The organism is Dokdonella sp. (assembly GCF_039926425.1).
Lineage (GTDB): Bacteria > Pseudomonadota > Gammaproteobacteria > Xanthomonadales > Rhodanobacteraceae > Dokdonella_A.
On sequence record NZ_JBDSWZ010000166.1, the window covers coordinates 1 to 42,844 of the forward strand.

General features: G+C 65.8%; 28 protein-coding genes and 1 pseudogene. 12 read left to right on the forward strand and 17 right to left on the reverse strand.

Annotated elements, in window-relative coordinates; genetic code table 11:
* The 3 genes from ABIV12_RS09790 to ABIV12_RS09800 form a co-directional block, all read left to right on the forward strand.
* Window positions 1–803, forward strand: an 803-nt coding sequence (locus ABIV12_RS09790; protein ID WP_348058718.1) for a hypothetical protein, incomplete at its 5' end; no start/stop codon positions are given.
* A 239-nt stretch (window positions 804–1,042) separates the two neighbouring features.
* Entirely contained in the window at window positions 1,043–1,594 is a 552-nt protein-coding gene (locus ABIV12_RS09795) for an ECF-type sigma factor (protein WP_348058720.1), read from the forward strand.
* Between the two features lie 2 nt (window positions 1,595–1,596).
* Window positions 1,597–4,395 (forward strand): protein kinase, encoded by a 2,799-nt coding sequence (locus ABIV12_RS09800; RefSeq protein ID WP_348058722.1) that lies wholly within the window; start codon window positions 1,597–1,599, stop codon window positions 4,393–4,395.
* A 101-nt stretch (window positions 4,396–4,496) separates the two neighbouring features.
* Here the strand turns inward: ABIV12_RS09800 and ABIV12_RS09805 are convergent, their stop codons facing one another.
* From ABIV12_RS09805 to ABIV12_RS09820, 4 genes are all read right to left on the reverse strand, one after another.
* Complete coding sequence (locus ABIV12_RS09805) at window positions 4,497–6,611, reverse strand: hypothetical protein (RefSeq protein WP_348058724.1); 2,115 nt, start codon at window positions 6,609–6,611, stop codon at window positions 4,497–4,499.
* 59 nt (window positions 6,612–6,670) lie between these two features.
* Window positions 6,671–8,209 carry an FG-GAP repeat protein gene (locus ABIV12_RS09810; RefSeq protein ID WP_348058726.1) on the reverse strand — a complete coding sequence of 513 codons (1,539 nt, stop codon included), beginning with the start codon at window positions 8,207–8,209 and terminating at the stop codon, window positions 6,671–6,673.
* A 205-nt stretch (window positions 8,210–8,414) separates the two neighbouring features.
* Window positions 8,415–8,780, reverse strand: coding sequence for a DUF805 domain-containing protein (locus tag ABIV12_RS09815; RefSeq protein WP_348058728.1), 366 nt, complete (start codon window positions 8,778–8,780; stop codon window positions 8,415–8,417).
* Window positions 8,781–8,985: 205 nt separating this feature from the next.
* Entirely contained in the window at window positions 8,986–9,486 is a 501-nt protein-coding gene (locus ABIV12_RS09820; protein WP_348058730.1) for a hypothetical protein, read from the reverse strand.
* A 365-nt stretch (window positions 9,487–9,851) separates the two neighbouring features.
* Between ABIV12_RS09820 and ABIV12_RS09825 the strand changes: the two genes are divergently transcribed.
* Complete coding sequence (locus ABIV12_RS09825) at window positions 9,852–12,074, forward strand: EAL domain-containing protein (protein WP_348058732.1); 2,223 nt, start codon at window positions 9,852–9,854, stop codon at window positions 12,072–12,074.
* A gap of 172 nt (window positions 12,075–12,246) precedes the next feature.
* On the forward strand, window positions 12,247–13,842 hold the full coding sequence (locus tag ABIV12_RS09830) for an FAD-dependent oxidoreductase (RefSeq protein WP_348058734.1): 1,596 nt from the start codon (window positions 12,247–12,249) through the stop codon (window positions 13,840–13,842).
* A gap of 37 nt (window positions 13,843–13,879) precedes the next feature.
* On the opposite strand, the gene ABIV12_RS09835 is transcribed toward ABIV12_RS09830, so the two are convergent.
* A complete protein-coding gene (locus ABIV12_RS09835) occupies window positions 13,880–15,655 on the reverse strand; it encodes a hypothetical protein (protein ID WP_348058736.1) in 1,776 nt (591 codons plus the stop codon).
* Window positions 15,656–15,864: 209 nt separating this feature from the next.
* Between ABIV12_RS09835 and ABIV12_RS09840 the strand changes: the two genes are divergently transcribed.
* A complete protein-coding gene (locus tag ABIV12_RS09840; protein WP_348058738.1) occupies window positions 15,865–16,353 on the forward strand; it encodes a hypothetical protein in 489 nt (162 codons plus the stop codon).
* 47 nt (window positions 16,354–16,400) lie between these two features.
* Here the strand turns inward: ABIV12_RS09840 and ABIV12_RS09845 are convergent, their stop codons facing one another.
* The 5 genes from ABIV12_RS09845 to ABIV12_RS09865 form a co-directional block, all read right to left on the reverse strand.
* Window positions 16,401–19,232: a protein kinase gene (locus ABIV12_RS09845; RefSeq protein ID WP_348058740.1), complete on the reverse strand. Its 2,832-nt coding sequence runs from the start codon at window positions 19,230–19,232 to the stop codon at window positions 16,401–16,403.
* Between the two features lie 114 nt (window positions 19,233–19,346).
* Window positions 19,347–22,139: a tetratricopeptide repeat protein gene (locus ABIV12_RS09850; protein WP_348058742.1), complete on the reverse strand. Its 2,793-nt coding sequence runs from the start codon at window positions 22,137–22,139 to the stop codon at window positions 19,347–19,349.
* 72 nt (window positions 22,140–22,211) lie between these two features.
* Window positions 22,212–22,757: an ECF-type sigma factor gene (locus tag ABIV12_RS09855; RefSeq protein ID WP_348058744.1), complete on the reverse strand. Its 546-nt coding sequence runs from the start codon at window positions 22,755–22,757 to the stop codon at window positions 22,212–22,214.
* Window positions 22,758–22,953: 196 nt separating this feature from the next.
* A complete protein-coding gene (locus tag ABIV12_RS09860) occupies window positions 22,954–23,406 on the reverse strand; it encodes a hypothetical protein (RefSeq protein WP_348058746.1) in 453 nt (150 codons plus the stop codon).
* A 110-nt stretch (window positions 23,407–23,516) separates the two neighbouring features.
* Window positions 23,517–25,352: an LTA synthase family protein gene (locus ABIV12_RS09865; protein ID WP_348058748.1), complete on the reverse strand. Its 1,836-nt coding sequence runs from the start codon at window positions 25,350–25,352 to the stop codon at window positions 23,517–23,519.
* A 120-nt stretch (window positions 25,353–25,472) separates the two neighbouring features.
* On the opposite strand from ABIV12_RS09865, the gene glnE reads away from it, so the two are divergent.
* On the forward strand, window positions 25,473–28,337 hold the full coding sequence (glnE, locus tag ABIV12_RS09870) for a bifunctional [glutamate--ammonia ligase]-adenylyl-L-tyrosine phosphorylase/[glutamate--ammonia-ligase] adenylyltransferase (RefSeq protein WP_348058750.1): 2,865 nt from the start codon (window positions 25,473–25,475) through the stop codon (window positions 28,335–28,337).
* A gap of 146 nt (window positions 28,338–28,483) precedes the next feature.
* Here the strand turns inward: glnE and ABIV12_RS09875 are convergent, their stop codons facing one another.
* Window positions 28,484–29,464, reverse strand: coding sequence for a mitochondrial fission ELM1 family protein (locus ABIV12_RS09875; protein WP_348058752.1), 981 nt, complete (start codon window positions 29,462–29,464; stop codon window positions 28,484–28,486).
* A gap of 236 nt (window positions 29,465–29,700) precedes the next feature.
* Here ABIV12_RS09875 and ABIV12_RS09880 point away from each other — a divergent pair, with 236 nt between their 5' ends.
* Entirely contained in the window at window positions 29,701–30,309 is a 609-nt protein-coding gene (locus ABIV12_RS09880) for a YceI family protein (RefSeq protein WP_348058754.1), read from the forward strand.
* A gap of 90 nt (window positions 30,310–30,399) precedes the next feature.
* On the opposite strand, the gene ABIV12_RS09885 is transcribed toward ABIV12_RS09880, so the two are convergent.
* Window positions 30,400–31,659: a Yip1 family protein gene (locus ABIV12_RS09885; RefSeq protein WP_348058761.1), complete on the reverse strand. Its 1,260-nt coding sequence runs from the start codon at window positions 31,657–31,659 to the stop codon at window positions 30,400–30,402.
* A gap of 176 nt (window positions 31,660–31,835) precedes the next feature.
* Between ABIV12_RS09885 and ABIV12_RS09890 the strand changes: the two genes are divergently transcribed.
* Genes ABIV12_RS09890 through ABIV12_RS09900 form a run of 3 tightly spaced genes read left to right on the forward strand, consistent with a single transcriptional unit; the run spans window position 31,836 to window position 34,450 of the window.
* Complete coding sequence (locus ABIV12_RS09890; protein WP_348058764.1) at window positions 31,836–32,045, forward strand: zinc-finger domain-containing protein; 210 nt, start codon at window positions 31,836–31,838, stop codon at window positions 32,043–32,045.
* 10 nt (window positions 32,046–32,055) lie between these two features.
* Window positions 32,056–33,168, forward strand: a complete 1,113-nt coding sequence (locus ABIV12_RS09895; RefSeq protein ID WP_348058766.1) for a glycosyltransferase — start codon at window positions 32,056–32,058, stop codon at window positions 33,166–33,168.
* Between the two features lie 58 nt (window positions 33,169–33,226).
* Window positions 33,227–34,450: an O-antigen ligase family protein gene (locus tag ABIV12_RS09900; protein ID WP_348058768.1), complete on the forward strand. Its 1,224-nt coding sequence runs from the start codon at window positions 33,227–33,229 to the stop codon at window positions 34,448–34,450.
* Between the two features lie 47 nt (window positions 34,451–34,497).
* Here the strand turns inward: ABIV12_RS09900 and ABIV12_RS09905 are convergent, their stop codons facing one another.
* The 3 genes from ABIV12_RS09905 to lpxL form a co-directional block, all read right to left on the reverse strand.
* Window positions 34,498–35,895, reverse strand: coding sequence for a DUF3999 domain-containing protein (locus ABIV12_RS09905; protein WP_348058770.1), 1,398 nt, complete (start codon window positions 35,893–35,895; stop codon window positions 34,498–34,500).
* Window positions 35,892–38,597 carry a DUF2339 domain-containing protein gene (locus tag ABIV12_RS09910; protein ID WP_348058772.1) on the reverse strand — a complete coding sequence of 902 codons (2,706 nt, stop codon included), beginning with the start codon at window positions 38,595–38,597 and terminating at the stop codon, window positions 35,892–35,894. Before ABIV12_RS09910 ends, ABIV12_RS09905 begins: the two co-directional genes overlap by 4 nt.
* Before the next feature lie 87 nt (window positions 38,598–38,684).
* The gene (gene lpxL, locus ABIV12_RS09915) at window positions 38,685–39,608 is read right to left on the reverse strand and encodes an LpxL/LpxP family Kdo(2)-lipid IV(A) lauroyl/palmitoleoyl acyltransferase (protein ID WP_348058774.1); all 924 of its coding nucleotides are present in this window, start codon (window positions 39,606–39,608) and stop codon (window positions 38,685–38,687) included.
* A 209-nt stretch (window positions 39,609–39,817) separates the two neighbouring features.
* Between lpxL and waaA the strand changes: the two genes are divergently transcribed.
* A complete protein-coding gene (waaA, locus tag ABIV12_RS09920; RefSeq protein ID WP_348058776.1) occupies window positions 39,818–41,110 on the forward strand; it encodes a lipid IV(A) 3-deoxy-D-manno-octulosonic acid transferase in 1,293 nt (430 codons plus the stop codon).
* A gap of 66 nt (window positions 41,111–41,176) precedes the next feature.
* On the opposite strand, the gene ABIV12_RS09925 is transcribed toward waaA, so the two are convergent.
* Together ABIV12_RS09925 and ABIV12_RS09930 are read right to left on the reverse strand one after the other, a co-directional pair.
* A complete protein-coding gene (locus ABIV12_RS09925; protein WP_348058778.1) occupies window positions 41,177–42,574 on the reverse strand; it encodes a TolC family outer membrane protein in 1,398 nt (465 codons plus the stop codon).
* 43 nt (window positions 42,575–42,617) lie between these two features.
* Window positions 42,618–42,844, reverse strand: a pseudogene (locus tag ABIV12_RS09930) (protein-L-isoaspartate O-methyltransferase); the annotation flags it as partial.

The following is a 42,844-nucleotide window of genomic DNA, read 5'->3' on the forward strand; positions in this document are numbered from 1 at the left end:
CGATCCGCGCGTCCGACGACGCCGACTGCGGCAGTGACGTCCCCGGCATCGTGATCCACGACGACGGCATGCCGGAAGATGGCTACACCGACAGCTCCGGCTTGTTCCCGATCGTGTCCTATGTCGACCGGTTTACTCCGTCGTCTTATCCGGCGACGATCGGCAGCGCCTGCGTTTCGTTCCTGACCAACGCGAGCGAGCCGACCAGCCAGAATTTCCAGCTGGTGGTCTACGACGATACCGGCTTCGACGGCGCTCCCGGCGCGCAGCTCGCCGCAGTGAATGCAACGGCAGCGAATATCCCGAACCAGGCGGTTGCATCGTTCGTGAAAGTCGATCTCGGCGGGCTCGGCATCAGCATTCCTTCCGGCAGTGTCTACATCGGCGTCGCCTTCGATCCAAATCAGCCCGGTGGCGTGTACATCGCGTCCGACGTGACCGGTACTCCGAACGCGGGCAACGGCTACCACATGCGCGGCTCATCCGGATCACCGGGTTCCTGGGACCCGACGATCGACCAGTTTCCCGACTATCACGCATTGCTGGTGCGCGCAGTGCTGCAGCCCGATCACTGTGCCTCGTCCGGGGATCAACCCTGGCTGACGGTCAGCGTGGGCGGCGGCTTGGTGGGTCCGCATGACGCGCAGTCGATCACCGTGACGATCGATCCCTCACAACTGACGATCGGTGACCATGCAGCAACGCTGTGTTTTGCGAGCAACGATCCGGCCAGCCCGCGCGTGGTCGTGCCGGTGATGATCAGTGTCGGCGACTCGATCTTCGCGGACGGATTCGATCCGTAGCGATCGATCGCGAACTCATCGAGCGTTCGGTTTTCGACGGCTTTGACGAAGCGATGCTTCGACGAAGCCGTTGCAGCACATCGCCTCTGCGCCCGCCACGCGAGCACGCTGCGGGGTCCGGACCCGCGATCGGCTGCGTAGTCGCATAGCCGGCCCGGAACGCGGCAGGCCATGGCGCCGCCCCGAGAATTGCCGAACGCGGTCCGGCGTGGCACCGTAGCGGCGATGCGGGGAGCGCCGTGGCAGAAATCACAGAACTGATCGGGCTCGCCCGCGACGGAGACCAGGTGGCTTCCGAGCGCGTGTTCGCGCTGTTGTACGACGAGCTGCATCGCCTCGCTGCCGGCCAACTGCGTGGCGAGCAGGCGATGCGCGCAACGTCTCTGGTGCACGAGGCGTATCTCAAGATTGCCCATCATGGCGCACTCGCGGTGAACGACCGCGGCCACTTCTTCGCGGTCGCCGCGCGCGTGATGCGGCAGATCGTGATCGACCACGTGCGATCGCGTTCTGCGTTGCGCCGTGGCGGTGACCTGCATTTCGCGCCGCTGGAAACCACCGCGATGCAAGCGGCCTCGCAGGATCGCGATGAGGAAGTGCTGGCGCTCGACGCCGCACTTGAACGCCTCGCGGAACTCGACGCGCCGCTCGCGGCGCTGGTCGAGATGCGCTTTTACGCGGGACTTGAACTGTCCGAGATCGCGACCGTGCAAGAACGGTCGGAGCGTTCGTTGAAGCGGGACTGGCGGCGTGCGCGCGCGTTCCTGCAACGCGAAATCGCCGGCGTCTGACGATGACGGCGTCGCCGCAGGAAAGCCGCTGGACTCTGGTTGCGGGTTGGTTCGACGAACTCGCGGACCTCTCGTCGGCGCAGCGCGAAGCGCGACTCGCACAGATCGCGCGCGAGGACGCAGCCGCAGCGGCGGACGTGCGTGCGCTGCTCGAGGCCGACGCGAGCGAGGTGGGACTTCTCGACGAAGGGATCGCCGCAGCCGTCTCCGGGCTGCCGATGGGCACGAATGCCTCTGCACCCGACGATGGACGCGCCGGACCCTATCGATTGCTGCACGCAATCGGCGAGGGCGGAATGGGTGCGGTGTTTCTCGCCGAACGCAGCGATGGAAGTTACGAGCAGCACGTTGCCGTCAAGCTGATCAAGCGCGGCATGGACAGTGTTGCGATCGTGCGTCGCTTTCTGCGCGAGCGGCGCATCCTCGCGCGACTCGCGCACCGGAACATCGTGCGGCTTCTCGACGGCGGCATCAGCACCGACGGTCGCCCGTTCTACGTGATGGAGCACGTTGATGGCGTCTCGATCACCGAGTTTGCAGCGCAACGACACCTCGATGTGGCCGGGCGCGTGCGGTTGGTGGCGGCTGTTGCCGAAGCCGTCGCATACGCACACACGCAACTGGTCGTGCATCGCGACCTGAAACCCTCGAATGTGCTGGTCGACGCGGCGGGCGAACCGCACGTGCTCGATTTCGGCATCGCGAAGCTGATCGAGGAAAGTGGCGAGCAGACGCTGACCGGCACCAACGCGCGCGTGCTGTCGCCGGCGTACGCGGCGCCGGAACAGGTTCTCGGCCATGCGATCACGACCGCGACCGATGTGTACGCACTTGCCTTGATGTTGTGCGAATTGCTGGTCGGCCATCTTCCCCAGCCGAGACGTGCGACAACACCAGCGCAGCTGGCGCTGGAAGTGACGCACGAAACGACCGATCGCGCGAGCGCGCTCGCGTCGCGCCTGTCGCCTGCACGTGTGGCGGAACTGTATGGCGCGCGCCTTGAGGTGCGCGACCTCGGTCGACTGATCGCTGGCGATCTCGACGTGATCATCGCGACAGGCCTGCAGCGCGATGCCGCGCGCCGCTATCCAACCGCGGCCGCATTCGCTGACGACCTGCGTCGCTGGATCGACCGGCGCCCGATCGATGCGCGCGCGGACTCGACGACGTATCGGATCGCGACGTTCGTACGCCGTCATCGATTTGGCGTCGCCGCCGCCGCAGCGGTCGTCCTCTCGCTGATCGTTGGCTTGGGTGCCGCGTTGTGGCAGATGCGGCAGGCACACCGGCAGGCGGATCTCGCGCAACAACACGCCGCGCGCGCCGAACGCGTGAAGTCGTTCCTGGTCGATGTGTTCCGCCAGAGCGACCCGCTCATCGCGCAAGGTGCGACGTTGAGTGCCGCAGAGATCCTGCGACGTGGACGTGTCGGACTCGCAACCTCGTTGTCCGGCGACAGCGACATGCGCGGCGAGCTGCTGATGACGATCGCGGAGATCCAGTCCAATCTCGGCGAGCGAACAGACGGACTCGCTACAGCCGAAGAAGCTTTTCCGTTACTGGTAGGCCGCCTTCCAGACGACGATCCACGCGTCGCGTATGCCTATTCGGTCCGTGGAGCGCTGTACGACTATCTCGACCGGACGGACGAGTCCGTGCAGGATCTGCGGCATGCGCAGGCGATCCTCGGACAGGATCCAGTGAGCAACGCCGATCGCCTTGATCGGGTGGACACCAATCTGGCCTTCGTCCTCAACAATTCGCGGACGAGCGATGCGGCCGTCGCATTGCAGGAAAAAGTGGTTGAGCGCGTGCGGGTGCGGCTCGGAGAGGAAAGCACCGCACTCGCCGACAGCCGGATCTCGCTGGCCTTGCTGCTCGAGGACGCCGGTGACTACGTGCGCGCCGGGACAGAATACCGGCACGCGCTGCCCGTGTTGCTCGCCGGTGTCGGCCCACTTGCGCCGAGAGTGTGCGAAGCCGAGCGCAACTACGCGGGCCTGCTCGACCGTCTTGGCAACGGTGCGGAAGCGGAGCCGCGCTTCCTGCGCGCGCTGCGCTGCACGGAACAGCTTTACGGCACGATGTCGGTGCCCTACGCGCGCACGCTTTTTTCGCGCGCGATCCTGCTGCTCAACGCGCGCCGCTACGACGCGGCCGAAGCCGATTTCCGCCAGGTTCTCTCGATTTACAGCGACACGACCGACGACGTCGCGCATGCGCACCGGTACCTCGGCCGGGCGCTCGACGAGCAGGATCGCCATGCGGAAGCAGCGAGTGAATTCGCGATCGCAGAGCGGCTGTACCGCAAAATCGATCAGCCGAACGACGTGCAGCGCTGGCGCGCGCGCGCCGATTACGGGTATGCGTTGTTCCGGGACGGGAACGTCGCAGGCGGCCGGTCCGCGATAGACGCGGCACTGGCCGGCATGCACGAGTTGATGCCGAAGGACGACCGGTTCGAGATCATGCGGCCGTTGCGGGCCCTCGGCGAAGTCGCACGCACGCAGGGCGAGTTCGAGGTTGCCGCCGCCGCGCATCGGAAGTGGCGCGCGTTGGCGCTGACGTTGTACGGCGCGCGATCGCGCGAGGCGTATCAGGCGAGCTATCAGCTGGCGCTCGATCTCGCACGGATCGGCGGTGCCGCTGCGCTGGCCGAAGCGCAGACGCTCGCGAAGGATGCGATCGATCCTGCGCGGGCCGACGCGGCCCCGGAGTTGGCCGCGATCGAACGATTCCATTCGCAGATTGCGGCGGCGCTCATCGGACCGACGGCGAACGTGCCGGTCGGATCCGACTGACCGCCGAAGGCGGATTGCGGCTTGCTCGACGAGCGACCGAGTGCCGCTCGTTGGCTCGTGAGACGGCGAACGGAAGCCGGACGTGTCACGCGTCGGCGGCGTCACTCCAGCCACGGGTTGCGCAGCGGCTCGATCGTCTTTGGATCGACGCCCGTCGCGATGCGTGCGAGCTGCGCTTGGATCTGTGCACGGATCAGCCCATCGACGGGCACCTTGTTCTGATCGAGCATTCGACGATACGCACGCGTCGCATTCGCGCCGTCGCCAAGCCGGAGATACGCATTGCCGAGCTCGGTGCCGGCGTTGACCGACTGCGGCTGTACGGTCGCGACTTCCTCCAGGCGACTGGCGATCAACGCCCAATCGGATCCGTCTTCCTTGTAGATGTGATCCTGGACCATCTCGTACAGGCTGCCTGCGCGCGTCTGCGGCCGGACCTGATGGCCCCTCCAAACGCCGACGTTGCCGAAACGCGCGACGAACACCATGTCCTTGAACACCAGCGCGGGATCCCAGTCCCACTGCGGCTTCGGCAGCGTCGCTCCCATCGGATACAGAAACCAGCCGTCGTAGATTCCCTGCACATTCGTGTCCTGCAGGCTCTCGACGCGCCGGTGGTAGTTGAGACCGGCCGCGCGCGTCTGCACCTCACCCATCCAGTAGTCCGAGTACAACGGCTCCCCGGTCGCCGCGATGTTCGCGTCGTGGAAGCGGCGGATCTCGCCGAAGCGCTGGCCGAGATCGAGTCCTTCGTTTTCGAAATAGCGGTACGCATTGGCGCTGCCGCCAACGAGTTCGTTGTGGTACTCCCACAGGCGCGGTTCGCGAATGGTCATCGCGATGGCCGCGACCAACAATGCCGCGATGGCCACACCTGCCGCGCGCGAGCGACGCTGCCACGCCATGGCGATCGTGCCGCCGGCAAGGATCGACGTGCCAACGATGATCGGCATCGCGTGCCGCGCGCCGCCCCACACAGCGCCGGAACCGATCAGCGCGAACAGGTGAAAGGTGCACGTACCGAGCAGCATCAGCAACAGCCAGCGCGTGCCGGTCGGCAACGTTGCGCGCCAGAGCATCGCACTGCCAAGCAACGCGAGCGCCAACAGCGCGAGAGGAAGCTTGGACAGGATCACCGCCGGCCAGGCAAACCACGGCATCGCTCCGTGGTGCAACGTGCCCCAGATGAAATGCTCGGCGATGCCGCGTCCTTCGACGCCTGTCCGCACGGTATCGGCAAGTCCCCACAGGTATGCGCGGGGCAACAGCTGCCATTGGTCAGCGAAGGCGATGGCAGCGCGCCAGTGCGCAAGCTTCAGTTCGGCGATCTTGTCGGGCATCGCGCGATTGAACGCATCGTGGCCATCGGCCGACGCGTGGAAGTGAAAACCGTAGTGCGCCCACAACACGACGACAGCGACGACGGCAACGAGGACCAATCGACCCAGTCGCGCAAGCACGCCGCGAAAACGACGGTCGCGCCAACCCGAGCCTGCGCCGACAAGCAGCACGAACGCGATCCCGCAGAGCCCTGCCAGTGCCGAATGCTTCGCGGCGAGTGCAAGGCCCGTCGCGATGCCGCAGGCGACCGCCCAGCGCCATTGCCACTGCGTGACGAGTAGCGCCGCCGTGGCGACGGCGATCATCAGCGTCAACGCGAGCGGGAGATCGGTCATCACCACCGGCAGATGCGCACCGATCGTCGGCTCGATCGCGATGAAGGCCAGCGTTCCAGCAGCCCATGCCCAGCCGCAGGCGCGCCACAGCAGCAAAGCGAGGGCAACGAGCAACACGCCGTGCAGGCCCCACATCGCAGCGCGCGCACGTGACTGCGCAGCCTGTGCGTCGTTGTCGTTGAACATCGTCTCGTCAACCCACATGCGCTCCTGCGTTTTCTCGCTGAGCACCTTGTCCGGGCGCAGTACGAAGTCGGCAGGCATCGATGCGCCGACCCACAGCTTGGCCAAGGGCGGATGCTCGGGATTCAGATGGAAATCGCCAGTGCGCACATAGGCGGTGCCGGCCACTACATGCCAGGGTTCGTCGACCGTGAAACTGTCGAGATGCGTGCCGATCGACGAACGAACAACACCGAGGATGACGAGCAGCAACAACGCGATCACGCCAGCGAAGCGGCGTTGCAGCGTCGACGGTATTGCGGGACCGTCGATGCTGCGAAACGCATTGTCGATAGGCGCCCCCGTGATGGTCGTCATGTGGCTCCCCCAGCTCTGCGCGTCGCGTTCGACATCAAGCGGTCGCTGTGTCGTTGCGCCTAGTCAAAGCTGTCGACGAAGAGGAAGTCGCTCTGGTAGATCACCTGCACCGCGCCCGCTCCGTCCGCCGCGCCAACCTGATGACCGGGGACACCGATGGCCAGGTCCAGTTCGCCGTCGCCGTTGTAGTCGCCGCTGGTGATGCTCGCGCCGAAGCCGTCGCCTTCCTGTGCCGGTGCGGCGGCGAGCGGCCCGGCGAGCAGCCATCGCTGCGCCTTCAAGGCGTCGAGCGCGTTGGTCCCGTACGGCACGATCCACAGCGCTCCGGCAAACGCCGCCCCGCCGTTCGCGCCGAACGGAAGGCCGATCACGAGGTCGTCACTCGAACTCGGAACACTGCCGAAGTGGACTGCCTTCAGCGACGTGCCAAGCAGCGCGGGTCGCAGTGCGCCGCCTGGAAACAGATCCTCATGCAACCACGTGCTGCCCGCCGCGTTGAGTCCCGCGTCGGTGCCATGGAGCACTGCAACCGCTCCCGCACCGCTGACGCCATCGATCGCCTCGAACGGAACGCCGATGGCGAGATCGAACTTGCGTGATTCGCCGAGCGGCGTGCGATCGAAGTCGCCCGCCGCGAGTGCGTACCCGAAGCGGTCGCCCGCTTCGCACGTGTCCGTGACACCGCTGGTCGCCTGGTTCCAGGACGTGGCACCGACGCCGGCGAGTCCACCTTCGTTGTCATTGCCACGCAGCACGACCACGCCTCCGGCCGCTGCGGCGCCTGCGCACGTCGCGCCCGGGATACCGATGGCCAGGTCGTCGACGGTGTCGCCGTTGAAATCGGCGGCAGCCAGCGAGAAACCGAATTGTTCGTCGGGCTGCGGTTCTCCACCGAGGCCGTTGTTCCCGCGAAAAAAGACTTCGGCGCCGATGGACGACGGTCCCGCGTTCGAGCCGTAGACGATCATCACGACGCCTGCATTGGACTGCGCCGGAAAATCGTTGCCAGGGATGCCGACCGCCAGATCGGGCAGGTCGTCGTCATTGAACTGGCCGATCGCGAGCGCGGCGCCGAGGTGATCGCCCGCATCTGCGCTGCCAGGATATCCGGCCGACCCCTGGCGAATCGTGTGCATCACCGCCCACGTGCCGTTCGGCGACCGGTTGAGGAAGAACACCGCACCCGCGCCATCGGTGCCCTGACTGTCGCCGGGTACTCCGACCACCAGTTCGTCATCGTCGTGCACCAGGTCGAAATCGCCCGCGACGAGCGCGACGTTCGGACTGGCGGCGGTCGGCGGAACGGTGGGAAGGACCGCCGTTTCGAACAGGAAAGGAACCGCGCCTGCGGTTCCGATCCGCCAGAGGTTGCCGCGATAGATGCGGATCACGCCCGGATGCTGGCGGTCCGCGACGGCGAGGTCGTCGAGTCCGTCGCCGTCGAAATCCCCGCTGGCGGTCGCGACACCTAAGGCATCCGACTCAGGCGCGATGTCCTCGGTGTTCTCGATCGCGACGTTGCCGACCACCGAGAGGCGATTGCGTGCCTCGGCGGGCGCGGCGCTCACGACCATTGCGATCGCGAGGCCGGTCGACATCGACGCGGCGTGCCAAATGGTCGCAACGCGACGGACGTGCCGCGCCGTTCCGGGCGGAGCCGTTGCGTCCGCGCACGTGTGCAGATGCGACAGGGGGAAGGGAAGGCGGGCAAAGTCCATGGTCGTCTCGTCGCGCATCGGCATGAGTTGGAAGGTGAGTCACACGCCGAACCGGCATGCGGCCGGTCCGACGCTTCGCGACCCGTCAGTTCGGCGCGGTGCCGAAGCGGTTCGATCCAGGGCCGCCCGGCAAAAAACCGTTGAACACCAGTGCGACAAGCGTGCCGACGGCGGGCACCAGGCCGATCAGGATCCACCACGCGGACTTGTCGACGTCGTGCCAGCGCTTGGCCTGGATCGCGAGGGCTGGCCACAGGAAGATCAGTGCGACGAGTCCCAGAACGATGCTGACTCCACCGCTTGCAGCGGCGGCATCGGGCGAACTGATCGCACTCATGACGCTCAGCGCGCCCATGCCGCCAAACAGCAGGATCGAAACGACAACCAGCCCCCAGTACGCGCCGCGGCCGACGCGACCGTCAAACGAAAAGAGCAGCGATTTCCAGTTCACGAGGAATGTCTCCCGATGGTCGATGCACACGGCGCGTTTGCCGCGTGCACCGGTGTCCACGCAGAAGCGTGCGGACAGGGGCCATCGGATGTCGCTGCCGCGCTTTCATTCACGTCCATATCCACGCGGAGCGGTGTTGCGCACGACGGTGGCCGGGCTACGCACGTGGCACGGCGCAAATCCGGCTCCGGCCGATGATGTGCGATTACTTTGCGGCGGCGGGAAAGGCTTTCACCAGCGTCGCATCGAACGTTGCCTTGATGTCGACGCCACTGTTTTTGTAGGTCAACGTTCCGGCAAGGCGATCGGGAGTGTGCGTCGAGAGTTGCAGTGAAGACGTCTCGATCATCCCGCTGTATTGCATCGGTTTCACATGTGCCCAGTAGGTTGTCGGGCCTTCGGGATCGAGATCGATGCGCAGTCCGTCGCTGGCGGCATACGTCGCGCAGTCGGCATCGTCACACGCGTCGATCTTCGCGCGCACATCCTCGCCGGTGAAGATCAGTCGTGTGGTGGTTTTCTTCGCGTCGAACCGGTCCGGACCGGTAACGTAATAGGCGTGCGTCAGCACGATCGCGAACGGTTCGCTCTCGCCTTGCAGCGTCATCGTTCCCTTCGCCATGTCGGTGGGGGCGGCGCTGGCCAACGCAGTGCCGCAAGCGAGTGGCGCGAACAGCAGATACGGAAACAGGGCTCGAACGGTCATCGGAATTCCTTTGGGATGGAGAAGCAGGGCGCGTCGGGACACGTGCGCTTTGCAGCTCGCGCGCCCCACTCTTCTTCCACGTACGAAAGCGATGTGCGGGGCCAGAAGTCGACGTCCATTCCCCGCGTGATGCACCGGCGGGACTTCTCCACGTGCGCGTTGATCGCGCCCGAACTCGTTGATCGCAAACGGTGATCGCCGGTCTGACCCAAAGTCCCGCCGCCCACCGTCGGGAGCAATGCTTACATTCGCAACTAGTCGTTGTTACAGTCGGTTGGCCCCGTCCTGCGAGCCGGTCGGTGGTGGCGTGCGGAGACGCGGGAAAGGGAAGGCGCGCGGAGCCAAGGGACCTCGAAGGGGCAGCGATGGACGTTCAGTGGCGGCGCAACACGTTGCTTGCGCTCGCCTGCGCGGCGTTGTTCTGTGTGGACGTTCCGTATCACGCGCGCTTCTTCGGCGTCGATGTCAGCGCGTCGCTGGTGCACCTGCACGCGGGCTTCCTGTTCGCCGTCGCGGTGCTGTACCGGCAGCGTTCCGTGCTGATCACCTGCGCAGTGGCGGCACTTGCGGCATGGGCACTCAAGGCGCACCTCAACGGACAGCTCACTGCGGTTTCGATCGGCTACGGTGTGATTGCGACGACGATCATGGTTGCCGGCCTGCTGGTCGCTGCACGCTGGCTGCTGCCGGCAGGGCCTGCGACGTGGACCTTCGCAGTGGCCGACATGCCGCGTTTTGTTCTCGTCGGCATGATCCTGTACCCGTTGCTGATGGCGGCACTCAACCTCGTGCCGAGCAGTGCTGCGCGCGATGCACCCTTGGCAAATCTGCTTGCCAGCCGCGTGAGCCAGATCTGGGTCGCGAAATTTTTCGGTGTTCTGGTGATCGCTTTTCCGATGATCGTTCTCGGCACGCATCGTCGCCTGGCGGTGCCGGCCCTGTGGTTCCTCGATGCACTCCCGTGGCGCCTGCTACTGGTCGGCGTCGTGCTGCCCGTACTCGCAGGTCATTACATGCCGCGCAGTGCCGTCGATGTGGACTGGCTGCTGGAAGCGCTGCTCGAATATCGCCTGCTGGTCGTCGCGCTGGTGGTGTGGGTCGTGCTGCGATTGCGCCTCGCGTGGAGCATGCCGGTTCTGGTGATGACGCAGTTCACCTTCGCTGCTGCGCTGGCGCGCCATCTGGATATCGCAGGCCATCGTCCCGAGCTCGCGGATGTTCTTGGCATCGCCGCCGAATGCCTGGTGTTCGAATTGCTCGCGCTGTTGCTGCTGCTCTACAGTCGGGACCGCGAGAACTCGGCGAACCGGCACGAACGCGAAAGTCTCACCGAACCGCTCACCGGCTTGCCGAATCTGACGGCTCTGCGGCGACAGAGCGCGCTGCATGGATCGCCGCCGGTTGGATTCCTGCTGCTCGACCGCACCGAGAAGATGTCGGCCGGCCTTGGCCTGCGGGCGCAGGTCGCGCTGCCGTGCTGGGCGGCGACATTGCTGTGCGATCTGGTCGACACCTACTATATCGGCGAAGGCCAGTTGGTGCTGGTGCCCATCGGTGCGCCCGCCGCGCCGACAACAGTGGCGTGGGAGCAGGTGCTGCGACGTCTGCACGACGGTCAGTTCCGCTGGATGGAACAGCGTGTGCGCGTGCTGCCGTACATTGGCGTCGCCGGCACCGAACTCGAGGGCGAACCGCTCGACGAACGCATCCAGCGTGCATGCGATGCGGCGATCGAGGCGCGCGATCGCGGCGAAATGCGCGTCCTTCCGGCAACGCTCGAGGGCGGCGACCAGCACAACGTGCACCGTCGTTCGCTGCAACTGTCGACCACCGTGCTTGCGCGCATCCGGGCGGCCGAAATCGAGCTGTACTTCCAGCCATTCCTGCCGCTGTCCGCGCGGCTGCCGCGTGATGCGGTGGCCGGCGAGGTGCTCTGCCGGCTGCGCAACGACGGCGGGCGACTGATGCTGCCGAATGAATTCCTGCATGAGTTGCAGGCCGATCGGCGCATGGCGGAGCTCGACCTCGCGGTGGTGCGCCACCTCGACCATTGGCTGCGCGAACATCGGCAAGGCCTGCCGGACATCGGTCGCCTCTACATCAACATCGGCAGCCAGTCGCTTGCCTCGCGGGTTTTTTCGCACGACCTGCTCGACCTGCTCGACCGGTTCGCTCTGTCGCCGGAGCGGCTGTGCTTCGAGGTGACCGAAACCGCCGCGATGACGCATGCGCGCGAATCGGAAAGCCTGCTGGCCGCGTTGCGGGAGCGCGGATGCCACATCGCGGTGGACGATTTCGGTGTCGGCTACCAGTCGTTCGAGCGACTCAAGCATGTTCCGCTCAACGTGATCAAGATCGACGGCAGCTTCGTGCGCGACATGGGTCGATCGTCGCGCGATCTCGAGATCGTGCGCGCGACGGTCGCGGTCGCACGTGCATTCGAAGCGGAAACCGTCGCGGAGTGGGTCGAGGATCCAGTCACGCTGGATGCGTTGCGCGAGCTTGGAGTTGACTGGGCGCAGGGATTCCATATCGCGCGACCGGCACCGATCGACACGTTGCTGCTGCGCCAGACGATGGCGGGGTGAGTGCAGCGTTCGCAAACACGCGGATGCGCGCGTCACTGATCAGCCGCTCCGGGCCGCAAGCGCATCAGACGTGCCGGCGCTTCCAGTCGGATCCGATCGAGACACGCGGATGCCCGCTGCGCCGATTCGCGCTACGCTCTTCCCGCCGGCAGCACCTGGGGAGGACACGCGCATGGCACGTACACCGTGGGTGGATCTGTTGTGCCGCGCTGCGCGCGTTGCAGCGCATGCGCGTCGCAGCGGCGAGCCGCTGGACGAGGCGATTGCGCGGGAACACGACCGACGCGTCGATCGCGCGCGCCGGCGCTTCCTGCAGCAATCGGCGGGAGCGTCCGCCGCATTGATGCTTGCAGCGTGTGCGCATGCGCCGGTGAATCCGGTGAGCGATACCGACGATGTCGTCATCGTCGGCGCCGGCATCGCCGGGCTCACCTGCGCGTGGCGACTGCGGCAAGCCGGTGTGCGCGTGCACCTCTACGAGGCACAGGAGCGCATCGGCGGGCGCATGTTCAGCCTGCGCGATCACTTTGCCGATGGTCAGGTGTGCGAACTCGGCGGCGAGCTGATCGACAGCGGACATGCGCGCATCCGCGCACTCGCGGCCGAACTCGATCTTGCGCTCGACGATCTCGAACTGGACCCGACGACGGCGTTCGGCGATCTGTGGTTTGCCGACGGGCGTCGTTACAGCGAAGCGGAAATCCTCGCCGCGTTCGCGCCGATCGCGGACGCGATCGCGAGAGAGGTCGCCACGCTTCCGGACGATGTGGACAGCATCACCTACGCGGCGCCGGCCGGTGCCCATGCGCTCGATCGCGAGACGATGAGCGGCTGGCTGGATCGCAACGGCGCGTCCGGCTGGCTGCGCCGCCTGATCGAGGTTGCGTTCACGACCGAGATGGGGCTCGAATGTGGCGAGCAGTCGGCGCTCAATTTCCTCACGTTCATCGATCCGTCGACCACCCGGTTCCGCATCTTCGGCGAAAGCGACGAGCGCTTCCACGTGCGCGGCGGCAACGACCGCATCGTGCACGGCCTGGGCGCAAAGCTCGCCGATGCGCTGACCACGGGATCGGTGCTCGAAAGCCTCCGTCAGGACGCCGATGGCGCATTCGTGCTGTCGTTCGCGCGTGGTGCAGGCGCCTTCGACATCCGCGCACGTCAGGTCGTGCTGGCGCTTCCGTTTACCACGTTGCGCAACGTGCGGATGCAGGCTGCATTGCCGGTCGCGAAGCAGCAGGCGATGCGCGAACTGCGCTACGGCACCAACGCGAAACTGATGATCGGCTTCAACGAACGCGTCTGGCGCACGCGCCACGCCAGCAGCGCCAGCACCTACAGCGACCTGCCGTTGCAGACGACGTGGGAAACCAGCCGCATGCAGGCAGGGGCGTCAGGCATTCTCACCAACTTCGTCGGTGGTCGCCACGGCGTCGACATCGGAACGGGCTCGGCGAAAGAGCAAGCCGATGCGACGTCCGGTCAGCTCGAAGCGATCTTTCCGGGCATCGAATCCGCGCGCGCCGGTGCGCGTGAAGCGCGCTTCCACTGGCCGACGCATCCGTGGACTCTCGGCAGCTACGCCTGCTACACGCCCGGTCAGTGGACGACGATCCGTGGAGCCGCCGGTGAATCGGTCGGTCGACTGCATTTCGCCGGCGAGCATTGCGCGCTGGCAAACCAGGGGTTCATGGAAGGCGGTGTCGAAACCGGCGAGTGGGCGGCGCAGTCGGTACTCGCGGCGGCTGGACGGCGCGCCGCCGCGTGACGTCCGCGAGCGTCCGCGCTCGCGGATCGGGAGGCGCTCACTCGAATCCGTTCCTGAAGATCTCGTCGACCACTGCGCCGGCTTCGTAGGCGCCGAAATCGTACGGCGTCGACGGCGAGTTCTTCACGTACGGTCGACTCGCGCCGTCGAGGTCCACCGTCGGTGGCGGATCGTTCGGATCGTTCGCCGAGCCCCAGCGATCGACCGCCGATGACGTCAGCAGGATGTGATAGTCGCCATTGTTTGCGTTGACGAACGGATCGAACAGGTTCTGGATGTTCGTGCCGGCTGCGAAGTTGACGTACTGCGTGCCGATGTCGCGGACGGTCAGGCCGACGCTCGTGCCGATCAGGTAGGCGGCCACCGGATTGTCGTTTGGTTGCACGAACAGGCTGTGCATGATTTCAAGCGACGCTGGCGGGATCGCCACCGTGAACATCTGGTTGCTGCTGATTGAGTTATTGGCAAATGTGCTGTTGGTGATGCGCAGGTCGTTGGAAATCGTGAAAGCCAGTTGCTGTACTTCGTTGTCGGCGAACAGGCTGCTGTCGATCTGCGTGTAGCCTGCTCCCCCGATCAGTCCGCCGGCACGGTTGCCGCGCATCCGCGCGCGGTTGAGGATCACGGCCATCCCGCCCGTGCTGCCGGCCGGCGACGCGTCGATGATCGAGCCGCCAATCGCGTGGTTGTTGTCGATCGCGTTGCATTCGAGCCCCGGCGCACAGGCGGGAATCGTCGAACCGACTTGCGTCTGTGCAAACTGGATCTGCGTGTCGACATTCAGGCCCTCGCCGCTTGAGAATGCATACACGACCGCGCCCTCGTAGGATTCGTTGTCGGTCATGATCGTGTTCTCGAATCCGGCGAACGACAGGATCTGCCTGTTCGATCCGATGGCGGACAGATAGAACGCTCCGCCCTGGCTGGTCGCCGCGTTGTGCGCGACCACCAAGGGCTGCTGGGCGCGATCGTTCCACAGCAGGATTTCGTACGCGCCGGCGCTGCCGACCGAGTAGTAGACGCCGCCACCATTGCGCTGCGCAAAGTTCGAGCCGATGAAGTCGTTGGTCGGCGCGCCGTGGTCGCTCACCAGAATGTTCGAGTCGATCGCGTAGATGCCGCCGCCGTTGCCGGTATTCGTTCCGACCGTGCCGTGGGCGATGTTGCCGAGGATGTTGCTTCCGCCCGATATCGAGACGTCGACCTTGCTGAGATAGAGGCCGCCGCCGTTGGCGGTTGCGCTGTTGCTGTTGATGCTTGTGCCGATCAGGTTGAGCTTCATGCGGAACACGTCGTTGCCGCTGACGAACAGACCGCCGCCGTAGTCGGCGTGGTTGGAGTAGATGAGGACATCACTGAGCGTCAGCGGCCCGGCGGCCACCGACGTCACGGCTCCAGAGCCGTTCTGGATGATCAGATGCAGCAGGGTCAGCGGGCCGTTGCCGCTGTGGACGAACAAGGGTCCGTTCTGCACCGCGCCGCTGCCGTCGATGGTGGTGCGCCCGGTTGAAATGCCTGCGCTGCAATTCGCGAAACCGCCTTCGATGATCAATCCGTCCGGGTCGTGGTCGATGACCGTCGTTTGCGCAGTCCACGTACTCCCCGATACCGCGATCAGTTCCGGTCCGGACACCTGTCCTGCCGCCTGCACCGCGGCGGCGATCGAGTGGAACTGGCAGGCGGAGTCCGACGCGGGCCCGACCGTCAACATTGCCGACACGGTCGTGCTCCATGCGGTGCCGACGATCGTGGAGATCGCCACGATCACCAGCGCGAGTCGGCGCGGGAGGAAGCGGTTGGTTGCAGTCTTCATGGCACTCTCCGGAACCGCCAGCGATGGGGCGGACAAAGAAAGGAAACGCTGCTTCATCCGGATTCAGGACACGTGGCCTGCGAACGACAACGAGGATCGACGGAGGAGAGCGACCGGCCGCTCATTTTGTGAAATGATCTTCACACCAGTGGACCGAAGAGCGTCAGTTGATGCGTTGGGCGATGCGGGAATGGATTCGGGGAGCCGCAGTGAGGCATGTGATCGTGTTCTTCGCAATCGGCCTCGCCGGGGTTTTCGTCTGCGTGACCGGCGTCAATTTGCCCGAGATGGTTGCGTCCCATTTCGACGCCGCCGGCGCAGCGAATGGATTCACGCCGCGCGCGACCTATCTCGGCACCATGTTGCTGCTTGTGACACTGTTGCCAATCGCGCTGGGTCTCGCGGGCCGAGTGGTCGCGGTGTTGCCGACCCGGTTCGTCAACCTGCCGAACGCGGAGTTCTGGCTGGCTCCCGAGCGCAAGGCTGCGACCCTCAGGTCGCTGTCGGCCTTTCTGGTGGTGCCCTCACTGCTGACGTGCGCGTTGATCTGCTTCGTGCATGCGCTCACGGTGCGTGCGAATGCGTTGCAGCCGGCGCACCTCTCAACGCCGGCGATTACTGCGGCGCTTGGCGCATCTCTCGTCGCGACGCTCATCTGGTTGTTCATGCTGTGGCGGCGCTTCACGCGACTCGACTGACGCGATCGTCCGGCAGCAGACGATGGGCTGGCGGAAAGCGCTCGGGTTCAGCGATCGGGCGTTCCACAGGTCGGCGCTTCGCGAAGCGCAGCGAGCGCGTCGGCGAGCAACGGGTTGCGATCGACGCCACTCCCGGATGCGGGCGGCCACACCGCCGAGAGGATGTGGCGCGCCCCGTCGCAGCGATGCAACCGTGTTTCGGCAACCGCCTGCCACAGCCGCGCGTTCAATAGATACGGCTGTGCTGGATCGACCGCAACACCCGCGTGGTCGATTGCGCTCTGAAGGCGCGCTGCAGCGAGATCGGCGCGTCCGTCGGCAAGATCGATGCGTGCCAGCGCGACATGGGCCGACAGCAGTAGCGGATTCCATCGGTACGCGTCGTGGTCGATCGACCGGAGCGCGTCGCCGGTGGTATCGCCTTTGCATGCGGGAGTTCCGGGCGCGCTCCGACAAGCGAGTGCAAGCAGCGCAAGTCCGTGGTTGTGCAGATACGCGGGATAGCCTGCGCCGAGCCGATGCACGCCGATTGCGAGTTCGGTGGCCGCTTCGCTGGCATGCCCTTCAATCAACAGCACTTCGCCCAGCGCGATATCGGTGCGGCCCTGCCATGTGGGGGGAGCCTTTTCGGCGAGGAGGATTCGTGACGCAGCCAGTGTCTTGTGCGCCGCGTCGAGGTCACCGGACTGCATCAGCGACAACGCCTGCAACCGCAATGCCCGGCCGGTCGTAGCGCCGGGTGTTTCATCCGCGCCGCGCGCGAGATCGACGGCATGCGTGCAAGTCGCTGTCGCGATGGAGGATCCCGTCACGAGCTCGACCAGGCAATGTTGCTGGATCAGCTGTACATGTCCGGCTGACGGCTTGCCGCCGAGCTGGTCGAACACCGCAAGCGCGCTGCGCAGATGGACGCGTGCCTCGCCCAGATTCCCCATCATCATTTCCGACGCGCCGAGGCTGGCAAGGCGCACCGCGTTGCGCGCGAATTGCGCGCTGCCATGCTTGATGCCCTCGGCATAGGCTTGGCGATAGGCATCGACCGCTTCGGCAAATTCACCCGCACCATCGAGTGCGAATGCGAGATTGGACGCGCCACCGGCAGCTTCCTCGCTGTCGACCCCGTAGGCCGCAATCCGTGCATCAAGCGCAGCTCGCTCGTGCGCGAGCGTGGCGACCGGGTCGCCGCGATCATTGCTGACGGCGGCCAGCCCGTCCTGGACGCGAATCCATGCATCACCGCGCACATGCGCCGAGCGCAGCCGTGCCTCGGCGTCGCCAAGCAGATTTTGTGCGGCGACGTAATCCGAGCGACGCAAGGCCGCCGTGCCGCGCGCGACGGCAGCATCGAGCGCGCGTGGATCGTCGCTGCCGAGCGCGCTGTCGGCGACGGTGCCGGCGCGATCCGCCAGCTCCTGCATCCGCTCGCGTTCGTTGAGGAAGTCGTACAGGCGCGAGAACATCAACAGGAGGTCGACGCGTTCGGCGGCACCGATGGTTGTTGCGGACGTCACGCGCTCCGCGCCCTTGTCGACCAGTTCGGTCAGGCTCGGCTGCTGGCCCTTGGCGACGCCCTCGCGAATCGGCTCGAACATGCCCTCGATGAAGTCACGTACGGTGTTCGCGCGAGCCGCCTCGCGGCGCGCCACACCGGCTTGCCACAGTGCCACGCCGAGTGCGGCGAACAGCGCGAGAAGGAACAACGCGGTGGACGCGACGCCAACGCGGTGGCGCGCGATGAACTTGCGAACGCGATATCGACGCGACGGCGGATGCGCGTTCACTGGCAGGCCAGCGAGATACCGCTCGACGTCGTCGGCAAACTCGCCAGCGTAGCTGTAGCGTCTTTCGGGTTCGGTCGCGGTCGCTTTGAGGACGATGTTGTCGAGATCGCCGCGCAGCTGGCGCCGCACCGTGCGTGCCGATTCCGGCATCGACTCGGCAGACGTCCCGACCGTCACGCGCGACGAAGGCGTGCGCGTGTCGCCGTGCTCACGCCGACGACCGGTGAGGAGTTCGCAGAGCAGGATGCCGAGCGCGTAGACGTCGGTCGCGGTGGTGACCTGCCCGCCGCTGAATTGTTCGGGCGCGGCATACGCCGGCGTCATTGCGCGGTGAAGCGTGTGCGTTGGATCGGTGTCGTTCCTGTCGAGCAGCGTGGCGATACCGAAGTCGAGCAGTTTGACAGCGCCGTCGCGCGTGACGAGAACATTGGACGGTTTTAGGTCGCGGTGCACGATGAACGCGCGGTGCGCCGCATCGACTGCGCGGCACACCGCGACGAACAGTTCCAGGCGCCGGCGCAGGTCGAGAGACCGGTCGCGCACGTGCTCGGTGATCGGCGTGCCGTCGATCAGTTCGAGCGCGATGTACGGCACGCCCGTTTCGGTCACGCCGCCTTCGATCAGATGTGCAATCCCTGGATGGCGCAGTTGTGCAAGCGCGCGGCGCTCATCGCGGAAATGGCGTCGTTCGTGTTCCGCGTAGAGTCCGCGTCGCAGCAGCTTCAGCGCGACTTGCTGATACACGCCCGAATGCTCGCGCTCGGCGCGATAGACGATCGACGAGCCGCCTTCGCCGAGCTGGTCGAGCAGCGTGAACGGGCCAATGCGCGTCCCGGCTGCCGGCGCGGGCGTTTCCGTCTCGATGTCGCCGACCCGCTCCAGCAGGTCATTGAAGGGGCGATCAAGGACCTGCGCGTCTTCGGTGACGTCGGCCGCGAGCATCCGCTCGACCGCCGCGCGCTGCGCCGGCTGGTGGCAACGGGCGTCGAGGTACGCGACGCGTTCCTCGGGTGCCAGCGCCAGCGCGGCCTCGAACAGCTCGCGCAACGGCGTCGTGTCGGGGAAGCGATCGGTTGCGGGAGGACTGGACTCGGACACGGCGATCTCGCGCGGAACAGCGGAAGTGTAGCGACGTGCGGATGGCGCTGCGATGGACTGTCCGGTGGCGGAGTCAGGCGGTTTGCCCGCCACCATTTCGACAGCGGCCCAGGGTCAAGGCGGCATGACAGCCGCAGACAGCGAGTCGATGTAGGTCTGCAGTTGGGTCCCCAGCGCCGGGCGTTTGCCTCCTGTTTCCCGATCGACCTGGCTCAGAAGATCGCGTGCCGTCGCGTCGTCTCCGCGCCGATGTGCAATGTCTGCAAGTGCTGCGCGTGCTTCGACCCGTTCGGGTGAGAGGATTCCGGCCGGCGTCGTCACGCTTGCGAGCGCTTCGTGCAGGCGACGTTCCGCGTCGCTGTCTTCGTGGCGGTCGATGTGGGTACGCCCGAGCGCGACCAGCGTGACCGCGCGCCATTGCTTCGGCGCATCCGGCAGTTTCTCGCGGTAGAGACGATCCGATTCGGTGAAGGTTGCGAGTGCGGCATCGAGTTTGCCGCCGTTTCGCTGGAGGCTGCCGAGCTTTTCAAGCGCCGAACAGATCTGGCCGTAGTCGGGCTCGGGCAAGCCCCGCAATGCATCGATCGCACTTTGAACCAGGCGCGCGCCGGTGACGGAGTCGCCCGACCTGCCGACGACGTTGCCAAGGTTCGCGCGGTAGATGGCGATCTTGCGGACGTTGTCGGGGATCCGTTCGGAGATCGCGATCGCCGAGTTGAAATGTTCGATCGCCGGTGCGGTCTGATTGGCCATCGCGTAGGTGTATCCCAGCGTGTTCTCGCTGGTGGCGACGCCCGGGTGGTCGGGGCCGAGCGTCGCGCGGTCCATTGCCACGATGCGTCGTCCGAGGGCGATCGCCTCGTCCAGGGAGCGCGAATCAATCAGCACCTGGCGCAGCGTGTCGAGTGCATCGGTGCGGCGGACGTGCGGGTCCGGCACGCTCGCTTCGACGATTGCCAGCGACTCGCGCGCATAGCCTTCGGCAGCATCCAGATGCCCGAGGCGACGATGCGCGCGCGACAGGCTCTGCAACGTATCGGCGATGTCGACGTGAGGTCCGTCGAACAGCGTGCGCTGCAGCGCGAGCGCTCGCTCGATCACCGGAATCGCTGCTTCGTCGTGTTGGAATGCAGCAAGTGCATTGCCGCGTGTCAGCTGCACGACGACACGCGTCTGGGGGGTGCATGCATGCTCGCACAGTTCCATCGCGCGCTGCGATTCATCGAGTGCGCGTGCCTGTTCGAATCGTTCGACGCCGAGGCGCGCCGAGGCGGACAGCACGCGTGCGCCGAAGTCGGCGTCGCGGCTTCGGTCGGTTTGCGCCAACAGTGCGTCGATCAGGATCCGCGCCGGTCCATGTTGGCCAGCAGCGGTCTGCGCCTGCGCCAGTTCGAGCGCCGCCATCGACGTGGTGGGGTGTGACGGGCCCAACGCCTTCAACGCGGCCTTCCAGTTTGCGTCGAGCAACGCCACGCCGCCGTCCATGTCGCCCTGTGCGCCGAGCACGCGTCCGAGCGTTGAGAGCAATTCGATCCGCACCGCGGAGTCGAGCGAGGTCGAGCGATTTGCGTCGACGATCGCTGCACGCACCACATCGGTCACCGACGGCGGTGCAAGTCGTGGACCCGCCGGCTCCGCCGCGCTGAACACACGCAGCAGAAAATCGCGCACGCTCGCCGAGCGCTGCGCTTCGGCACGCGCAACGCTCGCCTGCCACAGGGCAATGGCCAACGCCGCGAGGATCGCCAGCAGGAACGCGACGGTGATCGCGACCCCGCCCCGATGTCGCGCGACGAATTTGCGCGTTCGATAGCCGACGGACGGGGGGTGCGCGACGACCGGCTGGTTGGCGAGATGCCGCTCGAGATCAGCGGCGAGCATCGCCGCGGACGCGTAGCGACGCACCGGTTCTTCGCACGTCGCTGTCAGCACGATGTTGTCGAGATCGCCGCGAAGTTGTCGTCGCGTCTTCTCCGGCGGCGACGGCAACACGCCGGGTCCGGTATCGAGACTGATCTGTGAGGACGGTGTGCGCGTGTCGCCGTGCGAGCGCCGATGTCCGGTCATCAACTCGCCAAGCAGGATGCCGAGCGCGTAGACATCCGTCGCGGTGGTGATCGGACCGCCATTGAACTGTTCCGGCGCGGCGTAGGCGGGAGTCATCGCCCGGCTGTGCGTGTGCGTCGCATCGTCGCCGTCGGTGTCGAGCAGTTTGGCAATGCCGAAGTCGAGAAGCTTCACCGCGCCATCGCGGGTGACGAGGACATTTGAAGGTTTCAGGTCGCGATGCACGATCAGTGCGCGGTGCGCGGCGTCGACCGCGTAGCAGACGGCGGTGAACAACAGCAGACGGCCGCGCAGGTCCAGCGCGTGCTCGCGCACGTGGTCGGTGATCGGCAGGCCGTCGATCAATTCCAGCGCGATGTAAGGGACGCCGGCATCGGTGACGCCGCCCTCGATCAGATGCGCGATGCCGGGATGGCGCAGCTGTGCGAGCGCGCGGCGCTCGTCGCGGAAATGGCGACGCTCGTGTTCGGCGTACAGGCCGCGCCTGAGCAACTTGAGGGCAACCTGCTGGTGCGCACCGGAGTGTTCGCGCTCGGCGCGAAAAACGACCGACGACCCGCCTTCGCCGAGCTTGTCGAGCAACGTGAAGGAGCCGATGCGGGTGCCGGGCGGTGGCATCGGTGCCTCGATCTCGGGTTCACCGACGCGACCGAGCAGGTCATCGAACGGCTGATCGAGAAGCCGTTCGTCCTCGCTGCGATCGGCCGCGAGCATCCTGTCCACCGCGAGGCGTTGCTGCGGATCGGCGCAGCGCAACTGCAGATAGGCGGCGCGCTCGTCGGGCGCGAGCGCGAGCGCGCCCTCAAACAGGTCGCGCAACGGGAGTGGCGGAATGCTCATCGCGGGTCGGTCGGCCGTGGGTGTCCGGAGTCGTCTCCAGCGTGAAACGACGAAAGCGCCGCGATCAGGACATCATTCGAGCGCAGCGTGCAGGAACGCGCGGGCGAAACGCCAGTCGCGGTCGATGGTGCGGCGGGTGAGATCGAGCAGTTCGGCGATCTGCTCGGGCGGCAATCCGGCAAAGTAGCGCAGTTCCACCACATGGGCGGCCCGCTCGTCGGTCTCCGCCAGTCGGGTCAGCGCCTCGTCGAGCGCGATCGCCTGCTCGGCGCTGGCAATTTCCGGCATGCCGTCGGCGCTCGAGGTCAACGTCGCGCGAACCCAATCGCCGCCGGCTTTCTGGCGCATGTGCGCGCGGGCACGGTCGATCAACAGGTGGCGCATCGCACGCGCCGCATAGCTGAAGAACTGCGCGGGATGTTCGAACGCCATCTCGCGACTCGTGTTGATGCGCAGATAGAGCTCGTGGACAAGCGCAGTGGTGTCGAGGGTCCCTCGCGCACCCTTGGCCAATTGTCGGCTGGCGATCGCCTTGAGCTGGTCATAGAGCGCATTGAAGAGGCTCTCGATCGGCTTCCCGGCGTGCTTTTCCGTGGCGGACAGGGGGGAATCGGACACGGCAACCTCGCGAGGGCTGCCTCGAGTGTATCTGCGCGCCGACGGGATGGCGACGGCGAACCGTTCGGGCGCATCGATCGGCATCGCGCTGTGCGAACGCGCGGGGGCGCTCTCCGTTGCGCGAGTGGGCAGGCATACCGCCCGCGGATCGGCAAGGACGCTCACGTGTTCAGACGCCGGTCGTCGCTGCGGCTGCTCAGCGTCCGGCCTCGATGTACAGCGGGCTCTCGCACGATGGGTCGACGCCGTGCTCGGTGAGCGTGATCGTTTCGAGGTAGTCCGGATCGATCCGACCCTCGCGATCGTCTGCTGCCACATGCGCCTCGATGGCGTCCAGCTCGCGTGCACCGGCGAGCATCGCCAGCGCAAGGATGCGCAGCTGCGTCGCATCGACGCGAAAGCGGACATGCTCAGGCGGGGTCACGCGCTCGCCGATGTCCCGTGCAAACGCCAGGTCCCATTCACCGCGGGCCGTCGCGCGTCCATCCGCGTTGGAGCACAGGCACACGGAATGCGTGCTGCCGACAAGCGTGCGCGGGCCGGGCTCGACCTGCAGGCGCGTCATCGGCTCGGCCTTGATCGGTGAGTGCGCGACCGCGAGCGCGTGCGGTGCCCATCGCCGGGAGGTCATCGGTGAAATGGTCGACATGTCGGATTCGCTTCAGGGGCGGCTCTGACATACAACGTCGGATGGCAGCGATGTGCGACATCCGCCGCCTGCAGCCGGTCGAGCGCGGCACGCATGCTGCAACGACCCGATCAGCGTACCGCCGTCTCGACCTGCACGTCTGCAGAAAGGCTGTCCGGGCCCACTGTCTCCGCCATCAGCGGTGCAAGCTCGCCGCGCAAATGCAGGCGTGCCATCGCGGTGATGCCCGCCGCGGTCGCCGGATCGTCCGGATTGAAATCCGGATCGCGTGCAAGACTGGATAGGACGCGCAGGTACGCGTCGTCATCGATTCCGGCCGCATCCAGCAGCAGTGCAGGCAGCATCCATGCCCGGGTGTCCAACTGCCGTGGATGTCGGTCGGTGCTGTCGACAAGAAGCCATGGCACCGGTTGCTCATGCGCGTCGTGCGCATCATCGAAACCGAGGCGCTGGTAGACCGGCCCGAGGTCGGGCAGATGGTCTCCGTAGAACAGCAGGAGTGTGCGTCGTTTGCGCTGGACGAGTGCGTCGGCGAGGCGACCGAGTTCGTGATCTGCGTCGTCGAGCAGATACAGATAGTTGCCGAGCCACACTCGATCGCCAACGTCGAGTGCTTCCGGCATCGGCAATGCAGCGAGGCGGTCCGCGTCGAGTCCAGGGCGCCAGTCGAACGGGCCGTGATTCTCCATGCTGATGGCGAACACGAACTGCGGCGGACCGTCGTCGTCGAGTTCGCCGAGCACACGATCGGTGAGTGCCGCATCCGATGTAAACAGGCCGACGATCCGATCCTTCGGAAACGATTCGCTGTCGATGAAGCGGTCGAAGCCGAGTGCCGGATACGCCCGTGCGCGATTCCAGAACGCAGCGGCATTCGGATGGATCGCCGTGGTGCGATAGCCGTGTCCACCGAGCACGCGCACAAGCCCGGGGTACTGGTCGCGGTCGAGTTCGAGCCAGGGATACTGGATCCCGCCGAGGCTCGACAGAGGGGCGCCAGTCAAGGTTTCGAATTCGGTGCGGATCGTGCCACCGGCAAAGGTCGGCACGACAAGATTGCCTGAGCGGGCGGTCCGCGCCAGTCGCTGCAATTGCGCCAGATAACGCCCGCTGAGAATGCCGCGCATGCGCGCCGGATCGAACAGCGACTCGCTTTGCACAACCACGATGTCCGGCAGATCGACAGGTGCGCGAGCCGCTACAAGGACAGCGCGCAGTTCCGGTGCGCGAGCGTCCAGCAACGCGCGCGCGGCATCGCGATCGGCCGCGGGCACGTCGCCACCGCCCATCTGCCAGTGGTACACCAGGAGGCTCCCGATCAGACCGGTGCGTATCGAACTTTCAGCCAGGGCCCAGGGTTGAAAATGCCGCTCGGCAGATCGGTAGACATGCCGCCACATCGACGTGCCGACGACGAGGCTCAAGCCTGCCACCAGCGCGACGCCGCCCAGCATCGGCGCACGCCAGCCCGCAAGTGCGGCCAGCCGACGTTCGCGCAGCAGTACACCCGTCGCGGCCAGTGCCGCGACGACCAGCAGCACGTGCACGACATCGACGTGCAGGTAGTTGGAAAAAAGCCGAAGCGCCGGACCGGGCTCGGCAAGAAACCGCAGGTCCGCGGGGAGCAGCGGCGTCTGCAGCGACCCGAGCTTGGCACTGTTGGCCGAATACAGCGCGATGACGCCGCCGAGCACCAGCCAGCTCGAGAGCAGCAGGCGCCGGGTCAGTGCGAGCACAAGGGCGAACGCGGTGAACACCGGAAATGCGTTGAGAACCAGCATTCGCAACGCCGCGCCGCGCTCCAGTGGTCTGGTCAGATCGATTCCCGGATCGAGATGCGCGACCGCCAGTACCACCAGCAACACGCAGCCGCATGCCGGGGCCGCGCGGCGCCATGCGGCGAGGTGTGGTTGGGGGAACGGGAGGTGGGCGGCAGGAGTGGTCATGGCGGGCGCGCGACAATGGCATGAGTGGAACGCTGATGCATGAACCGGATTTCATGAACTGCGCACGCCTGCGGTCGGTACAGCTGGTCGCACGCGTGATGGTGCTGCGACAATCGGTGCATGCAGACGCCCGCACCCTGGCCCCGCGCAACGAACGCGTTTCTCAACGAGCGCCTGACGCGGCTCGAAACCGCCTGTCGCGAGGCGGACGTCGAGTTTTATGACGACGCAGGCGTGGACGATCACTTGCAGCGCGTGTTGCTGACCAGCGATTTTGCGTACGAGAGTTTCCTGCGTGATCCGCGCCTGCTCGGTCCGGAACTGCTGCAGTTGATGAGCGATCCGCGGCACGCGGACGCGCGCGCGGGCGTGCTCGCCGAGGCGCACGACGACATCACGCTGCGCGCCGCGCTGCGTCACTTCCGCAAGCGCGAAGCGCTGCGACTGATATGGCGCGACGTCAACGGGGCAGACGCAATCGAGACCACGCTCGCTGGCGCGTCGGTGCTGGCGGAAGCCTGCACCGAGGCCGCGCTTCGCGGCGCGGAGCGGCTGGTCGCGCAGCGTCACGGCGTGATTGCCGGCGAGAAGGGCCAGCCGCAGCGCATGGTCGTGCTCGCGCTCGGCAAGCTCGGTGGCAACGAACTCAACTTTTCCTCGGACATCGATGTGGTGTTCGCCTTCGCGGAGCACGGCGAAAGTGACGGCGCGCGCCCGCTCGACGCAAGCAACTACTACGCGCGCATTGGCCAGGCGCTGGTGTCCCTGCTGGCGGATCGAGATCCGGACGGTTATGTCTACCGGGTCGATCTGCGCCTGCGACCGTTCGGACAGGTCGGTCGCATCGCGCTGTCGTTCTCCGCGATGGAGCAGTACTTCCAGAGCGAAGGGCGCGACTGGGAGCGCTACGCGTGGATCAAGGCGCGGCCGGTCGCCGGCGATCGCAACGCCGGATCACGGTTGCTCGATACGCTGCGCCCGTTCGTGTTCCGCCGCTATCTCGACTACACGGCGTTCGCCGGCATGCGCGAAATGAAGGCGCTGATCGATGCGGAAGTCGCGCGCAAGGACCTGGCCGACCACGTCAAGCTCGGCCCCGGAGGCATTCGCGAAATCGAGTTCGTCGTGCAGCTGGTGCAATTGATCCGCGGTGGGCGGGAACCGACGCTGCGCGCGCGTGGCTTGCTGCCCGCACTTGCCGCATGCGAACAGCTCGGTTTCATCCCGACTGCACGTGCATCGCGATTGCGCGAAGCCTATCGATTTCTGCGCCGGCTGGAGAACCGGTTGCAGATGCTTGCCGATCAGCAGACCCACGAAATTCCAGCTGATGCGGTGTTACGCGACCGCCTTGCCCTCGCGCTCGACTACGCCGGCTGGGCACAACTCGATGTGGACCTGCTGAGGCATCGCGCTGCGGTCAGCGAGGAATTCGCCGAGTTGATGGAAGTCGACGCGCGCAGCAGTGCACGCAGGTCACAGGCGAAGTGGCCGGGCTTCTGGCGCGAGCTCGTGGCCGGCGACGGTGTCGACCCGAAGCAACTGGCGCAGGTCGGATTCGAGCCGCCGGACGAGGTCGCGACCGAACTCGAAGCGGTGCTCGGCAGCAACGCGTTGCGCACGATGTCGGCGCGCTCGCGCGACCGGCTCGACCGGCTGATGCCGGCAGTCTTCGCGTCAGCCGTCGAACAACCTGATCCGGCGCGTTGCCTGGCGCGCTTGCTGCGACTCATCCAGGCCGTCGCGCGGCGTTCGGTGTATCTCGCCCTTCTCGACGAACAACCATCGGCGTTGAAGCGCCTGAGCGCGGTGTTCTCCGCCAGTGCGTTCCTCGCCGATCGCGTGATTGCGCACCCGTTGCTGCTGGACGACCTGTTCGACGATCGTGTCGACAGTGCAGTGTCGACACGCGCCGCGGTCGAGGACGACCTCGGGCGGCGGCTTGCGGCGCTCGACTCGGCGGATCCGGAATCGGAGATCGAGCTGATCCAGGAAGTACGCAATTCGGCCTTGTTCCGCGTCGGTCTCGCTTTCCTCGGCGGACGCCTGGATGGCGTTGCCGCGGCCCGTGTGCTGGCGGACGTTGCAGAAGTCGTTCTGGTGACGATCCTGCGGATTGCCGAGCGGGAGCTGGCAGCGGCGCACGGGCGACTCGATCCGCAAACCGGCGATGGCGCCGGCATGGTGATCATCGCGTACGGCAGTTTCGGCGGCGCAGAACTCGGTTTCGGCTCCGATCTCGACCTCGTGTTCGTCTATGACGGCGAGCGTGCACGTGGCGAGTCGAACGGCGCGAAGCCGCTCGACGGCCAGCGCTACTACGCGCGGCTCGCCCAGCGCGTCGTCCATCTGCTCGGCGTGCTCACGCGTGCTGGGCGTTTGTACGAAGTCGACATTCGGCTGCGCCCGGACGGCAGCAAAGGCATGCTCGTACTCGGCATGGACGCCTACGAAGGCTATCAGCGTGAACGCGCGTGGACGTGGGAACTGCAGGCGCTGGTGCGCGCACGCGCGCTTGCGGGCGACGCGGCACTCGCACGCCGGTTCGAGCGAATGCGCGGCGCGTTGATCTCGTTGGCACGCGATGCCGACGTCATGCGCAATGATGTTGCACGGATGCGCGAACGCTGGCGCGCCGAGCGCGACCGCTCGACCGCACTGCTGTTCGATCTGAAGCAGGGCGTCGGCGGCCTCGTCGACATTGAATTCATCCTGCAGGGACTCGTGCTCCTGCACGCGTTCGAGCATCCGCAATTGTGGTCGAGCGGAAACAGCGCGGAGCTGATCGCGATTGCCGCACGAGTCGGAGTGCTTGCCACGGAGGAAGCGCTGGCGCTCGCCGATGCGCATGCCGCACTGCTCGGCTATGCGATCAGTTGTACCCTCGACGGGCGCTCACGCCTGATGCCGCGCGACGCGGCGTTGGACCGTCATGCAGAGCGCGTGGTAGCGATTGCAGCGAGACTCGGGTTGCGACAAGCGTGACGCGAACAGGGTTGCACTCCGGCATCGGTCGGGTTCGATCGAGCGCCAGTCGGCGGCAGGCGCCTTAGGCTGGACGACCGCAGGTCGGCCGGCAGCCCTCGCGGGTCCGTCGCAAAAAGCACCGGCCGCAGAGAAGCGCGTGCCGCCTACGTGTTGAACATTCGCCAGCGCTTGCGCACCAGTGCCGCAATCTCCGCCGTCTCGGCGAGCGGCGGGGGTTGCGCTGGATGCGACGTGTCGTCGAGTCGGCGCAAGTGCCCGCTTGCGATCAGTTCGGCATGGAACGCGGCGAGTTTTCCGGCAATGGGCCGCGGCGCAAAGGTGTAGACCGGTTTTCCGGTCGCGCAGGCCTCGCTGATCATGTTGACCGAGTCGGGCGTGACAAAAATCCGGTCGGCCCACGCGAGAAATCCCGCATACGGGTTTTCCCCATCGCCCGGTCCGCTCCAGAACTCGCCGGGAAACTTTGCGAATGCGTCCCGCAGTCGTGACACGGTCGATGCCGGCGTTCGTCGCGAGACACTCACCAGGAAGCTGCCACCATCGATTTGCGGGCGCGCGGCGAGTCGGTCGATCAATGCGTCGAAATACGGGTTGTCGAGACGCTGCGCACGGGTCGAGCCGCCGATCAGCACGGCCGTGCGAGGCGCGGGTTGTTCGGACAGTCGGGAAAAATCCGACCGTGCCTTGCCGAGAAAATCGCTGTCGACGCGGTTGAGCGCCCCGATCGTCTGCAACACGTTGCTGCCAGGGACGCGATCGTGCTGGGGTGCCACCACGAGATCGAACGCGCCGGCGTCGATGCGCGGGTCGAGGATCTGCACGGTGAAACAGCGCCCGTCGCTCCATTCGCGCAGCAGGCGGGTGACAAGCGCGGCGCGCCTTCCGCAACCGATAGCAACGTCGGGCCACGGCGCGTTCAGCAGTCGGCCGTGTTCGTCGCGGATCGCCCAGGCGGCACCCGGAAGCCGTCTTGGTGCGAGCAGATTCCACGGTGCGCGCAACGTGACGCGCAGCCTGATCGGCGTCAACCCGAGTGCCTGCGCCAGCGCGAGCGCCTGCCGTTCGTTGCCGGCAGCGCCGTCGCTGATGGCCCAGCACAGCACGGAACGGGCGAGGTCGGTCATGGTCGAAGCGTAATGCACACGCCTGCGCCGGGCGAGGCGTATCGATCGTTACGCCTGAAGAAACGATGTTTCCGTCGCATCCCCCTTGTCGACCTGACCAACCTGCCACACCCTTGCAGAGTCCCAGCTTTACCTTCCACAACGGTTGAGGTTGTCTGTCCGGCAATGTTCATGCGTTCACCGCCGATTCCGAACGCCGCTGTTCTGATGCGTCAATTGACCCAAAGGAGATCCACATGATTCGTCGTCTCGCCCTCAGCGCCGCGCTGGCGCTCGTCACCGCGCCGGTGTTCGCCGCGTCCTACACGCTCGATCCCGGCCACACCCAAGTGGTTTTCAGCTGGAATCATTTCGGGTACTCGAACCCGGTCGCGCAATTTGGCAACGTCGAGGGCACGCTGGAGTTCGACCAGGCTCAGCCCACCAAGTCCAACGTCAGCGTCAAGATCGCGATGGCCAGTGTCAACAGCAACGTGCCGAAACTCGACGAGCATCTGCAGAAAGACGAGTACTTCGACGTCGCAAAGTTTCCCGACGCCACGTTCAAGAGCACGAAGGTCGAAAAGGGTGCTGCTGCAGACAAATTGAAAGTGACGGGCGACCTGACTCTTCACGGCGTGACGAAGCCGGTCGTGCTCGACGTGACGATCAACAAGGTCGGCGAGCATCCGATGCGCAAGGCACCGTCAGCAGGGTTTGATGCGAGCACGACGATCAAGCGGTCGGACTTCGGAATCGGCAAGTACGTGCCGATGATCAGCGATGACATCAAGATCCACATCACCAGCGAGGCGATCGATTCGAAGGCCTACGCGGAAGGAATGAAGCCCCCGTCAAAGGGTTGAGTCTGGCCTGTGCCGGGTCGCGCGTGCGGCCCGGCTTCAACCCGTCGATTTTTTGAACACGCGGCGTCTCGCGCGTGAGCGTGCGCCGTTTTACCCTTTCTTGACGCCCTGGTTCTTCAACGCTTCCAGCCCGGCCAGATTGATGCTTGCAACCGCCGCCTTGATCTCGTTGATGCTCTCCGCGCGACCCGACACCTTCACGGAAAACCGGTCGCCGAGCACGATGCCGTATTCGCCGCGCTTGTCCTCGCTGTTCCACTGTTCGTGCACGAGACGACCGTCCTGCTTGTAGGTCTTGTCGTACCCGTGGTCGGTCTCCTTGTCCTGTTCGACCGTGGCCCAGCCGGCCATCGCCATCAGGCCCTTCGCGCTGCCCATGTCCGTCACTTCAAGGCGCAACGATCGATCTGCGCCGTCGGAGTAATCCGCATGGGCTTCCGAAATCTGCATGCCCATCGCGCCGTTGCGTTCCGCCGAATACTCGGTGCGCTTGAGGCCGGCGAGAGAGTCGGGCACGAACGGCTTGAGCATTTCAGGCGGCAGCGCTTCCACCTGGTCGCCGCCGCCGAGTGCCGCACCCATCACCGCGCCGAGTGCCTTTGACTGGGCATCGGCACTGCCGGACTTCTGCGCCGTTTCCATCTGCTTGCCGGCGGCTTCCATCTTTTTGCTCCACGCATCGAGCTTGCCGAGGGAGCTGTCCTTGTCGATGGTCACGCTTCCGACGCCATTGCCGAGCGTTGTACCGCTCATTCCGCTCATCATCGCGCCCGTGCCAGCAATTGTGCCGACAACGAGCATCACGATCCAGCTCAGCACGATGGCGACAATGATGCTCACGGCGGTGTAGCCGCCCGATTTTTCAACTGGAGAATGCATCGTCGGCGAGAGTCCGAGGTACAGCAGATAGATGCTGTAGATGCCCCCCGCGAGCGCGATGAGCCAGCCGATGCCCGGAAGGATCAGACCGATGCTCGCGACCCAACTGGCGGTGTATGCATAGGCCACCACCTTCAGCGCCTGCACCTGGTTCTTCTGACCATTGAAGGTCGGCGCGAGTCCGTCGATCACCATGGACATCAGATAAACCAGGCCGAGCGACAGCGCGTAGCTCACGATCGCGCTGGTGAGGCCGGCGCCGATCGGCGTGTGGTAGCTGATTCCGAACAGGCTGTAGCCGATGATGCTGCCCTTGATGAACCCCGCGACCGCCGGAATGGCCGCCAGCACCACGATGTAGTTCTTGTAAAGATCCGCCACGGTCGCCGGCTCTGCGGCGATCACCGGCCATTCGGTCTTCGGCGTCATCAGGATCGCCTTGACACGCGCGATGATCTTGTTGATATCCATGCTGTCCCTCCCGGTTTGTCTTGAACAATCGAAGTGGCGGCATTCTAGGCCAGAAGGGTTGCAGCCACGGGACGACGGGTTCGCGCACGCAGCGAGATGCGCGTCACGGAAATTGTGCGACGCAGTTGGCATGGCTCGTGCTGGTAAACTGGACGACCTGTCGCGCGAGTCCCCTCATGTCCCGACCCAATCCGGCCGCGGAGAACCTCATTCCCGCCAACGCCCAGAACGTCTACACGGTGAGACGGGCCGATCTGCCGCTCAGTTGTCCGATGCCGGGCATGTCGTTGTGGAACTCGCATCCCAAGGTGTATCTGCCGATTGCGGACCAGCAAGGCCACGCGAAGTGTCCGTATTGCGGTGCGCAATTCGACCTGATCGACTGACGCCTCGCCGATGGCCGAGCGTCGCCTGACTGTCGTCCAGCTGATTCCCGCCCTCGATGCGGGCGGTGCGGAGCGTTCGGCGCTGGAAGTCGGTCGTGCACTCGTCGCGGCGGGGCACCGGTCGATGGTCGTGTCAGGCGGGGGGCAGATGGTGTCGCGGCTGCTCGCCGAGGGCAGTGAACATGTGACGCTTCCGATCGGCGCCAAGTCGATCCGGAGTCTTGCGCGCGTGCCGACCCTACGCGCGCTGTTCAAGCATGAACACGTCGACATCGTGCACGCGCGCTCGCGTATGCCGGCGTGGCTCGGGTGGCTCGCGCTGCGCGGATTGCCGAATCGGCCACACTTCGTCACAACCGCACATGGCCTGAACAGCCCCGGGTGGTACAGCGCGATCATGGCGCGCGGCGAGCGGGTGATCTGCGTGTCCAATACCGTGCGCGACTATCTGCTGCGCAACTACCGCGAAACCCAGCCAGGGCGGCTGGTGGTGATCCCGCGTGGCGTCGATCCCGACGACTTTCCATTCGGCTACCAACCCGACAGCTCATGGCGGGAGTGGTTCTTCGCGGAATTCGCTCGTCTCGACGGCGCGCCTCTGCTGACCTTGCCCGGCCGTGGAACGCGGTTGAAGGGGCATGCGGATGCCATCGCATTAGTCGCAGAATTGAAGGCGCGCGGCATTCCGACGCGCCTGCTGCTGTTGGGCGCGCGGCAGCCGGGGCGCGAAGCCTACGTCACGGAGCTGGAGCGACTGGCTTACGACCTCGGCGTGGCCGACTGGATGGAGATCAGCGCACAACGCGATGACGCACGCGACGTCTATGCCATCTCGTCGCTGGTGCTGCAGTTGTCGACCAAGCCCGAATCCTTCGGGCGCACCGTGGTCGAGGCGCTGTCGCTGTGCCGTCCGGTGCTGGGGTACGACCACGGCGGCGTCGGCGAATTGTTGAGTGATCTCTATCCTGCCGGGCGCGTGCCGCCGGGCGACCTGCGCCGACTGGCCGAGCGCGCCGCCGAACTTCTTCGTGCCGCGCCGGCGATCACGCCGTTGCAGCGCTACCGCCTGGCCGACATGCAGGCCGCGACGCTCTCGCTCTATGCGGATCTCGTGCGTCGCTGACGTCCATCGCGTCGATAGAATGCGCGGGCCGATGATGAGTCTCTCTTCCACACGCGCCATGCCGTGGTCCGCCCTGCTGGTGCTGGCCGTGCTCGTGCTGCTGCCGGTCGGTCGCGCCGCCGAAGTGCCGTGGGCGATCGGCGGCATCGTGGCCATCGTGCTCTTGTTGCGCCGGCGGTTGGAGCTGCGCGATCAGGACCTGCGCCTCGCGATGACGTTGTTCGCGTGCTATTGGCTCCCCGCTCTTTTCTCGGCAGTGCACGCAATCGATCCTGGCAAGACCGGCTCCACCGTCGCCATCACGATGCGCTTCCTTCCGTTTGCGTTGTTCTCGCTGTGGGCGTTGCGTGACGCATCAGTGTGGAACGCGGTCACGGGGGCGATCGCCGCGGTGGTGTCGTTATGGGCGCTCGATGCGTACGTGCAGATGGCGACCGGGTACAGCATCGGCGGTCCGGCGGAAGCGGAGCGCGTTTCGGGAATCTTCGGCGCGGGGAATCTCAAGCTGGGGCCGACGCTCTCGGTCCTGTCGCCATTCGTGCTGGTTGCGGCACGCATGCGTTTCGGCTGGAAAGGCCTTGCACTGGCATTCGTGTTGCTGGCTCCGCCGATCCTGCTGGCCGGCTCACGTGCCGCTTGGGTGTCGTATGCATTGATCGGAGTGGTGATCGCATGGCAGGAGACACGCAGACCGCTGCGTTTCATTGCGGTGATCGTGTCGTTTGCGCTCGTGGTCGGTGCGATCGGTGCGCTGGCGCTGCATGACTCTGCGCGCTTCGGCGCACGCGTCGAACGCAGTCTGCTCGCGCTGCGTGGCACCGATGCGGCGCTGGACGACGCGTCGGCGGGTCGCCTCAGCATCTGGCGAACCGCGATCGCGATGAACCGGGCGAACCCGCTGACCGGTGTCGGCGTGCGCGGCTTTCGCTACGCGTACCCGACCTACGCAGCACCCGGAGACCGCTTCGTCGATCCGAAAACCGAAACCGGCGCTTCGCATGCACACCAGATCGTGCTCGAAGTGCTCAGCGAAACCGGCGTGGTGGGTCTGGCGTTCTGGCTCATCGGCACGTGGCTGGGCTTGCGTGCATGGTGGCGTGCGGACGGCGCGGCACGGTCGCGCGCATTGGCACCCGCGCTTGCGCTGGTCGCGATGTGCTTTCCGGTGAACACGCACCTTGCGTTTTATTCGGCGTGGTGGGGGCTGCTCTTCTGGTGGTTGCTTGCGCTGTACTGCGCGGCGCTTGCGGCACACGGCACGCCCGCTGACCGGTCTGCGTGAAACGCGCGCATCCACGTGACGCGGACGCGTGCGCAATCGCGGATGATCTAGTGGGGTCGATTGCCTCGCAGCAGCTTCGCCGCGATGCCGCCGACCAGCGCGGCTGCTGCAACGAGGACGCCCCACAATAGCCAGCGGCGCCACGGCGTGGGCAGTGGTAACGGTGCGAGTACGGAGATCCCTCCGCTTTCGCTGCCGGCACCGAGCCGGGCAAGTGGCGGCTGCCACTCCTTGCCAAGGCGGGCGCGCAAGCTCGCCAGCGCGGCATCAACCGGATACGACGCGTGGTGTGCGCGGAGGCTTCCGACCGCAAGCAAGTATGGGCCGCTGCCCTCGGCGAGGAAGACCAGCGTATCCGGGCGATAGGCAATCACCAGGCGCGGCGCTGCGGCAAGGGGCACGCTCGATTCAATGCGGAAATCGCGCAGACGTGCGGCTGTCGACACAGCGACGTCGCCGTTGCGCAGGAGTTCCACACCCGAGCGCAGGCGAAAGGCGGTGATGCGGGAAAGCTCGCTCCAGGTTGTCGCGTCGGACGCACGCGCGCTGAACACCAGCGGTGCCAGCGCGTTGTCGTTGGCCAACTCGATGCGCGCGACTTCCACCGGCAACGCGGACAACAAAGCGTAGTCGTATCGCTCTGTTCCCGGCGGCACCGGCGTTGCGCTGGCGGAACCACTGGCGATCGGGACATCGAGCCAGCTGCGCGTCGCGTCAGCGGTGCTGCGTCGCGACGAGTGCGCCTGCGCGGACAGCCCAGCGACCGGCGTTCCATCGTCGAGGCGATGCAGTCGCACGTACTTCGCGTACACGCCCGACACCTCGATGTCGTGCCGCTCCAGACGCGAACCGTCCTGTTCGAGGGCGAGCACAGTGCCGTCTCCAGCGGCATGCCACTGCTGCAGATCGTTGCTGGCCTCGATGCTGAAACGCGCGACCACGCCGGATGCAGGCGCGCTCCACGTGAGCGCCAGTCGGTCGATCGGGAGATCGAACCGGCTCGCATCGAGCAGCCAGTCCCTTGGCGGGACACCGGTGTCTGCCCGAGCTTGCTCGCCGGCATCGATCCGGCGCAGCCGGCCGTCTGCGTCGCGATCAATGACCAGTCGCAGATCGCTGGTCGACGCACGTGGAGCCGAGGCGGGCAACGCCAGCACGGGCAACACGACCGTCTGCTCGCGCGTGACGAATGCGGGCTCCGGCTGCCATCGGCCAATCGGCACGGCGACGCCTGCGGCATTGAACACCTCGATGTCGCGCAGATCCCTCTCTTGCACCCAGGCGTAGACGTCGGGCGTGAGTTCGACGCGCCACGCGCTGGCGGCCGGCGACGTGGCATCCGTCTCGATCGAAAACGTCCACGCAAAGTCTGCTGGCGTGGCCGCGCGCACGGGCGAGATGACAGCGCACGTGAGCGCGAGCGTCCAGCGCAGGCCCGCGTTCATGCGGTTGCTCCCGTGGTCGGTTCACGCGGCGGTGCGGGCGCGAAATAGCCGATGACCGTGCACAGCAATCCGTACGCGATGAACGAGACGATACCGAACAGATTGCCGAGATGGGTGCGGTCGACCAGCAACAGCTTGACCAACACGACGCCCATCAGGATCGCACCGGCCAGCCACAGCGAACGCTGCCCGCGACGCGAACCGAATACCCACCCGACGACGCCGAGCACGCTCCAGACCATGGTCAACGCGGTTTGCGCGAGGTTCGATTCCCACAGTTGCGCATCCCATGGGACACCTCCGAGATGATGGGTCGAGCGAAGGGTCGCTGCGGTGACGAACGCGAAGGCCGCGGCCGCGAGCAGTGCGACACGCGGCTGCGCGAGCGGCGCGGGAGCGTGGGGATCCGACAACCGGCGCGCAGCGCCTGCGAGCAGGCCCAATTGCATCAGTTCGACCGGGTTGATGAGGGGCAGGAACGGCAGCGGCGCGCTGTCGCCGGAATGCCACAGCAAGCCGATGAAGCCCACGCCGGCGACGATGGCCTGGGACAGCAGCAGCGGGGAGCGATAGCTTTCGAATCGCGACGCGAGTGGAAGCGCGAGCGCCATCGGCCACAGCAGTGTGAGCGCCCATGCGGCGGCGACTGGCAGCGCAAGGAATGCGGCGGACCAGCCGTTGCCGAGGTGTGCATCGCCGGCGAGCTGAGACAACACAAGTGCGATCGCGAACGTCCACGTCCACAGCCAGCCGATGTGCGCGACCGCGGGCGCCGCATCGGGCATGTCGCGCAACGCGCTCAGTGCGGTAAATCCGAATACCGCGTAGGCGGCAAACGCGGCGAGCCCCCAACCGGCGAACGGACGAACATCGCTGGCGCCGAAGGCGAACACGATGAGAATCCCGAATGCGAGGCCCGCCGCGGCTGTCCACGCGGGCGCCGACGCGCGCGTGCGGAACGCGGCGTAGCCGGCGAGCGCGGCGCTGACGGCCGAGAAACCGAGCGTCGCGTGCAGTTGCCACGTGGATGCGACGAACCGGTCGATCTCGTGCAACCCCGCACCGGTCCACCACGCAAGCGCCCACAGGTACAACAGCAGATCGAGCGGACGTGCACGTCGAGCTCGTCGGTACAGCCATGCGCTCGCGAAGCCGGCGAGCGCAACGAGCAGCGCGCTGATGAAGGCGCTGTTGGCGAGCGGATTCGCCTCGCCGCCTCCGATGGAGAATATGGACGCAATCACGAATGCAGCGGCCGCCAACGCCTGCAAGCCGAGTCCACTGAGTTGCGGCAGACGACGCCCTTCGCGCAAGCCCAGCCAGACCAGCGCTGCGCCCTCGAGCGCGAATGTGGACGCTGTTGCACGTGCGCTGAGTGCCAACGGAACCGCGAGCGTCGCGAAACCGATTCCGAGCACGGCAAATGATTCCCCGAGAACGCGCATGCGCTCGCGCGGCATCAGCCACGCTGCCAGTGCGACGTAGATTGCTGCAAGCCCCAGTGCCGAATAGGCGAGGGGCATGCGTGCGCCTTCGAGCAAGCCGGCGTGCAGCGCGAACGCGACCAGAGGATTGCCGAACACCAACGTGCCATCGACGAGATCCCGACGCGCGGGATCGCGCTTGCGCGTGTAGAGAATCGGCACCGCGAGATAGATCGCGAAGTACAGCAACAGGAACGGTTCGGTGCTCGAGAAAAGACCCGGTTGGTACCGCAACACGCCCCACGCCGTGCCAATCGCGAACGTGAAAACGAACCCGAGCAGGTTGAGTGCGCGCCAGGAACGCACCCACGCGATTGCGAAAATCGCGAGGTTGAGCAACGCGTAGTACGAAAACAGCGTCACGTGATCGCCGCTGCCGGTGGAGAGCAGGATCGGCGCGGCAAAGCCGGCGAGGATGCCGAGCACGGCGAGCGCGAGGGCATCCTGCATGACGGCGATCACGCCAGCGCCGGCGACCAGCACGAGCATCAGCGCGAATGCACCACCGGCGGGGATCAGGTCGTACACACGGAACGCGGCGAACACGGTGAGCAGCAGAATGCCGATTGCCCCGCCCTGCAGCGCCAGCGCGAAGCTGCGCTTGCGTTCGCGCACGTGCCACCCGAACGCGAGTGCGGCGATTGCAGCAAGCGTGATGGCTGCGAGTCGCAGTTCGATCGGAAGATGGAGCCAGCCTTCGTCGGATGCGTACTTGAGCAGCGCGGCGACCCCCGCGAACAGCACCAGCATGCCGACCTTGACCGGCACGTTGCCTTCGCTGAACCAGCGCGAGATCCAATTGATGGCCTTGGCGAATACATCGGGCTCGGCCGGCCGACGAACGGCGGGCGGTCGTGGCTCGGCCCGCTCCACCATCGGCAGTGGAGGCGGTGGGGGTGCGACCAACGCGTCGAGCTGCGGATCGAGGGTGGCAGCGGCCTCGTCCGATTGCGGCACGGCGGGCGCAGCCGGTGCCGACACCGGCGCCGGTTCACGCGCGCGTTCGTCGACGGCGGGGGGAAGCCGACGCGTGATCCGCAGCAGTTCCAGTTCTCGCGACAGCGCATCGACGCGATCGGAGATTGCGCGCAGCCGCAGCAGCACCAGCCCACTTGCGAGTCCGAAAAAGAAACCGACGGCTACGGCTCCATCGCCCCCGGACATTCCACCGATGATGAGCCCGGCGAAGCAACAGGCGACGACGATCAGAAAATTCATGCATTTCCCCTTGGGCGGCCTCGTTCGATCTGGACGATCGAACGCGTTCGGCAAGACCGGTGCGGTGCCCGCGCAGGCAGGCGCGCGTCAGCCGTAGACCTCCGCTTCCCCCGGCGGGCGGGTCTTGAACCGCTTGTGCAGCCAAAGGTACTGGGTCGGTGCTTCGCGCACCATCCGTTCGATGACTGCATTGATGCGTGACGTGTCGGCAACCGGGTTCGACGTGGGGAAATTCCCGAGCGGCGGCTCGAGCCGGATCGCGTATCCCCCGTGTTCGAGGCGTCGGTGGAAGAACGGCATCACTTTTGCCCCGGAAAGGCGGGCGAGGTGATGGGTTGCGGTGATTGTCGCGGCGGCGACACCGAAGAAAGGAGCGAACACGACGTCCTTTCCGCGCATGTCCTGGTCGGGTGCGTACCAGACCGTCCCACCGTTTTTCAGATAGCGCAGTGTCTGGCGCAATTCGTCCTTGCTGAACATTGCATCGGCGTAGCGCAGGCGCGACCGCTTGATCGCCCATTCGAACGCCGCATCGGCATGGACGCGATACATGCCGGCGATGCGGATGCGCTGCGAAACCAGTCGTGCGCACAATTCCAGATGTGAAAAATGCGCACCGACGAGGAGAACGCCGTGTCCTGCCTCGCGCGCGGCGGTCAGGTGTTCGAGGCCTTCGATGGTCAGCGGGATGCGTCCGATCGCACGCGCCGAGCCCATCCATGCAAGCGCGAACTCCATCAGCATCACGCCGCTGTCGCGCAGGTTGGCTGCCAACAGGGCGGCGCGAGCGCCTTCGTCGAGCTCGGGGAAACACAGCGCGATGTTGCGCGCCGCCACGCGGCGACGTTCGCCGAGTACCTGCTCGGCGATCCAGCCGATGAAACGTCCGAGCGCCAGAAGCCATCGGTACGGCAGCTGCGCGACGAGCGCGATGACACCGAGCCCAAGCCATGCGAGCCAATGGCGCGGAGCGAGCAGGTTGGAACGAAACGGCGGTGGCGGCTGTTGCATTGATCGATTATGGCCGATGACGTCGGTCCGCCGGCCGTTGGAGCGACGCGCCGCTCGCAGCGAGACAAATGCCTCGACCGCGAAAAAACACGACGAGAAGGTCGAGTCGCCCTCTGTCCTCGTGGCCTTCGCGATCCGGATTTGTCATCGGCCAAGCCGATCCGCGTCACGACGCTGCGGGCTCCAAAAGCTATACTCGCCAACTCCCCGTGCCCAGGGCCGCCGTGTTCCAGCGCTTCATCTACACGCTGACCCTGTACCTGCTCACGCCTTTCGTGCTGTACCGGCTGGCGGCCCGCGGATTCAAATACCACGGCTATTTCGCGCGCTGGCGCGAGCGGTTCGGCTTCTTCCCCGATCCGGGCATCCACGACAGCATCTGGGTCCACGCGGTGTCGCTTGGCGAGGTCAACGCAGCTGTTCCGCTGATCGAAGCACTGATGCGTCGCTACGGCGAGTCGCAGTTCGTGATCACCACGGTGACGCCGACCGGTTCGGACCGCGTTCTGCAGCTGTTCGGCGATCGGGTGTTCCACGTCTACCTGCCGTACGACCTCACGACCGCCGTGAAGCGGTTCCTCGGTCGTGTTCGACCGCGGCTCGCGGTGATCATGGAAACCGAGATCTGGCCAAACCTCTTCATGACGTGCGCAGAACGCGGCATTTCGATCGTGATCGCGAACGCGCGGCTGTCGGAGAAGTCATTGCGCGGCTACTGGCCGATCCAGCCGCTGGCCCGTCGCGCAATTCGTTGCGCCAGTTTCGTCGCCGCACAGTCCGCGTCCGATGGCGACCGACTGCGCACGCTCGGCGCGGCAGAACCGCGGCTGGCAATCGTCGGCAATCTCAAGTTCGACATGACGGTGCCGACCGGTGTTCGCGAGCGTGGTCTGGCATTCCGTGCGGCGGCTGGTGGCGGGCGGCCGGTGTGGATTGCCGCGAGCACGCACGAGGGCGAGGAATTGCTCGTGCTGAAGGCACACGCCGAAGTGATGCGTCGTTTCCCGGATGCGCTGGTGCTGATCGCACCGCGCCATCCGGAGCGCTTCAAGCCAATCGTCGCGGCGTGTCGCGCGTATGGATTCCGCACCGAGACGCGCAGCGAAAACAGTGGCGCCGAACCGGCATGCCAGTGTTTCGTGATCGATTCCATGGGGGAGCTGATCGAATTCTACGCAGCGGCCGATGTCGCGTTCGTCGGCGGCAGCCTCGTACCCGTCGGCGGACACAATCTGCTCGAACCGGCTGCGCTGGAGCGACCGGTGATCGTCGGTCCGCAGACCTTCAATTTCGAGGAAGTCACCGAGGATCTGATCAACGCAGGCGCTGCGCTGCGCATTGCCGATGCGGACGCGCTGGGTCCAACGGTCGTGCGGCTGCTGTCACGCGAAGTGGAGCGCCGAAGCATGGGCGAAGCCGCGCTCCGGGTGATGGCGCGCGAACGCGGAGCCGTGGACCGGACGATGGAGATCGTCCGCGACGTTCTGGCTGCGAAGCCTTGAGCACATCGATCGGGATTCGGAATCCGGCACGTCGTTGCGCCAGATTCCGAATTCCGGATCGCTTTCCTACTCGAGCAGCGCGTTGATCGCTTCGAGATCCTTGACCTCGATCACGCCCGCCGCCTGCTTCAGGAGCAGACCGCTGAGCACGAAGGTGTGTCGCGCCGACGAATACGAACTCTGCGCCTGCAGCAGCGTCTGCTGACTGATCAGCACGTCGACGATGGTGCGGGTGCCCACTTCGTAGCCAGCCTGCGTCGCTTCCACCGAACTCTGCGCGGACACCACCGCGGCCTTGGTCGCTTCGACGGCGCTCGCGCCGGCGAGGACCGAACGGAAGTTGTTGCGCGTGGTCGCCTCGACCAGGCGACGGTTGTACTCGAACTGGTCCTGTGCGAAATCGCGGTTGTAGACGGCCTGGCGAACGCGCGACTGCGTGTATCCGCCGGTGAAGATCGGCACACTGAGCGTCACCGAGATCGAGCTGCCGTATTTCGGATCGCCGCTGAAATTGGGGAAATCTCCGACGCCACCGAGGCGCGAATCGCCCCAACTGGCCGAACGGCCGTAGCTGACCTGGCCGGTGATCGTCGGAAGGTGTCCCGATCGTGCGGTGTTGATGTTCGCGTTGGCCGCATCAACCTGGAACGACGCCGAGCTCAGGTTTGGATTCTGTTTCAACGCGACGTCCACCCACGCCGCCGGATCATCGGGTGTCGGGTGGTCGAGTGGCAGATTGTCCCGCAGCTTGTGGAAGTCGCCCGGCTCCTTGTTGGTGAGCTGTCGCACCGCCTCGCGCGCCTGGTCGAGCGCATTGCGGTTGTTGATGACGCTGGCAACCGCCTGGTCGTGCTGCGCTTTTGCATCGTTGACATCGGTGATGGCCGCAAGTCCGACTTCGAAGCGCTGCTGCGCCTGTTCGAGCTGCCTACCGAGCGCCTTTTCATTGGCGTCGGCGAACTTCAGCGCATCGTCGCTAGTGAGAACATTGAAATACGCGGTCGCCACACGCACGAGCAGCGCCTGTTGCGCGGCGTCGTAAGTCGCTGCGCCCGCTTCGGCGGTGTAACGGCTCGATTTCAGCGCGGTCCAGCGACTGATGTCGAGGATGCTTTGCTGCAGCGTCGCGTTGGTCGATCGGCTGTAAATCGTGTTGGTCGTTCCGTTGACCGAGATGGGCGCCGCATTGGGATCATTCGGGAAGCGCGGATCGCTGATGAACGTCTGGCCGTCCTCGCCTCCGCGCGACTGCGTGAAATCGAGACTTGCCGCAATCTGCGGCAACAATGCGGAGCGCGACTGGTCGACGTATTCGTCGGTGGCGAGCTTGGTCGCTTCGGCGCTCGACAGCGTCGGATCCGACGCACGTGCCTCCTGGTAGACCTGCAGGAGATCATCGGCGTGAGCAGCGGGAACACCAATCGCCAGCGAGAGCGCCAGCGGCAGGAATCGGAGACGGATCATCGGGTGTTCCTCGAAAGATGAAGGTGTGCAGGCCGGTTCGCGCTCAAAGCGCAAAGCGGCGGGGCGGTTCGGCGTGCAGAAGGTAAGGCACGTCGGTTTCGAACAGGCTTTCGTGCTGCCAGTGGGTGGCGTCGACGCGGGTATACAGAATCGCCTGCATTGCCGGCGAATCGCCGACGATTGCAAACAGGCGGCCGCCGGGCTTGACCCACTGGCGCGCGCGTTCCGGCAGCGCATGCACGGCGCCGCCGATCACCACCGCATCGAACG

Coding starts and splice junctions, on each gene's coding strand:
- ABIV12_RS09805 (WP_348058724.1), bottom strand. CDS start 6,611: ATGACGACCATCACGGGGGCGCCTATCGACAATGCGTTTCGCAGCATC.
- ABIV12_RS09835 (WP_348058736.1), bottom strand. CDS start 15,655: ATGAAGACTGCAACCAACCGCTTCCTCCCGCGCCGACTCGCGCTGGTG.
- ABIV12_RS09810 (WP_348058726.1), bottom strand. CDS start 8,209: ATGTCGACCGGCCTCGCGATCGCAATGGTCGTGAGCGCCGCGCCCGCC.
- ABIV12_RS09905 (WP_348058770.1), bottom strand. CDS start 35,895: ATGAACGCGGGCCTGCGCTGGACGCTCGCGCTCACGTGCGCTGTCATC.
- ABIV12_RS09860 (WP_348058746.1), bottom strand. CDS start 23,406: ATGTCGACCATTTCACCGATGACCTCCCGGCGATGGGCACCGCACGCG.
- ABIV12_RS09895 (WP_348058766.1), top strand. CDS start 32,056: ATGGCCGAGCGTCGCCTGACTGTCGTCCAGCTGATTCCCGCCCTCGAT.
- ABIV12_RS09800 (WP_348058722.1), top strand. CDS start 1,597: ATGACGGCGTCGCCGCAGGAAAGCCGCTGGACTCTGGTTGCGGGTTGG.
- ABIV12_RS09830 (WP_348058734.1), top strand. CDS start 12,247: ATGGCACGTACACCGTGGGTGGATCTGTTGTGCCGCGCTGCGCGCGTT.
- ABIV12_RS09890 (WP_348058764.1), top strand. CDS start 31,836: ATGTCCCGACCCAATCCGGCCGCGGAGAACCTCATTCCCGCCAACGCC.
- lpxL (WP_348058774.1), bottom strand. CDS start 39,608: ATGCAACAGCCGCCACCGCCGTTTCGTTCCAACCTGCTCGCTCCGCGC.
- ABIV12_RS09825 (WP_348058732.1), top strand. CDS start 9,852: ATGGACGTTCAGTGGCGGCGCAACACGTTGCTTGCGCTCGCCTGCGCG.
- ABIV12_RS09865 (WP_348058748.1), bottom strand. CDS start 25,352: ATGACCACTCCTGCCGCCCACCTCCCGTTCCCCCAACCACACCTCGCC.
- ABIV12_RS09850 (WP_348058742.1), bottom strand. CDS start 22,139: ATGAGCATTCCGCCACTCCCGTTGCGCGACCTGTTTGAGGGCGCGCTC.
- ABIV12_RS09925 (WP_348058778.1), bottom strand. CDS start 42,574: ATGATCCGTCTCCGATTCCTGCCGCTGGCGCTCTCGCTGGCGATTGGT.
- ABIV12_RS09885 (WP_348058761.1), bottom strand. CDS start 31,659: ATGGATATCAACAAGATCATCGCGCGTGTCAAGGCGATCCTGATGACG.
- ABIV12_RS09900 (WP_348058768.1), top strand. CDS start 33,227: ATGCCGTGGTCCGCCCTGCTGGTGCTGGCCGTGCTCGTGCTGCTGCCG.
- ABIV12_RS09820 (WP_348058730.1), bottom strand. CDS start 9,486: ATGACCGTTCGAGCCCTGTTTCCGTATCTGCTGTTCGCGCCACTCGCT.
- ABIV12_RS09910 (WP_348058772.1), bottom strand. CDS start 38,597: ATGAATTTTCTGATCGTCGTCGCCTGTTGCTTCGCCGGGCTCATCATC.
- glnE (WP_348058750.1), top strand. CDS start 25,473: ATGCAGACGCCCGCACCCTGGCCCCGCGCAACGAACGCGTTTCTCAAC.
- ABIV12_RS09880 (WP_348058754.1), top strand. CDS start 29,701: ATGATTCGTCGTCTCGCCCTCAGCGCCGCGCTGGCGCTCGTCACCGCG.
- ABIV12_RS09875 (WP_348058752.1), bottom strand. CDS start 29,464: ATGACCGACCTCGCCCGTTCCGTGCTGTGCTGGGCCATCAGCGACGGC.